Origin of the sequence: Nocardia sp. NPDC051321, from assembly GCF_044455225.1 — a bacterium.
GTDB lineage: Bacteria > Actinomycetota > Actinomycetes > Mycobacteriales > Mycobacteriaceae > Nocardia.
On record NZ_JBITEM010000006.1, the window covers coordinates 1 to 57,671 of the forward strand.

49 protein-coding genes and 1 pseudogene are annotated in these 57,671 nt (G+C 66.8%); 21 read left to right on the forward strand and 29 right to left on the reverse strand.

Annotation, left to right across the window (positions count from 1 at the left end):
* On the reverse strand, nt 1–841 hold an 841-nt coding region (locus ACIA8C_RS14845; RefSeq protein WP_397134788.1), incomplete at its 3' end, for an IS110 family transposase.
* Nucleotides 842–1,066: 225 nt separating this feature from the next.
* Here ACIA8C_RS14845 and ACIA8C_RS14850 point away from each other — a divergent pair.
* Nucleotides 1,067–1,501, forward strand: coding sequence for an SRPBCC family protein (locus ACIA8C_RS14850; protein WP_397134790.1), 435 nt, complete (start codon nt 1,067–1,069; stop codon nt 1,499–1,501).
* Nucleotides 1,502–1,529: 28 nt separating this feature from the next.
* Nucleotides 1,530–2,408, forward strand: a complete 879-nt coding sequence (locus ACIA8C_RS14855) for an SDR family oxidoreductase (RefSeq protein WP_397134792.1) — start codon at nt 1,530–1,532, stop codon at nt 2,406–2,408.
* Nucleotides 2,409–2,417: 9 nt separating this feature from the next.
* Here ACIA8C_RS14855 and ACIA8C_RS14860 read toward each other — a convergent pair whose 3' ends face one another.
* Together ACIA8C_RS14860 and ACIA8C_RS14865 are read right to left on the reverse strand one after the other, a co-directional pair.
* The gene (locus ACIA8C_RS14860) at nt 2,418–2,786 is read right to left on the reverse strand and encodes a type II toxin-antitoxin system death-on-curing family toxin (RefSeq protein WP_397134794.1); all 369 of its coding nucleotides are present in this window, start codon (nt 2,784–2,786) and stop codon (nt 2,418–2,420) included.
* Nucleotides 2,783–3,007 (reverse strand): toxin-antitoxin system HicB family antitoxin, encoded by a 225-nt coding sequence (locus ACIA8C_RS14865; RefSeq protein WP_397134796.1) that lies wholly within the window; start codon nt 3,005–3,007, stop codon nt 2,783–2,785. Before ACIA8C_RS14865 ends, ACIA8C_RS14860 begins: the two co-directional genes overlap by 4 nt.
* A 97-nt stretch (nt 3,008–3,104) precedes the next feature.
* Here ACIA8C_RS14865 and dusB point away from each other — a divergent pair, with 97 nt between their 5' ends.
* From dusB to ACIA8C_RS14890, 5 genes are all read left to right on the forward strand, one after another.
* A complete protein-coding gene (gene dusB, locus ACIA8C_RS14870; protein ID WP_397135645.1) occupies nt 3,105–4,247 on the forward strand; it encodes a tRNA dihydrouridine synthase DusB in 1,143 nt (380 codons plus the stop codon).
* Between the two features lie 190 nt (nt 4,248–4,437).
* Nucleotides 4,438–6,696: an LCP family protein gene (locus ACIA8C_RS14875; protein ID WP_397134798.1), complete on the forward strand. Its 2,259-nt coding sequence runs from the start codon at nt 4,438–4,440 to the stop codon at nt 6,694–6,696.
* Nucleotides 6,697–6,797: 101 nt separating this feature from the next.
* Nucleotides 6,798–7,460 (forward strand): phosphate signaling complex protein PhoU, encoded by a 663-nt coding sequence (phoU, locus tag ACIA8C_RS14880; protein WP_397134800.1) that lies wholly within the window; start codon nt 6,798–6,800, stop codon nt 7,458–7,460.
* Nucleotides 7,461–7,620: 160 nt separating this feature from the next.
* Nucleotides 7,621–7,914: a type VII secretion target gene (locus tag ACIA8C_RS14885; RefSeq protein WP_397134802.1), complete on the forward strand. Its 294-nt coding sequence runs from the start codon at nt 7,621–7,623 to the stop codon at nt 7,912–7,914.
* Nucleotides 7,911–9,467 (forward strand): hypothetical protein, encoded by a 1,557-nt coding sequence (locus ACIA8C_RS14890; RefSeq protein ID WP_397134804.1) that lies wholly within the window; start codon nt 7,911–7,913, stop codon nt 9,465–9,467. The genes ACIA8C_RS14885 and ACIA8C_RS14890 overlap by 4 nt, the downstream gene beginning before the upstream one ends.
* Before the next feature lie 100 nt (nt 9,468–9,567).
* Here ACIA8C_RS14890 and pstB read toward each other — a convergent pair whose 3' ends face one another.
* From pstB to ACIA8C_RS14920, 6 genes are all read right to left on the reverse strand, one after another.
* Entirely contained in the window at nt 9,568–10,344 is a 777-nt protein-coding gene (gene pstB / locus ACIA8C_RS14895) for a phosphate ABC transporter ATP-binding protein PstB (RefSeq protein ID WP_397134806.1), read from the reverse strand.
* Between the two features lie 9 nt (nt 10,345–10,353).
* Nucleotides 10,354–11,256, reverse strand: coding sequence for a phosphate ABC transporter permease PstA (gene pstA, locus ACIA8C_RS14900; protein ID WP_397134808.1), 903 nt, complete (start codon nt 11,254–11,256; stop codon nt 10,354–10,356).
* Nucleotides 11,253–12,224: a phosphate ABC transporter permease subunit PstC gene (gene pstC / locus ACIA8C_RS14905; protein WP_397135647.1), complete on the reverse strand. Its 972-nt coding sequence runs from the start codon at nt 12,222–12,224 to the stop codon at nt 11,253–11,255. The genes pstA and pstC overlap by 4 nt, the downstream gene beginning before the upstream one ends.
* A 91-nt stretch (nt 12,225–12,315) precedes the next feature.
* On the reverse strand, nt 12,316–13,431 hold the full coding sequence (gene pstS / locus ACIA8C_RS14910; RefSeq protein ID WP_397134810.1) for a phosphate ABC transporter substrate-binding protein PstS: 1,116 nt from the start codon (nt 13,429–13,431) through the stop codon (nt 12,316–12,318).
* A 243-nt stretch (nt 13,432–13,674) separates the two neighbouring features.
* Nucleotides 13,675–14,595, reverse strand: coding sequence for a mycothiol synthase (gene mshD / locus ACIA8C_RS14915; RefSeq protein WP_397134812.1), 921 nt, complete (start codon nt 14,593–14,595; stop codon nt 13,675–13,677).
* A gap of 205 nt (nt 14,596–14,800) precedes the next feature.
* Complete coding sequence (locus tag ACIA8C_RS14920) at nt 14,801–15,565, reverse strand: winged-helix domain-containing protein (protein WP_397135649.1); 765 nt, start codon at nt 15,563–15,565, stop codon at nt 14,801–14,803.
* Between the two features lie 231 nt (nt 15,566–15,796).
* Between ACIA8C_RS14920 and ACIA8C_RS14925 the strand changes: the two genes are divergently transcribed.
* From ACIA8C_RS14925 to ACIA8C_RS14950, 6 genes are all read left to right on the forward strand, one after another.
* Nucleotides 15,797–16,603 carry a DUF2993 domain-containing protein gene (locus tag ACIA8C_RS14925; protein ID WP_397134814.1) on the forward strand — a complete coding sequence of 269 codons (807 nt, stop codon included), beginning with the start codon at nt 15,797–15,799 and terminating at the stop codon, nt 16,601–16,603.
* Nucleotides 16,600–17,040 carry a thioredoxin family protein gene (locus tag ACIA8C_RS14930; protein ID WP_397134816.1) on the forward strand — a complete coding sequence of 147 codons (441 nt, stop codon included), beginning with the start codon at nt 16,600–16,602 and terminating at the stop codon, nt 17,038–17,040. Before ACIA8C_RS14925 ends, ACIA8C_RS14930 begins: the two co-directional genes overlap by 4 nt.
* 287 nt (nt 17,041–17,327) lie before the next feature.
* A complete protein-coding gene (locus ACIA8C_RS14935) occupies nt 17,328–17,825 on the forward strand; it encodes a DUF4395 domain-containing protein (RefSeq protein WP_397134818.1) in 498 nt (165 codons plus the stop codon).
* Nucleotides 17,826–17,853: 28 nt separating this feature from the next.
* The gene (locus ACIA8C_RS14940) at nt 17,854–18,687 is read left to right on the forward strand and encodes a sulfurtransferase (protein ID WP_397134820.1); all 834 of its coding nucleotides are present in this window, start codon (nt 17,854–17,856) and stop codon (nt 18,685–18,687) included.
* Nucleotides 18,688–18,692: 5 nt separating this feature from the next.
* Nucleotides 18,693–18,998 carry a DUF1416 domain-containing protein gene (locus ACIA8C_RS14945; RefSeq protein WP_040730884.1) on the forward strand — a complete coding sequence of 102 codons (306 nt, stop codon included), beginning with the start codon at nt 18,693–18,695 and terminating at the stop codon, nt 18,996–18,998.
* A 193-nt stretch (nt 18,999–19,191) separates the two neighbouring features.
* Nucleotides 19,192–19,899: an FABP family protein gene (locus ACIA8C_RS14950; protein ID WP_397134822.1), complete on the forward strand. Its 708-nt coding sequence runs from the start codon at nt 19,192–19,194 to the stop codon at nt 19,897–19,899.
* 401 nt (nt 19,900–20,300) lie between these two features.
* On the opposite strand, the gene ACIA8C_RS14955 is transcribed toward ACIA8C_RS14950, so the two are convergent.
* From ACIA8C_RS14955 to ACIA8C_RS14975, 5 genes are all read right to left on the reverse strand, one after another.
* Nucleotides 20,301–21,995 (reverse strand): ATP-binding cassette domain-containing protein, encoded by a 1,695-nt coding sequence (locus tag ACIA8C_RS14955; RefSeq protein ID WP_397134824.1) that lies wholly within the window; start codon nt 21,993–21,995, stop codon nt 20,301–20,303.
* A 157-nt stretch (nt 21,996–22,152) separates the two neighbouring features.
* Nucleotides 22,153–23,967 (reverse strand): ABC transporter ATP-binding protein/permease, encoded by a 1,815-nt coding sequence (locus tag ACIA8C_RS14960; protein ID WP_397134826.1) that lies wholly within the window; start codon nt 23,965–23,967, stop codon nt 22,153–22,155.
* 3 nt (nt 23,968–23,970) lie between these two features.
* Nucleotides 23,971–25,002, reverse strand: coding sequence for a cytochrome d ubiquinol oxidase subunit II (gene cydB / locus ACIA8C_RS14965; protein ID WP_397134828.1), 1,032 nt, complete (start codon nt 25,000–25,002; stop codon nt 23,971–23,973).
* Between the two features lie 10 nt (nt 25,003–25,012).
* Nucleotides 25,013–26,500 (reverse strand): cytochrome ubiquinol oxidase subunit I, encoded by a 1,488-nt coding sequence (locus tag ACIA8C_RS14970; RefSeq protein ID WP_397134830.1) that lies wholly within the window; start codon nt 26,498–26,500, stop codon nt 25,013–25,015.
* 281 nt (nt 26,501–26,781) lie between these two features.
* Nucleotides 26,782–27,702, reverse strand: a complete 921-nt coding sequence (locus tag ACIA8C_RS14975; protein WP_397134832.1) for an aminodeoxychorismate lyase — start codon at nt 27,700–27,702, stop codon at nt 26,782–26,784.
* A 172-nt stretch (nt 27,703–27,874) separates the two neighbouring features.
* Between ACIA8C_RS14975 and ACIA8C_RS14980 the strand changes: the two genes are divergently transcribed.
* The 4 genes from ACIA8C_RS14980 (at nt 27,875) to ACIA8C_RS14995 (ending at nt 31,170) form a co-directional block, all read left to right on the forward strand.
* Nucleotides 27,875–28,987, forward strand: coding sequence for a YgfZ/GcvT domain-containing protein (locus ACIA8C_RS14980; protein WP_397134834.1), 1,113 nt, complete (start codon nt 27,875–27,877; stop codon nt 28,985–28,987).
* Between the two features lie 115 nt (nt 28,988–29,102).
* Complete coding sequence (locus tag ACIA8C_RS14985) at nt 29,103–29,837, forward strand: MOSC domain-containing protein (RefSeq protein WP_397134836.1); 735 nt, start codon at nt 29,103–29,105, stop codon at nt 29,835–29,837.
* On the forward strand, nt 29,834–30,787 hold the full coding sequence (locus ACIA8C_RS14990; protein WP_397134838.1) for an asparaginase: 954 nt from the start codon (nt 29,834–29,836) through the stop codon (nt 30,785–30,787). The genes ACIA8C_RS14985 and ACIA8C_RS14990 overlap by 4 nt, the downstream gene beginning before the upstream one ends.
* Before the next feature lie 176 nt (nt 30,788–30,963).
* Nucleotides 30,964–31,170: a DUF3073 domain-containing protein gene (locus ACIA8C_RS14995; protein WP_150403870.1), complete on the forward strand. Its 207-nt coding sequence runs from the start codon at nt 30,964–30,966 to the stop codon at nt 31,168–31,170.
* A gap of 307 nt (nt 31,171–31,477) precedes the next feature.
* Here the strand turns inward: ACIA8C_RS14995 and purM are convergent, their stop codons facing one another.
* From purM to purF, 6 genes and pseudogenes are all read right to left on the reverse strand, one after another.
* On the reverse strand, nt 31,478–32,554 hold the full coding sequence (gene purM, locus ACIA8C_RS15000; RefSeq protein WP_397134841.1) for a phosphoribosylformylglycinamidine cyclo-ligase: 1,077 nt from the start codon (nt 32,552–32,554) through the stop codon (nt 31,478–31,480).
* A gap of 222 nt (nt 32,555–32,776) precedes the next feature.
* A complete protein-coding gene (locus tag ACIA8C_RS15005) occupies nt 32,777–34,468 on the reverse strand; it encodes an ABC transporter ATP-binding protein (protein ID WP_397134842.1) in 1,692 nt (563 codons plus the stop codon).
* A 170-nt stretch (nt 34,469–34,638) separates the two neighbouring features.
* Nucleotides 34,639–35,499, reverse strand: a pseudogene (locus ACIA8C_RS15010) (ABC transporter permease); the annotation flags it as partial.
* Between the two features lie 92 nt (nt 35,500–35,591).
* The gene (locus ACIA8C_RS15015; RefSeq protein WP_397135651.1) at nt 35,592–36,602 is read right to left on the reverse strand and encodes an ABC transporter permease; all 1,011 of its coding nucleotides are present in this window, start codon (nt 36,600–36,602) and stop codon (nt 35,592–35,594) included.
* 122 nt (nt 36,603–36,724) lie between these two features.
* A complete protein-coding gene (locus ACIA8C_RS15020; RefSeq protein ID WP_397134844.1) occupies nt 36,725–38,341 on the reverse strand; it encodes an ABC transporter substrate-binding protein in 1,617 nt (538 codons plus the stop codon).
* A 479-nt stretch (nt 38,342–38,820) separates the two neighbouring features.
* Nucleotides 38,821–40,401: an amidophosphoribosyltransferase gene (gene purF, locus ACIA8C_RS15025; protein ID WP_396995315.1), complete on the reverse strand. Its 1,581-nt coding sequence runs from the start codon at nt 40,399–40,401 to the stop codon at nt 38,821–38,823.
* Between the two features lie 234 nt (nt 40,402–40,635).
* Here purF and ACIA8C_RS15030 point away from each other — a divergent pair, with 234 nt between their 5' ends.
* On the forward strand, nt 40,636–41,904 hold the full coding sequence (locus ACIA8C_RS15030) for a YhgE/Pip domain-containing protein (protein WP_397135653.1): 1,269 nt from the start codon (nt 40,636–40,638) through the stop codon (nt 41,902–41,904).
* Nucleotides 41,905–41,925: 21 nt separating this feature from the next.
* Here ACIA8C_RS15030 and ACIA8C_RS15035 read toward each other — a convergent pair whose 3' ends face one another.
* The 4 genes from ACIA8C_RS15035 to ACIA8C_RS15050 all read right to left on the reverse strand — a co-directional run bounded on the left by ACIA8C_RS15035 (nt 41,926) and on the right by ACIA8C_RS15050 (nt 46,460).
* Nucleotides 41,926–42,306: a sterol carrier family protein gene (locus ACIA8C_RS15035; RefSeq protein WP_397134846.1), complete on the reverse strand. Its 381-nt coding sequence runs from the start codon at nt 42,304–42,306 to the stop codon at nt 41,926–41,928.
* Between the two features lie 139 nt (nt 42,307–42,445).
* Complete coding sequence (locus ACIA8C_RS15040) at nt 42,446–43,915, reverse strand: serine hydrolase domain-containing protein (protein ID WP_397134848.1); 1,470 nt, start codon at nt 43,913–43,915, stop codon at nt 42,446–42,448.
* Between the two features lie 176 nt (nt 43,916–44,091).
* Nucleotides 44,092–44,418, reverse strand: coding sequence for a lysostaphin resistance A-like protein (locus ACIA8C_RS15045; protein ID WP_397134850.1), 327 nt, complete (start codon nt 44,416–44,418; stop codon nt 44,092–44,094).
* A 305-nt stretch (nt 44,419–44,723) separates the two neighbouring features.
* The gene (locus tag ACIA8C_RS15050; protein ID WP_397134852.1) at nt 44,724–46,460 is read right to left on the reverse strand and encodes an alpha/beta hydrolase; all 1,737 of its coding nucleotides are present in this window, start codon (nt 46,458–46,460) and stop codon (nt 44,724–44,726) included.
* A gap of 195 nt (nt 46,461–46,655) precedes the next feature.
* On the opposite strand from ACIA8C_RS15050, the gene ACIA8C_RS15055 reads away from it, so the two are divergent.
* Nucleotides 46,656–46,946 (forward strand): YiaA/YiaB family inner membrane protein, encoded by a 291-nt coding sequence (locus ACIA8C_RS15055; RefSeq protein ID WP_397134853.1) that lies wholly within the window; start codon nt 46,656–46,658, stop codon nt 46,944–46,946.
* Nucleotides 46,947–47,000: 54 nt separating this feature from the next.
* Here ACIA8C_RS15055 and ACIA8C_RS15060 read toward each other — a convergent pair whose 3' ends face one another.
* Both ACIA8C_RS15060 and purL read right to left on the reverse strand, forming a co-directional pair.
* On the reverse strand, nt 47,001–48,755 hold the full coding sequence (locus ACIA8C_RS15060; protein WP_397134855.1) for an alpha/beta hydrolase: 1,755 nt from the start codon (nt 48,753–48,755) through the stop codon (nt 47,001–47,003).
* Nucleotides 48,755–51,049: a phosphoribosylformylglycinamidine synthase subunit PurL gene (gene purL, locus ACIA8C_RS15065; protein ID WP_397134856.1), complete on the reverse strand. Its 2,295-nt coding sequence runs from the start codon at nt 51,047–51,049 to the stop codon at nt 48,755–48,757. Before purL ends, ACIA8C_RS15060 begins: the two co-directional genes overlap by 1 nt.
* Nucleotides 51,050–51,400: 351 nt before the next feature.
* On the opposite strand from purL, the gene ACIA8C_RS15070 reads away from it, so the two are divergent.
* Nucleotides 51,401–52,705 carry a glycosyltransferase 87 family protein gene (locus tag ACIA8C_RS15070; protein ID WP_397134858.1) on the forward strand — a complete coding sequence of 435 codons (1,305 nt, stop codon included), beginning with the start codon at nt 51,401–51,403 and terminating at the stop codon, nt 52,703–52,705.
* Here the strand turns inward: ACIA8C_RS15070 and ACIA8C_RS15075 are convergent.
* From ACIA8C_RS15075 to ACIA8C_RS15085, 3 genes are all read right to left on the reverse strand, one after another.
* Entirely contained in the window at nt 52,657–53,952 is a 1,296-nt protein-coding gene (locus ACIA8C_RS15075) for a M18 family aminopeptidase (RefSeq protein WP_397134860.1), read from the reverse strand. The two genes, ACIA8C_RS15070 and ACIA8C_RS15075, sit on opposite strands and share 49 nt — an antisense overlap.
* Nucleotides 53,953–54,114: 162 nt before the next feature.
* A complete protein-coding gene (locus tag ACIA8C_RS15080; RefSeq protein ID WP_397134862.1) occupies nt 54,115–54,504 on the reverse strand; it encodes a hemophore-related protein in 390 nt (129 codons plus the stop codon).
* Nucleotides 54,505–54,508: 4 nt separating this feature from the next.
* Nucleotides 54,509–54,652 carry a hypothetical protein gene (locus ACIA8C_RS15085; RefSeq protein WP_397134863.1) on the reverse strand — a complete coding sequence of 48 codons (144 nt, stop codon included), beginning with the start codon at nt 54,650–54,652 and terminating at the stop codon, nt 54,509–54,511.
* A gap of 282 nt (nt 54,653–54,934) precedes the next feature.
* Here ACIA8C_RS15085 and ACIA8C_RS15090 point away from each other — a divergent pair, with 282 nt between their 5' ends.
* Nucleotides 54,935–55,930, forward strand: a complete 996-nt coding sequence (locus ACIA8C_RS15090; RefSeq protein ID WP_397134865.1) for an alpha/beta hydrolase — start codon at nt 54,935–54,937, stop codon at nt 55,928–55,930.
* The last annotated feature ends 1,741 nt before the right edge of the window (nt 55,931–57,671 follow it).

The following is a 57,671-nucleotide window of genomic DNA, read 5'->3' on the forward strand; positions in this document are numbered from 1 at the left end:
GCCCCATACCGGGCAGGGATTCGATGATGCGCGCCCAGGGGTGTTCCCGGAATCGCGTGGTGATGAGTTTGTCGGTGTCCTTGATTTCACGGTCCAGATCGAGGAGTTTGCGCGCGATGCGTTTGACCAGCATCGCGGTGTCGGCCTCACCGGGCAGGGCCAGGCTCTGGCGTGTGGCGGCATCGATCGCGGCGGCGGCGGTCTTGGCGATGCCCGGTCTCCACGCGTCGTTGTCGGTGAGATGTGTTGCGACGCCGTCGATTCCGGCCGATCGGATCTCGCCAGGGGTGCACATTCCGGCGACGAGGATCAGCGGAGTCCGGTTCGAGTAGTCGAACGCGGCCTCCAACGCGGGAAAGATCGACCCGAGCAGCGCACGCAACCGGTTGATCCCGGCCACCCAATCCGCCATCAGATCGGTGCGGTAGCTGGTCAGCTGGGTCAACCCGACCACGAGCTCATCAGGCATCACGATCTGGTTGAGATCGGAACGCAGGCGGGCGCTCTGGGCGATCACCTTCGCGTCCTTGGCGTCGGTCTTGCCCTCGCCGCGGAAGCTACCGGTCATCGAATTCACCACCCGGCCCGGCACATACGTCACGGATTGTTCGGCGGCCAACAACACTGTGATCAGCAGCAACGCCATCGGGCTGGTCAGATCGATCGCCCACTGCACCCGGTCGGCGGCTTGGTCGGTGCGTGCGATCAACGCCTCGATCGCGGCCTGGTCGTTGCCGAACTTCTGACTGAACACCGTCTTCCCGGTTTCGTCGACCCCGCATGCGTGATGGGCGTGTTTGCCGACGTCGATCCCGACCCAGATCTGAGGGCGAGTTGCCACCCACGTGCTCCTGACCTCGCAGTTTCAGCCCGTGGACAACCCCGCCGTCAGATCCCTAACCAGCGACGACCGCAACAAGCTCTCAATCAGCAGCCGGAGCGTCCAGCGCGGCGGAGCAGCCAGTCTCCTCGAGCCTCGCCAGAGGCAAACAATCATCAGCTACACCCCACCGCTCTGGGCATCCAGGGCACCAACCCCAGACACCTACAAACTTAGGGAACCACCATGGCACAGGCCAAGGTTTCCAGGGAGTTTCCGGCCGCGCAGGAGAAGGTGTGGGCGGTGCTGTCCGACCCGAGCCGCTTCGAAGAGTGGCTGACGGTGCACACCAAATGGAAGGAGCTGCCGCCCGCGCAGCTGTCCGCCGGGGCCACCATGACCGAGGTGCTCACCATCATGGGGATGGCGAACACCATCACCTTCACCGTGGACGCCTACGACGCCCCGAACTCGACCAAGTTCTCCGGAGTCGGCCTGGCCGGCGCGCAGATCAGCTTCACGCTCACGGCGGAAGCCAAGGGCGACAACGCTGCTCTGGTCACCATCGACGCGGAGTTCATCAGCCAGATGATGGTCGGCGCGATCGGCGGCGCCATCGAGCGCGCGTCCACCAAGGAACTCGAAGCCTCCCTCGCCAATCTCGCCGGTCTGCTCGCCTGACCGCGCTTTCCCCCTCGAAAGGAACACCATGGGTTCGCTGGACGGACGCGTCGCGATTGTCACCGGTGCAGGCCGCGGCATCGGCCGGGCACACGCGCTACTGCTCGCCGCCGAAGGGGCCGCCGTCGTGGTCAACGACCTCGGCGGCAACAACTCCGGCGTCGGCGCCGACGCCGGACCAGCGCAGCAGGTGGTCGACGAGATCGTCGCGGCGGGCGGGCGCGCGGTCGCCGACACCGCGAACATCGCCGACTGGTCGGGGGCGAAAGCCCTTGTCGAACAGGCGATCACCGCGTTCGGCGGGCTGGACATCTTGGTCAACAACGCGGGCATCCTGCGCGACGCGTTCATCGCCGCGATGGACGAGGCGCAGTGGGACGCCGTGATCGCGGTGCACCTCAAGGGCCATTTCGCGGTGCTGCACCATGCCGCCGCGTACTGGAAACAGCAGTCGAAGGCGGGCCAGCAGGTGGCCGCGTCGGTGATCAACACCGCCTCCGCATCGGGCACCTTCATGCCCAACCCCGGCCAAGCGAATTACGGCGCCGCCAAGGCGGGCATCGCCGCCCTCACCCAGGTAGCCGCACTCGAACTGGAGCGATACGGCGTGCGCGCCAACGCCATTGCCCCCGTCGCCCGCACCCGCCTCACCCTGGCCACCCCCGGCATGGGCGCCATGTTCGCCGAGGAGGTCCCCGCAGGCGAGTTCGACGCCTTCGCCCCCGAAAATATCTCCCCCATCGTCGCCTACCTCGCCCAGGAGAAGTGCCCCATCACCGGCAAGGTCTTCGCCGTCCAGGGCGGCGCCATCTCCGCCCTGAACGGCTGGACCGCCACCAAGACCATCGAAACCGAAGGCCCATGGAATCTCACCGACCTGGCCGACCGACTGCCCGAGCTGGGCTGATCGACTGTCTCAGAGCACGTGCAGAGCTGCTGCGATATCGGCGACTTCGATTTCCGAGCATGTCGTGGCAGTTCTGATCACCAGGTCGAAAGCATCATCGTCGGAGAGCGTAGTGCGGTGTCCGTTGGCCAGGAGGAAGGCTTCGCACGCCACCCATCCGGTTCGCTTGTTGCCGTCCGCAAACGGGTAGTTGCACACAATCGAGTGCAACAACGACGCCGCCTTGTGAGCTACTGCCGGGTATGCCTCGACACCGAAAGCGACCGTCGCTGGACGCGCCGCTGCGGAAGCGACCAAGCCGACATCGCGCACGGCCGGACTCCCGCCTACCTGCAATCCATTGATTCGGATCAAGTCTTCGGTGCTCAGGTAGATCATGCGTCCCGCAACCGTGCCAGGAGCTCGCTGCGCCGGGTTATCACATCGTCCACCGCGGAGGCGACAAGCTGACCGCGTACTCGCTCGGTGGCCCACAGGTCGGCAGCCTGAACCAGCGCTGCGTTCAGGCTGATGTGCTCCGCCTCCGCCAATGCGGACACGCGCGCATGCACATCGGTCGGCAGGCGAAGCGTCACCGGAGTGGTGGGCTTGTGGGTCATACCTCCAGCGTATCGAGCATGGTTGCAATTTGACACCATGCTCCTGAGGGGAAGCGGCAGCGGCTGCGCGTCCAATGAGACACTGGACGGCGTGACGATGACTACCGGGGCGAAGAGCTTGCTGCGGATCGGGCCGTATCCGGTCGATCCGGCGGTGGTGCTCGCGCCGATGGCGGGCATCACGAATCTGGCGTTTCGCAAGCTGTGCCGCGAGTTCGGTAGCCCTACCTCTATCTATGTCTGCGAGATGATCACCGCGCGGGCGATCGTCGAGCGCAACGAGAAGACGCTCGAGATGATGTCGTTCGACGCGGACGAGTCGCCGCGGTCGATGCAGTTGTACGGCGTCGACCCGGCCACCCTCGGCGAGGCCGTGCGGATCATTGTCGGCGAGGGCTGGGCCGATCACATCGACATGAACTTCGGCTGCCCGGTGCCCAAGGTCACCCGCCTCGGCGGCGGTGCCGCGCTGCCGTACAAGCGGGCGCTGTTCGGCCAGATCGTGCGGACCATGGTGCGCGCGGCCGAACCGGCGGGCATCCCGGTGACGGTCAAGTTCCGGATCGGCATCGACGACGACCACCAGACCTACCTCGACGCCGGACGCATCGCGGAAGCCGAAGGCGCGCAAGCGGTTGCGCTGCACGCCAGAACCGCCGCGCAGCGCTACTCCGGCCAAGCCGACTGGTCGGCCATCGCGCGGCTCAAGGAGGCCGTCAGCACGATTCCGGTGCTCGGCAACGGCGATATCTTCGCCGCCGCCGACGCGGTCCGGATGATGGACGAAACCGGCTGCGACGGCGTCGTGGTCGGCCGCGGCTGCCTGGGCCGCCCGTGGCTGTTCGCCGAACTCCAGGCGGCGCTGCGCGGCGAGGCGCTGCCCGAGCCGCCGAACCTCGGCCGGGTCGGCGAGGTGCTGTACCGGCACGCCGCGCTGCTGTCCGAGCACCTCGGCGAGGACAAGGCCATGCGCGACCTGCGCAAGCACATGGCCTGGTACCTGATGGGCTTCCCGGTGGGGGCCGATCTGCGGCGTTCGTTCGCGACGGTGTCCCGGCTCACCGAGCTGGAAGACCTTGTCGGGCAGCTTGATCCGACGGCTCCGTTCCCCAAGGATGCCGAGGGTCCACGCGGAAGACAAGGCTCCCCAGGCAAAGTCGCGCTGCCGCACGGTTGGCTGGACGACCCGCAGGACCCCTCGGTGCCGCACGGCGCCGACGTAATGCACAGCGGCGGCTGAAAACCGGGCGATCACGGACGGCTGATACCCAGGCGAAGCGACCGCGAATCGGGTATCCAAACCAGACTGTGGCCAATTCGATTTCGCACTCAGGTGGCCCGCCGTGGCGGAATCGTTATCATTGCGGAATCGGTCATGCCGGTCGAGTACGGCCCGAGGCGGCGACGTAGACGAAAAGCGAGGTTCGTTGGTGGGTGACGATCGGCACGGGCGTTCGCCTCGGCCCGGAGATCGCGCCCCGTGGGAGCGCTATCCCACGGAGGACAACGACGAGCGAGACGGCTCTCGGTCGTCGCGCAGAGCCCGGCATACCGATGCCACCGCCGACGCGGGCAACGCACCGCTGACCGTGCAGGATCTGGTTCAGAAGGTCGACAACGAGCGCTCCGGCCGCCGGGGACGCCGCGCGGCCCCGCCCGCGGAGACCGGCGGCGCGCCGAATCGAGGCACGCGCGCGGCAGGACCTGACCCACGCCCCGCCGAACCGACTCAACGACGCTCGGCCGAACCGCCGCGCCGCCAGGTCGACGCGCCACGCCAACCGGACCGCCGCCCGAACGACGCGCCACGCCAACCAGACCAGGCAACCCGCCGCCAGGGCGATCCGGCCGCCCGGCGTCAGGCACCGGCCCGTCCGACCGAGCAGACCCCCCGGCGCTCCGCCGACGGCCCGCCACCACGCACCGCCGGTTCACCGGTCGTCCAGGACATCGCGGGCACGCCCGCCGCACGAATCCCAAACCGTCGCGGCCCCGCCGAGGACGGCAGGAAATCCACCCCACCGGCGCGGGCGAAGGAAACGGCCGAAGAGGTCACCGACATCCTGCCCCCGCTCGAGGAGACCACCCGCGCCAAGCGCAAGAAGACCGAGTGGCCAACCAACGACGAAACCGGTGCCGCACAACCCAAACCCGTTGGCGCCGCGCCGCTGTCCCGGCTGGCCGCCAGCAAGCAGCGCCGCAACAAGCGGCTGCGCGTTGCGGGCCGCGGCGCACTGGCGATGTTCGCGGTGCTCTGTCTGCTCACCACCGGCGGCGGCTGGAGCTACCTGCGGAGCACCGGCAACAACTTCACCCAGATCTCGGCGATCGTCGACAACAACGACGACGTCGTCGACTCGGACGCGCAGCTCGGTGACGAGAACTATCTGCTCGTCGGCACCGACACCCGCGCAGGCGTGAACAGCCAGGTCGGCGCGGGCACGCTCGACGACGCCGAGGGTTCCCGCGCGGACACCGTCATGCTGGTGAACATCCCGAAGAACCGTTCCCGCGTCGTGGTCGTCTCGTTCCCGCGCGACCTCGACGTCACCAGGCCGCAGTGCAACGGCTGGGACAACGACAAGGTCCAGTACACCAACGAGACCTTCCCGTCGGCCATCGGCGACAAGCTCAACGCCGTCTACGCGCTCGGCGGGCCCAAGTGCCTGTTCACCACGATTCAGCGGATGACGGGTAGCGCGATCAATCACTTCATCGCGGTCGACTTCGCCGGGTTCGAGGCCATGGTCGACACGATCGGCGGCGTCCAGGTGTGCGCGCCGAAGCCGATCAACGACGAGATCCTCGGCACCGTGCTGGAGAACCCCGGCAAGCAGATGGTCAACGGCGCGACCGCGCTGAACTACGTGCGCGCCAGGCATGTCTACGGCGAGGAGCGCAGCGACTACGACCGGATCAACCGGCAGCAACGGTTCATGGCCTCGCTGCTGCGCGGTGCGCTGTCCAGCAAGGTGCTCTTCGATCCGGGCAAGCTGAACAGCTTCATCAACGAATTCACCAAGCACACCTGGGTCGACAAGGTGCAACCGTCGGACCTGCTGACCCTCGGCCGTTCGCTGCAGAAGCTGGATGCGGGCACCGTCACCTTCCTGACCATCCCCACCGCGGGCACCACTTCGTACGGCAACGAGATCCCGCGCGAGCAGGACATCAAGGCGATCTTCAAAGCGATCCGCGACGACCAGCCGCTGCCCGGCGAGAAGAAGATCACCCCGGCACCCGGCTCCATTCCGTCGGCACCGCCCACCCCGCCGAAGCTGACCGCCGTCGACCCGAGCACGGTGTCGCTGCTGGTGTCCAATGGCTCCGGCACCTCGGGCCTGGCCCAGCGGGCCGCGACCAAGCTCGGCAACCAGGGCTTCGGCATCTTCAATATCGGCAACTACTCCGGCGGCAGCGAGGTCACCTCCAAGGTCCGCTACGGTGCCGGGCAGGAGGCCGCGGCGGCCACGGTGGCCAGCTCGATACCCGGCGCGCTGCTGGAATCGGCGAGCGATCTCGGCGGTATCGTCGAGGTCGTCATCGGCGGCGACTTCAATGGCACGGTGCGCGCGCCGACACCGGTCGGCGATCAGATCTCGAACGCGCCCGCGATGGCGGCTGCGACGCCGGTCACTTTGCCCTCCGACCTGGAGCACGTCAACGCGGCGGATGAGACCTGCAAGTAACCGAAGGCGCGACCTGCGGCAACACCGGCGCTAACGTTCGGCACCGGTCATTCACCCTCCGTTCGTGACTTGGTCAGCGCTGGGAACTAATGTCTGGTTTTATGCGTGTCATCTACAACGAGCAAATGGCCGATCTCGCCCACCTGTTGGGCGAGATGGCCGGTCTGGCGGGCTCGGCCATGGACCGGGCCACCCAGTCGCTGCTCCAGGCCGACCTCGCTCTGGCAGAGCAGGTGATCACCGAGTCCGACCGTATCGCCGAGCTGATCCAGGATGCCGAGGAGCGGGCGTTCGCACTGCTCGCGCTGCAGGCGCCGGTCGCGGGTGATCTGCGGCAGGTGGTGAGCGCGATCCAGATCGTGGCCGACGTCAATCGGATGGGCGCGCTCGCGTTGCACGTGGCCAAGGTGGCCCGGCGGCGCCACCCCAATCACGCGCTGCCCGAGTCGGTCAACGGCTACTTCGCCGAGATGGGCCGCATCGCGGTCAACATGGGCGCCGGTGCCAAAGAGGTGCTCGAGACGCGCGACCCGGAGCGCGCCGCGCAGCTCAACGAGGACGACGAGGCGATGGACGACCTGCACCGTCACCTGTTCACACTGCTGATGGATCGCGACTGGAAGTACGGTGTCGCCGCCGCCGTCGACGTCACCCTGCTCGGCCGCTACTACGAGCGCTTCGCCGACCACGCCGTCGAGATCGGCCGTCGCGTCATCTTCCTGGTCACCGGAGTGTTGCCGCCGGACCCCGACGTCGAATCTTAGTGAGCGGCTGCCTGCCATCCGGATAAGATGGCAGGCAGTTTCCCGTTGTGGGGCTTGACGTCTCACGCGCCGGGCATGAAAGATTAGCCGCGTAGCTGAGCAATGCATGGCTCGCTACGAGGATGCCGTTATGGGAGTTACGGCGCAGAGGGGGCGGAACATGAAGGTCGATCCAACAGAGCTGCGCGCGTTGGCCGCATCGATGGACAAGGTCAGTAGCGAGATCGGCGCGCTGAAGGTGCGCACGACAACGGACGCGTTGAGCGCCGCGCTGCCCGGCTCCACGGTGACCGACGCCTGCGCAACGGCCGGGGCGAACATCGAGGCCGGATGGCTGCGAATGGCGCAGCGCGGCAAGGCGATATCCAACATCGCCAAGGGTGGTGCCGCCAACTATGAAGTGACCGACCAGGATTTCCGGGACAGCCTGAAGAAGCTGGGTGGCGGGCAATGAAGAGCGGCGACAAGACCCCGACCCTCAGCCAGGTCCAAACGCAATGGCAGCCTTGGAAACTCAACGAGGCCGGCGAGGAAATCAAGACCCGCAATACCGAGTTCAGCACGCTGATCGATCAGACGGTCACCCAGATCAGAGACGCGGGTGCACACTGGAGCGGTGACGCCTATTACGCGGCCTACGACCGGATAGCCGGTGATCGCGACACTGCCAGCAAAATGGCACAGGAGACGACCGAGCTCGCCAACGCGCTGATCAACGGCGGGAACACGCTCACCGGATACCGGCAGTCGTTGCTGGACAAGGTCACCGAGGCCACCACCGCCGGATTCAAGGTGTCCGACGATTGGCAGGTCACCGCGTCGGGTGACGGCTCCAGCGAGGACGACCTGCATACCCATCAAACGGCGATCACCACCGCACTCAACGAGATGGTCGGCACCCAGGCCGGCATCACCACCGCCATCGAGCAGGCGAACACGGCGGTGCATACGCAGAGCGCGGCGCTCGGCGACGGCGATCCGCTCGACACGGTCACCGGCGCGCCGAAGTCGACGCTCACCGCGCAGGAGATCAGCGCCGACCAGCCCGCGAACACGGTTCCGGCGGCGGCGCAGAATAAATCGCAGGACCCACAGACGCAACCGGCCGGCAGTCCGAAAAACATTGCGGACACTACGGACCCGTCGAAAGCCAACACCACGGACCCGACCAAGGCCAACACCACAGATCCGACCAAGGCCAACACCACAGACCCCAACAAGACCAAAACCACAGATCCGACCAAGGCCAACACCACAGACCCCAACAAGACCAAAACCACAGACCCGACTAAAGCCAACACCACAGACCCCACCAAAACGGCCGCCCTGACGGACACCACCAAGGTCGGATCCGGCTCCGCCAACGATCCGAATTCCTGGACGCCGACGAACGTCATCAGCCTGATCAACACGGTCGGCGGAATCACCGGGAGCGTGCCGACCTTGATCGACGCGATCGGCAAACTCGATGACAATTGGGACGACATCATCAAGGCGGGCGGCGACGCAGGCAAGGGCTTGATCGACTCGGCGGGCAACGCGGCGGAAAAGTTTGCCAACGCCGCGGACAAGATCATCACCAGCGTCGATCACGCGGTCGACAACACTCCTGCCGACCACTCGAAGACGAACACACCGGGCCCAACCCCCGACAGCACGCATCAGGCCCCCGCCGGAAAGCCTGACGCACCAGCGGGCACAACACCCCCGGCCGGCACGACGCCACCCGCTGGCACGACACCTCCAGCTGGTACCACGCCCCCAGCAGGCACTACCCCCGCGCCGGGCACGACTCCAGCGCCCAACACCACCCATTCCCAGTCAGCAGCGGACCAGCCCGCCGCCGCACCTGCGGCCACTTACACCGCGAGCCCCGCCGCGACAACACCCGCCAGCAGTAGCCTTTTCGGCCTGCCATCACCGACCCGCGGCAACGAATCCGATCGCGAGCACCGCCCGAACAACTACGTGATCCAGTCCGCCGAACCCGAGACGGCCGAACACTGACCACCGCGAAAGGCGCGGGCCCGCAACGTGATCCCCGTGCACACGACAATGGCCCGCGCACCGCGCGGGCCATTGTTCTTTCGTCCCAACCGATCTCGGACTATCCGAAGCGACCGGAGATGTAGTCCTCCGTCGCCTTCTGGCCAGGGTTGGAGAAGATCTTCTCGGTGTCGTCGATCTCGACCAGACGGCCGGGCTTGCCCTGAGCCTCCAGGTTGAAGAAGCCGGTCTGGTCACTCACGCGCGCAGCCTGCTGCATGTTGTGGGTGACGATGACGATGGTGAATTCCTTCTTCAGCTCGGTGATCAGGTCCTCGATCGCCAGCGTTGAGATCGGGTCCAGCGCCGAACATGGCTCGTCCATCAGCAGCACGTCGGGGGAAACCGCGATCGCGCGGGCGATGCACAGCCGCTGCTGCTGACCGCCGGACAGGCCGCCGCCCGGCTTGTCCAGGCGGTCCTTCACCTCGTTCCAGAGGTTGGCGCCGCGCAGCGAGCGCTCGGCGACCTCGTCGAGTTCCTTCTTGCTCCGCACGCCCTGCAGCTTCAGCCCGGCCACCACGTTATCGCGAATCGACATGGTGGGGAACGGGTTCGGGCGCTGGAACACCATGCCGATGGTGCGGCGCACGCCCACCGGGTCGACCTGTGAGCCGTAGATGTCCTCGCCGTCCAGCAGCACCGCACCCTCGACGCGGGCGTTCGGGGTCACCTCGTGCATGCGGTTGAGCGAGCGCAGCACGGTGGACTTACCGCAACCCGACGGGCCGATGAAGGCGGTGACACTGCGCGGCAGCACGGTCAGGTCCACATCGGCGACCGCGTAGAATTTCGCGTAGAAGATATTGAGGTCTTTGACGTCGATCCGCTTGGCCATCTGAGTTTCCTATCGATTCCGCGTGAGCAGCTTGTTGACGACCGCGGCCGCCGCGTAGAGCAGCGCGATGAGCAGGATCAGCGTCAGTGCCGCACCCCACACGCGCTCACGACCCGCCGCCTCCGGGTTCGCCAGCTCCTGGTAGATCAGCAGCGGCAGCGACGCCATGTTGCCGTCGAAGAGGTTGGTGTTGATCGACTTGCTGTAGCCGACGAGCACCAGCACCGGCGCGGTTTCGCCCATGACCCTGGCCAGCGCAAGCAGGATGCCGCTGATCATGCCGGGCAGCGCCGTCGGCACGACAATCCGAACGATGGTCTTCCACTTGGGAATTCCCAGCGCGTAGGACGCCTCACGTAGTTCGTCCGGCACCAGTTTCAGCATTTCCTCGGAGCTGCGCACCACGACCGGCAGCATCAGCAACACCATCGCCAGCGAAACCGCCAGTGCGCTTTGCGGAAAGCCCAAGGTGGCGATCCAGAGCGCGAAGATGAACAGCGCCGCGACGATGGACGGCACACCCGCGAGGATGTCGACCATGAACGTGGTCACCTTGGCCAGCCGGCCGCGGCCGTACTCGACCAGGTACACCGCGGCCATGACGCCGATCGGCACCGCGATCACCGCGGCGACCGCCGATTGCACGATGGTGCCGTAGATCGCGTGGTAGACGCCCCCACCGGTCTGCTCGGGCAGGATGCCCTTCTGCGATTTCTGCCACCAGTCCAGCGATGCCACCGCTTCGATGCCATGGCTGACCACCGTGAACAGCACCCAGGCCAGCGGCACCAGGGCAATGCCGAAGCAGAGCCACACCACCACGGTCGCGATGTTGTTGCGGATCTTGCGGCCGAAGCTCACATCGCGGAACGTCGGCGCCTTGATCGGCTTGTCGAGCGTTGTGGTGGTCATCCGTTAACCCTTCCGCCTGCCGCGAGCCGCGCCAGCGCGTTGACCACGAAGGTCAGCGCGAACAACACGAAACCGGCCGCAATGTAGGCGCCCGTCGGCAGCGGTGAACTGAATTCCGAGGCCGAGGCGGCGATCCGGGAGGCGAAGGTGTAACCGCCGTCGAACAGCGACCAGCCGCCTGCCTGTGCCGAGGTCTTCAACACGACCAGGACCGCGATGGTCTCACCGAGCGCGCGTCCGAGCCCGAGCATGGAGCCGGCGATCACACCGCTGCGGCCGTAGGGCAGCACGGTCATCCGCACCATCTCCCACTTCGTCGCGCCGAGCGCATGCGCCGCCTCGATGTGTGCGGGCGGCGTCAGCGCGAAGACCTCACGCGAGACCGACGTGATGATCGGCAGGATCATGACCGCCAGCACGACGCCGGCGGTGAAGATCGTGCCGCCGCCCGAGATCGTCACATTGCCGTCGGAGAACAGGAACAACCAGCCGAGGTTGTCGTTCAGGAACTGCTGCAACGGCTTCAGGTGCGGCGCGAGGACCAGGAAACCCCACAGGCCGAACACGATCGACGGCACCGCGGCCAGCAGATCGGTCAGCGTCGCGAACAGCCGCGCCAGCGCTTTCGGCGCGTAGTGAGTCAGGAACAGCGCGATACCCACGCCGATCGGGACCGCGATGACCAGTGCGAAGGCCGAGCTCAACACCGTGACCATGAACAGGTCGCTGATGCCGAACCGCAGATGGTCGGCATCGCCGGTCTTGAACTCGGAACTGGTGAAGAAGTTGGCTTCGTTCGCCATGACCGAGGGCACCGCGCGGATCAATAGGAACAACGCGATCAGCGCGATAGCGGCGACGATAATCGCGCCCGAGGCGGTGGCCAGAGACCGGAAGATGATCTCGGCTCGATTGCTTTGGGCAGGGCGAGCCTTTTTGGCGGGCTCGGTGCTCGGATCACTCGACATGGGGGCAATGTCTCCGGCCGCCCGCGGGCCCGTCGAATCCGACGAGCCCGCGGCGGTCACCTCAGGGTGCACGGTCATTACTACGGTGCGATCAGGAGATGGCGTTGATCGCGGCGGTCAGGCGGGTCTTGAACTTGTCCGGGATCGGGACGTACCCGGCCTCGTCGAGACCCTTCTGGCCGTTGGTGGTCGCCGAGGTCAGGAACGCCTTGACCGCCTTGGCGGTGTCCGCGTCCTTGTACTTCGAGCAGACGATCTCATAGGTGGCGAGCATGATCGGGTAGGCGCCGGCCTCGGTCGGCTTGTAGAACGAGCTGGTGTCGAGCACCAGGTCGTTGCCCTCGCCCTTGACCTTCACGCCGTCGATGGACTTGCCCGCCGAGGCCGCGGTCAGCTTGACCGGGTCCTTGCTCGCCGAGGTGATGATCTGCGCGATGGACAGGTTCTGCGACTTCGCGAACGCCCACTCGTTGTAGGTGATCGAGTTCTTGGTGCTCTTGATTGCGGCCGAGGTGCCCTCGTTGCCCTTCGCACCCTCGCCGATACCGCCTGCGAACGCCTTGCCCGCGCCCTTGCCCCATGCGCCGTCGGCGGCCGCGTCCAGGTAGAGCTGGAAGTTGTCGGTGGTGCCCGACTCATCGCTGCGGAAGATCACCGAGATCTTGTCCGAGGGCAGCTTGGCGTTCGGGTTGAGCGCCTTGATCTCCGGGGCGTCCCAGGTGGCGACGGCGCCGTTGAACACCTTGGCGGCGGTCGGGCCGTCCAGCACGAGATCGGTGACGCCATCGATGTTGTAGGTGATGGCGATCGGACCGAAGACGGTCGGCAGGTTCCAGGCGGGCGCGCCGCAGCGGTCCTGCGCCTTGGTGATCTCGTCCTTCTTCGCGTTGAGCGGCGAGTCGGAACCACCGAAATCGGTCTGGCTGCCGAGGAACTCGTTGACGCCCGCGCCGGAGCCGCTCGAGGTGTAGTTCAGGGTGTTGCCGTCGCAGTTGGCCTCGTAGGCCGCGACGAAGCGGTCCATCGCGTTCTTCTGCGCCGAGGAGCCGCTCGCCTTGAGCGCCTTCTTGCCACCGCAGGCGATGTCCGACTTGGCAGTCGTGCCGCCGTTGCTGGTGCTGGAGTTGTCGTCGCTGCCACAGGCGGCGAGCGTCATGGCACCGACGGCCAGCACACCAACGAGGGCGCTGCTGCGCTTGAGATTCACTGATTCCTCCGGGAAGGCGTCCTACTCGTCCGGTCCCTCACCTGGCCCGGACGGGTGATGTGGTGCTGTTCGCGGGGAACTTGCGCACCAGGCAGCCGTGGGCTGCCCACCAATCAACGTAAAGTCACGTGGTTGACAGCTGGACTGAACTGAGTGAACGGCGGGTGAACAGCCAAGCGCGATTGGGGCGTTATGTGTGACATTAGCCGCAGTTTTACTCGGACGTCCCCGGCGGGACCCCGGCTATTCAGCTGAGGGGGCCGAATAGGCGACATCGATGTGCGCCGGAGCGAAGCCGAGCCGGGTGTAGGTGTGCACGGCCGCGGTGTTGTCGGCCTCGGTGTAGAGCAACACTTCGGCGAGGCCGCTGTCGCGCAGATGATGCAGGCCGACCAACGTCAGCAGGCGGCCGAGTCCGCGGCCCTGCGCGGCCGGATCGATGCCTACTACATAGACCTCTCCGACGGCCGGGTTCTCGTCGTAATGCACTTTGGTCCAATGGAATCCGAGAACGCGGCTGGGCTCGGCGGTGTCGGTCGCGAGGAACAGCCCCTTCGGGTCGAACCACGACTCGGCCTTGCGCGCCTCGATATCGCGTTGGGTCCAGCCGCCCTGCTCCGGGTGCCAGGCAAACGCGGCGTTGTTCACGCGCAGCAATTCGGCGTCGTCGGAGGGGCCTGCGTAGGTGCGAATCGTCACGCGTCCGCGCGCGACGAGCTCCGGTAGCTCAGGTGTAGCCAGAGGGCGGCGCATCTGCCAGAGCTCGCGCGCGGTGCGCAGCCCGAGCCGCTCGGAAATCGCGGTGGCGGCGGGCAGATTTCCGTGCGCCCACACCCGGGTGCCCGGACCGCCCTCGGCGAGCGCCGCGGCGACCAAGCCGGTGCCGATACCGTGCCCGCGCGCGGGCGGATCGACGGCGACCTCGACCATCGCCGGGTGTTCGCCGTGCGCCGGAACGAGATTCGCGTAGCCGGCGATCACGTCGTCGCGTACGGCGATCAGGTGCCGCACTGTGGGGTCATCGGCCGCGCTCAGCGACAGGACGGCCTGTTCGGAGATGGGGGCGACACCGTCGGTGCCGATCGCCCGCTCGAGCAGTTGCCGAACATCAGCGGCCGCAGCCGAATCCAGCCGCTCGGTCCACTGTGTTGCCACGCCGTTCATCGGGCTCCATTCCTCGCACTGCGCGGCATCCCGAGTGGGATACCTACCCGGACAACGTCATTGCGTAGCCCGGCATTTCGCGACATGGCGAGGCCGGTTGGCGGCCCCGCCGCGGCACGTCGAACACCACGCCGGTCGCGCTGAACGCGACGCGAACACATAATGACGTGCCGGTGTTTCGGATTGGCTGGCGGGCCCGCCGAGCTCACTGCACAGAGCCGGTGACCGGAGCGAGCGGCGCGTCGTCCGTGCCCTCCTGCTCGTCCTCGGTAACCGCGGCCGATTCGCCCTTGGCCGCCGTCCGCGACGGCCGCACCGCCTTGTAGCCGACGTTGCGCACGGTGCCGATGAGCGATTCGTACTCGGTGCCGAGCTTGGCGCGCAGCCGCCGGACGTGCACGTCGACGGTGCGAGTTCCGCCGAAGAAGTCGTAACCCCACACCTCCTGCAGCAGCTGGGCCCTGGTGAACACCCGGCCCGCGTGCTGCGCGAGGTATTTGAGCAGCTCGAATTCCTTGTAGGTCAGATCGAGCGGACGCCCGCGCAGGCGGGCGGTATAGGTGCCCTCGTCGATCACCAACTCGCCGAGGGTGATCTTGCCGGAGTTCTCCGGGCTGGCCACGCCGCCGTTGCGGCCGACGAGCAGCCGCAGCCTGGCGTCCAGCTCGGCCGGGCCGGTGCCTGGCAGCAGGATGTCGTCGAGTCCCCAGTCGGCGTTCACCGCGACCAGCCCGCCCTCGGTGAGCACGGCGACCACCGGCACCGACGACCCGGTGCTGCCGAGCAGCCGGCACAGGCCGCGCGCGGCGGCCAGGTCGGTGCGGGCATCGACCAGCGCGACATCCGCGGTACCCGCTTCCAGCAGCGAGGAGACCTCGGTCGGCGCCGGACGCACGTGGTGCGCCAGCAACGACAGGGAAGGCAACACCGCGTCGGGATTGGGGTCGGAGGTCAGCAGGAGTAGCTCCACAAGCTCTCCTCCCATCTCATAGCTCCGAGGACAACAGCCGCACTGCCGGGGCCACGTCGCTGATCACAGGTAATTCGGATGCAAGATTAGCGCGTCAACCCCGATGACCTCGCCATCCGGGTCGCCGAGTCCCGTCGAGTGATATGTCTGATACCAGAAACGCACCGTCACCCCCCGCTCCCGACGCGGCCTCGCGCATTCGCGACCCGCAAGCGCTTGTAAGGTTCAGCAATGCGCAAGCTCATCATCGGGCTGCTGATTCTCGCGGGACTGGCAGTAGTCATTGATTTCAGCGTCGCGGCCTATTCGGAATATCGGGTCTCGCGCGCGCTACGCCAGGGCGCCGATCTCCCCGCCGATCCGGCGGTGGCCATCCGGGGGGTTTCGTTCCTCACCCAGGCTATCGACGGCCGCTACGACGACGTCTGGATCAGGGCGAGCGGCAATCTGCCGCACACACCGGGGGAATACGAATTCGAGGCGAATCTGACCGGCGTGCGGATACCCCTGCACGACCTGGTCGACGGCAGCCTGCGCAACGTGCCCGCGGAGCAGGTCGCGAGTTCGCTGCGGATCGGCCCGACCGAGCTCGGCAGGCTGTTCACCATCCCCGACCTGCAGGTGCGTGGCCCGCAGCAGGACAAATCCGATGGCACCGGCGGATCGGGCGGGTCCGGGATGACCTCGACCGGCGACGAGCCGCTGTGCCTGCTCGGCAGCCTGCCGGAATTGCCGACCACCACATATGGAAGCAACAAAGTCTTCGTCCAGGCCGAGCTGTCGCTCGACGGCGACCAGGTGAAGGTGGTCGCAACGGGCTTCTGCGCGCAGGCAGGCAATGAGAAGACGATCCCGGAGCAGGCCATCCCGGAGGCCATTCGCCCCGCGGTGCTCGCGCGATTCACCCGTACTATCGACATCAAGGAATTGCCGTTCGGTGTCCATCCCACCAAGGTGCGCGCGGACGGCGGGTGGATCGTAGCTGAGGGCAAGGGTGTAAACGTGACGATCGACCTCGACCGATTGCAGCAACCATGATCGAAATCACAATCCTGGCAGTGATGTTGCTTGCCGCGCTGGCGGTCGGCATGGTCCTGCGCGGCCGCAACGGCAGGGTTCGCGTGGCCGACGTGAGCGAAACCCGGTCGGCGCGGGCAGATCTGCTCGCGTCCGTCGGGGCAACCGGATCCGGCCCGGCCGTACTGCACTTCTCCGCCGATTGGTGCGGCCCCTGTGCCGCGGTGCGCCGCGTCGTCGCCGATGTCACCGGTCAGTTGGCAGAGTCACCGCAGCCGCCGCTGGACATCGAGGTCGACATCGACGCGGAGCCGGTGCTCGCCAAGGAACTGAACGTGCTCTCGTTGCCGACCACGTTCGTCTTCGATAGTGAAGGCCGCGAACGCTTTCGGATCTCCGGCGTGCCGAAGGTGACCGATCTGCGCTCCGCGCTCGAGCCGCTGACCATCGCCGCTTAGCGGCCTTGACACGTTCCCCGGGAAGCTGTGATCAACCCGGGGTCCTTTTCTCCCGCTCGATTAGGTAAACTGCATTCGTGCTTTACAACCACGAGCTGATGCTCACCCGACGCCGCACAGTGGATCTGTGCCGCCTCGGTGGTTGTTGCTGCCTGTGCCGCTGAGCGGTCGGCTTTCTCAGATTTCCTGACGCCGACCTGTGTCCGCCGTGCGAGTGATCTCGTTGATCCCCCGGCGAACTGGCAATTTTCCAGCCATCAGTCGCATCCAGCGCAGGAGTACGCACAATGTCCACTGAAATCCGCAATACTTCGCCGAATCCGCCAATTGCCAACGGGCAGGTCGATGTTCGCGGACCCCGCTTCGCCGCGTGGGTCACCACCGCCGTGCTCGTCCTGGTGCTGATCGCCGCCATCTTCTCCCCCATCGCCGCCGCGGTGCTCATCGCCATCCAAGCCGTCGTCTTCGCGATCGGCGCCGCCTACGGTCCGCGCAAGCATCCGTACGGCCGCGTCTACGCGAAGTTCGTCGCGCCGCGGCTGGCCCCGACCACCGAGACCGAACCCGTGCCGCCGCTGAAGTTCGCGCAGCTGCTCGGCCTGGTCTTCGCCGCGGTCAGCCTGCTGGGCTTCGCGCTCGGCTCCACAGTTGTCGGCGCGGTCTTCGCCGGCTTTGCCCTGTTCGCCGCGTTCTTGAACGCGGCGTTCGGGATTTGCCTGGGTTGCCAGATCTATCCCCTGGTCACCCGTTTTCGCCGGACCAACCCGTCCCCGGCACCGAACTGATCCGCAAGTCATCTCTGAAAGGAACAACATGGCTCGCTCCGATGTCCTGGTCTCCGTGGACTGGGCCGAAGAGAACCTCAACGCCCCCGGCATCGTCTTCGTCGAGGTCGACGAGGACACCTCCGCCTATGACGGTGGCCACATCGAGGGCGCCGTCCGGCTCGACTGGAAGAAGGACCTGCAGGATCAGGTTCGTCGTGACTTCGTGAACCAGGAGCAGTTCTCCGATCTGCTCTCGGCGCGCGGCATCTCGAACGACGACGAGGTAATCCTGTACGGCGGCAACAACAACTGGTTCGCCGCGTACGCCTACTGGTACTTCAAGCTGTACGGCCACAACAACGTCAAGCTGCTCGACGGTGGCCGCAAGAAGTGGGAGCTCGACGGCCGTCCGCTGTCCACCGACGGCGTCAGCCGCCCGGCCACCCAGTACAAGGCCGCCGCCCCCGACGTGACCATCCGCGCGTTCCGCGACGAGGTCATCGCCGCCATCGGCACCAAGAACCTGGTCGACGTCCGGTCGCCCGACGAGTTCTCCGGCAAGATCCTGGCTCCCGCGCACCTGCCGCAGGAACAAAGCCAGCGTCCCGGCCACATCCCCACCGCCATCAACGTGCCGTGGAGCAAGGCCGCGAACGAGGACGGCACCTTCAAGTCCGACGCCGATCTCACCGAGATCTACAAGGAAGCGGGCTTGGACGGCGAGAAGGAGACCATCGCCTACTGCCGCATCGGCGAGCGTTCCTCGCACACCTGGTTCGTGCTGCAGGAACTGCTCGGCCACAGCAATGTCAAGAACTACGACGGGAGCTGGACCGAGTACGGCTCCCTCGTCGGTGCACCGATCGAGTTGGGAGCGTAAACAACATGTGCGCAGCACCTACCCAGGGTCAGGCCATCCCCGCAGGCGTCGACGTGGAGAAGGAGACGGTCATCACCGGCCGCGTCCTGAGCACCGACGGCCAGCCGGTCGGCGGCGCGTTCGTCCGTCTGCTCGACGGCAACGGTGACTTCACCGCCGAGGTCGTCGCCTCCGGCACCGGCGACTTCCGCTTCTTCGCCGCGCCGGGCGCGTGGACGCTGCGGGCGCTCTCCTCGGCCGGTAACGGCTCGGCCGAGGTTCGTCCGGAAGGCGCGGGTATTCATCCCGTGGATGTCGCGGTCGCCAAGTAAGACAACCGTACGCAGCTAACGGCCCCGGGCTTCCCCACACTATGACGGGAAGCACCGGGGTCGTCTGCGTATCCGGCACCAGTTGTCGTTAGACTCCGAATGTGGTCCTCTTCTTCGAGATTCTGCTGGTGGCCGTCGCCATCCTCATCGGCTGGTTCGGCATTTACGTCTTCTATCGGCTGTTCACCGAATCATGAGTGATCTCGCGAGCGAAGGTTCAAACCCGGCCGAGCAAGCGAGTGAACAACTGAACGGCAACGGCTCCGCCGATTCGGCTGGTCGCCGCAGCGGCGATCAAGCCGTGTCCGAGGCTGTCGAGCGGGCCAAGTCGACCGGTAGCCGTAACATTCCGGTGTTGCCTGATCTGCCGCTGCCCGAGGACACCGCGAACCTGCGGCTCGGGCCGGATCTGAGTTCCTCCATGCTCGCCCTGCTGCCCATGGTCGGCGTCTGGCGCGGCGAGGGCGAGGGCAACAACCCGGACCGCGGCGACTACCGGTTCGGTCAGCAGATCATCGTGGCGCACGACGGCGGCGACTACCTGTCCTGGGAGTCCCGCTCCTGGGTGCTCGACGCCGATGGCGGTTACTCGGGCCCGGATCTGCGCGAGAGCGGTTTCTGGCGGGTCGGCATCGACGGCAACGACGAGGTCATCGAGCTGCTGCTCACGCACAGCACCGGCATCGTCGAACTCTTCTACGGCCAGGCCCTCACCCAGTCCTCCTGGGAACTCGCCACCGACGTGGTCATCCGCAGCCAGTCCGGCATCGTCGTCGGCGGCGCGAAGCGCCTCTACGGCATCGTCGAGGGCGGCGACCTGGCCTACGTCGAGGAGCGCGTGGTAGCCGACGGCCCCTTGGAGCCCCGCCTCTCGGCGCGGCTCAAGCGCTACATCGGCTAGACGGTCCTAGGCGAGAGCGTCGCCTACTGAACGGGTATGTCTGCCAAGGCGACTACTGATTTCGCAAGTACATGGGTAACTCGCCGGGTACCGGCTACCTCAACCCACCACGATCACCGCCGGTCGCCAACGCAACAGCTGCGGCACCTGAATCTGGCCTAGATACTCGGAGAGGCGGAAAAGGAACAGCCCCCGAGCCTTACCGATGCGCGGTTAGGCGCATGGGTCCCGTTCGGACTCAAACGGGGGCTCGGGGGCCGGGTGACTGCGTGGAATTCGCTAGCGCTCGCGCGGCGAATAACCTGCAGCGGTGGCGCTAGCGCGCAGCCACCTCACTAGTCCTTTGAACATACATTCGTTGAACCACCTCCTTCCTGTGTACTGACGAATTTAGCGATGAGTCAGCGGGTCGGCAACGGAATTTCTCCGAGGGCGGAAGTGGGGACTCCTCGATCCACGAAATCGACCTTCACCTGCGCTGATGCGTCGACGCGGACGATGACGTCGGCGCGCTGATCCGCCGGAAGTTGATGTGTGACAACCACCACAGTGCGATCGGGTTCGACCAATCCGCTGGCGCTGTCGAGCAAGTCGCGCAACAGTTGTGCGCCCGCCTCGGCCTCGAGGTGTTCGGTAGGTTCGTCGAGCAGCAACACGCGGGCGGGCGAGACGAGCGCTCGGGCGAGCAGGATGCGGCGGCGTTGCCCGCCGGAAACGGCGGCGGCGCCACCGACCAGGTCGGTATGCACCCCTTTCGGCAACGAGTCCAGCCAGTCGCCGAGACCTACTGTGCGCAGCGCGGTTTCGGCCTCATCCACGGTGACGTCGCCACGCGCGACGCGCAAGTTCTCCAGCACCGAGGTACCGAACAGGTGGGCGTCCTCCGCGAAGAAGGTGACGCCGGTGCGGGGGGTGTCGCACAGACCAGCCCAGTTCATCAGCAGCGTGGTCTTTCCGGCTCCGCTCGGGCCGACGACGGCGATCCGGCGGCCCTCGGGTAGCTCCGGAAGTTGTTGCGATAGACGGTCTTCGAGCGCTGTGACGATCCGGTCGTTGCCGCCGGTACCGCTGTCGAGCCGGACCAGCCGATGCAGGGCCGCGCGGGCTGTGGTCAGCGACTGCGCCGCAGCGGGGAGCGGACCGACCGCCTCGAATGCCGAAAGCGGCAGCAGGACAAGCACGGTGAGCGCCATCGGGGTCATCGCGCCCGGCGCACCACCGGACGGACCGTAGAGGGTGATGCCGATCAGCAAGGCCCCCAGCACACTCGCGCCGATCGAGAGCGGAGTTGCCGCCGCCGACCACGCGCTGCGCGCTGCCGCCGCGTCCTCCGCCGCGACCGCCCGCTGAGATGCCTTGGTAGCGGCGCTGAGTGCCGCGTCCAGTCGACCCGCGACCCGCAATTCGGCCGCGTGGTCGAGCACCGTGAGCGCCTGCGCGGCGAACTCGGCGCGGTCCGCGCGCACCGCCTGTTCCGCGTCGCGCGCGGCCTTTGCCGACAGCCACGGCGCGAGGAGCCCGGAAAGCGTCAGCGCCCCAGCCAGAATCGCGGCCGCGGCCACCGAGATCGTGGCGAGCAGGCCGATCGCGACCGCGGACAACACGACAGCGACCGCGACGGGAACGAACACCCGAACGACCACCGCACCGAGATCGTCTATGTCACTACCGATTCGGACGAGCAGGTCACCGCGCCGCAGCGGCCCCGCACCAACGACCGCCGAGCGCGAACCAGATGGCCTGCGCAACCAGAAGTCCGATCCAGCCAGCGTTCGATAGACCGTCGTGCGCGCCGTCGCCATCGCCCGCAGCGCGACATCATGGGTGGCAAGCCGTTCCAGATACCGGGCCAACCCTCGCGAAATCCCCAGTGCCCGCACGGTCACCACGGCAATGCTCAGGTCAAGCACCGGCGGCATCTCCCACGCGCGGGCAATCAACCACGCGGCGAGCGCCGCCAACCCGAGCCCGCTCCCGAGCGCCAGCACGCCCCACGCAATCGCCACCACGACGCGCCACTTGGACAGCTCCAGCAACGCCCACATCCGCCGCACATCGCTGCGCACCGAAGCGCCCCCGGTCTTCGCCACAGTCATCGCCGCACCATGCGGGAATCGCGCGTATCGCCGCCACGCCGGATTCGTCCGCGACCGGAGACGCTCCTCCGCTGCTGCGCACAGCGACTATGCGCGTGCGGGCCGATGCCGAGTCGGCGGTGGCCGCCACCCGGTCGAATAGGCGCTGCAACCCTCATCAGATCGTCACCTCTGCTGGCTCATCGGCGACGGCGCGCACCTGGACAACCTGGTCGCCCGCGGCGAGAACTGTTGGGCGATGGCCGATCACGATGACGGTCGCGCCATCCCGTGCGCGCTGGCGCAGGGCCGCAAGGACCGCGGTTTCGCTATCGGCGTCCAGGTGAGCGGTCGGCTCGTCCAGGAGCAGGATCGGGCGGTCGGCGGCGAGAACCCTGGTGAGCGCGAGTCGCTGGCGCTGGCCGAGGGAGAGCCCGACGCCACCGGGGCCGACCACGGTGTCCCATCGGTCGGGCAGCTCGTCGAGCACTGTGTCGAATCCGGTGGCAACACAGGCGGCTTCGAGATCACCGACGACGCGAGCGGGGCCGTGCGCGGCAGGCGACTCGGCCTTCGCGCCGAACAGTTCGAGGTTTTCCCGCAACGTGCCGGGCACCAGCACCGGCCGCTGCGGCAACCACGCGATGCGTGCCCACCATTCGTCGTGATCCAGATCCCGCACATCGACGCCGTCCACGGTGACCGACCCGCGGTCCGTGGTGAGCAAGCCGAGGATCGCTTGCACCGCCGTCGATTTCCCGCTGCCGTTCGGTCCGGCGAGCACGCTCACCGCGCCGGGCCGCAGCACCGCCGACAACCCTTCTGGCGCAAAGCCGTTGCGCGCCGCGACGGACAGGTCGCGCAGTTGAACGACTCCGGCACCGCGCGACGGCGCCGCGCGATCGCCGCTTCGGTCGCGGGAATCCGTTGCCCCCGGCGCGGATTCGAGGACGGCGAATGCCTTGTCCGCGGCCGCCATACCGTCCTGTGCGGCGTGGAACCGCTCGCCAACCATCCGCAGTGGCAGATACACCTCAGGAGCCAGCACCAGTGCAACCAGACCGGCGTACAGGCTCATCTCGCCGAACACCAGCCGCAGTCCGATGGACACCGCGATCAGCGCCACGCTCAACGTCGCGAGCAGCTCGAGCACCATCGACGACAGGAACGCGATCCGCAGCGCCCGCATGGTCCGCTGCCGCAACGCGTCACCCAGCTCGCGCACGCGATGCGCCATCGTGCTCGGCAGCGGCGAATCGTCCTCGCCCGTCGCAAGACGCCCGCCAGCGTCGTTGTCCGACCTCGAATCCGGTTCCGTGAGCACAGCTTCGCCGCGCTCCCGCCCGAGCGCCCGCAGCGTCGGCATCCCGGCGAACAGATCAAGCAGCTGATCCGACAGCCGGGTGGTGGCGGCGAGGGTGGCCTCGGCGGGCCCCTGGGTCAGCAGGCCGATCAGGATCATGAAGACCGGGATCAACGGCAACGTGATCACCACGATGAGCCCCGAGATCGGGTCGTGGATCGCGATGACCGCCAACACGATCGGCGGCACAAGCACCGCGAGCAACAGGGCGGGAACGTATCCGATCAGATAACCGCGCAGCCCGGACAGTCCGGTGCCGACCACGACCGCGAGTTCGGTTCTGCGGCTTTCGAGTTCCCGCGGCCGCAGCCGGGCACCCGCGGTGAGCACCGCGGTTTCGAGCTCCGCCACCACGCCCGCCCCGGCCCGGTGCGCCAGCCGCGATTGCAGCCAGGTGGCGAGCACCCGGCAGGCGATGGCCAGCGCGAGTACCAGCAGTTCCGCCGCCCACTCGCCGAGCGTGCGCCGGCCGGGTTCGGTGATCACCCCGGCCAGCACCCTGGCCAGCATGACCGCCGCGACCACGATCGATCCGGTGATCACCACCGACAAAGCGACACTCAGCGCCAGGTAGCGGCGGGCCGAGCGGGCGTACCGCCACAGGCGCGGGTCGACAGGCGGGCGGGCCATGGCTCAGTCCTTCACGGGTCCCAGCGGCAAGCCGACCGGCGCGGGAATCTGGTCGACCGTGATCCGCTTGCGGAACACCCAGTACGTCCAGCCCTGGTAGACCAGCACGACCGGGGTGACGAGCACCGCCGCCCAGCTCATCACCTTCAGCGTGTACGGGGTGGACGACGCGTTGTGGATGGTCAGGTTGAACGCCGCGTCGATGGTGGAGGGCAACACATTCGGGAACAGCGACCCGAACAGCAGCGTGGTCGCCGCCGCCACCGTGACGGTGGTGCCGAGGAAGGCCAGCCCGTCGCGATCGGCGAACACCGCGGCCGCGGCGGCGACGAGCCCGATCACCGCGAGCGCCAACGGAATCCACGTCCACCCGATGCCGTAGGCCAGCTGCGTCCACACTCCGAACACGCCGACCACCAGCGCGGTCGGCACCAGCAGCAGCTTGGCCGTGCGTTGCGCGTCGTCGCGCACCTCGCCGCCGGTCTTCAGTCCGAGGAAGACCGCGCCGTGCAACGCGAACAGCAGCCCGGTGGTGAGCCCGCCGAGCAGGGCGTACGGGCCGAGCAAATCCCACACCGAGCCGGCGAACTGTTTCTTCTCGTTCAGCGGCACCCCGCGCACGATATTGGCGAATACCCAGCCCCACGCGAGTGCCGGTATCCAGGAACCGATTCCGATGCCGAGGTCGCAGCGCGCCCGCCAGCGCGGGTCGTTGATCTTGCCCCGGTATTCGATGGCGCAGATGCGCAGAATAAGCGCGACGAGCAGCAACAGCAGTGCCAGATAGAAGCCGGAGAACATGCTGGCGTACCACTCCGGGAAGGCCGCGAACATGGCACCCCCCGCGGTGATCACCCAGACCTCGTTGCCGTCCCACACCGGGCCGATCGTGTTGAGCACCACCCGCCTTCGCGTGTCGGAACCCCGGCCGAGAATCGGCATCAGCATGCCGACCCCGAAGTCGAAGCCCTCCAGCACGAAGTACCCGGTGAACAGCACCCCGATCAGCACGAACCAGAACTCTTGCAGACTCATCGTCGGCTCCCTAGTACGCGAACGAAAGTTGTTCGACGGCAGGTTCTTCGGTCCGATGCCTACCTGGACCGCCGGTGTCCGGCCCGTCGGCAACCACCGGCGCCGGATCGGGTCCGTGGATCACGTAGCGCCGCATCAGGTAGAACCACACCACCGCCAGCGAGCCGTACAGCAGCGTGAAGACGATCAGCGAGAACAGCACCACGCCGGCCGAATGGTTCGAGACGCCCTGCTGGACCATCAGCCGCAGGTTCAGATCGCCCGTCGGATTGGGCGCGACAACCCAAGGCTGGCGGCCCATTTCGGTGAACACCCAGCCCGCGCTGTTGGCCAGGAACGGCGTCGGAATCATCAGCAGGCTGAGCCAGGAGAACCAGCGCTGATCCGGCACCCGGCCGCGCCGGGTCAGCCACAGCCCCGCGAGCGCCAGCAGCGCCGAGCCCGCGGCCAGGCCGATCATCGCCCGGAATGACCAGTAGGTGACAAACAGATTCGGCCGGTAGTCGCCGACGCCGTACTTCGCGTTGTACTCCTGCTGCAGGTCGACCACGCCGGGCAGGGTGACGTTGCTGAACTCGCCCTTCGCCAGGTACGGCAGCACCACGGGGACCTCGAGCACGTGCGTGACGCTGTCGCAGTTGTTGTGCGTACCGACCGTCAGAATGGAGAAGTCGGGATCGGTTTCGGTGTGGCACAACGATTCCGCCGAGGCCATCTTCATCGGCTGCTGCTCGAACATCAGCTTGCCCTGGGTGTCACCGGTGAGGAACAACCCGGCCAGCGAAATCAGCATCACCCAGATGCCGACCAGCGCCGCGGGCCGCCACATGGTGCGCGCCTCGGACAACTGCGCGGAATCGCCGCTGCGCGCCTTGCGCACCATCCACCAGCCTGCGATGCCCGCGACGAAAGTGCCTGCCGTGACCAAGGATCCGGCGACAACGTGCGGAAAGGCCGCCAGCAGTGTGTTGTTCGTGAGCACCGCGACGATGCTGTCGAGCTCTGCGCGCCCTGTCTCCGGATTGAACCGCGCCCCGACCGGGTGCTGCATGAACGAGTTCGCCGCGACGATGAAGTACGCCGACGCGTTCACACCGATCGCCACCATCCAAATCGTGGCCAGGTGTACGAGTTTCGGCAATCGCGACCAGCCGAAGATCCACAGCCCGAGGAAGGTCGACTCCATGAAGAAGGCGACCAGACCCTCCAGTGCGAGCGGCGCGCCGAACACGTCGCCGACGAAGCGGGAGTACTCGCTCCAGTTCATCCCGAATTGGAACTCCTGCACGATGCCGGTGGCGACACCGAGCGCGAAGTTGATCAGGAACAGCTTGCCGAAGAACTTGGTCAGTCGAAGCCAGTGATCCTTACCGGTGATCACCCAGGCCGTCTGCATGGCGGCGACCAGAGGAGCGAGTCCGATGGTCAGCGGCACCAGGAGAAAGTGGTAGACCGTCGTGATGCCGAACTGCCATCGAGAGATGTCCAGGGCATTCATGACCTCGCCTCGCTGACGCTCGGCTCCGTCATGACCGCCGGGGCGGCTGCATCATTGATTCGCTCGCTCACCGGTCACGACCTCCTCGTCGTCTACGACATGACGTAGTAATAATACGTCGGAGGCGGGCCGGAACAATGAGTCCTAGGCCACGACACACCAGGACTTTCGGCCCCGATCAGCGGTTTTGCGGCCCGAGGACGCGCGAGTAGGACGCACGTCACGCCAGCCGGGCTCCCCGTCAGCGCCGGTGCGGGCAGCCACCGGTCGCCTCGGGTCACTCACCAATCGCCGATAGCGCCCGCTCGTTCGATGCCGCGATCAACCAGATCGATGATCTCCTGCGCGTTGTCCGGCGCCGACATGCGCAGCCCGTCCAGCGAATTCACCCGCGCGGCAAGCGAAACGCTCGACATCATCCACACGCTGTCGCAGGTGAGCAGGTCGGCGGTGAACAGCGACTTGTAGATACACTCCCATCCCGCCTTCTCCGCCTCGACGAACAGCGCGCGCTGGGTGACACCGGGCAGCACACCGTTCTTCGCGGGCGGCGTGATCAACTGCTTGTCCCGTGCGATCACCACCGACGAACGCGGCCCTTCCAAGACCCGGTTCTCGGTGCTGGTGAAGATCACGTCGTCGGCGCCCATCCGCGCCGCGAACCGCAGCGCCGCCATGTTGGACGCATAGGACAGCGTCTTCGCGCCGAGCAACTGCCACGGCGCGGCCTGTGCCAGGTCGATCGAGATGCCGCGGGACAGCGTCACCACCGAGACACCCTCGGTGCGTGCCTTCTGCACCCGATCCGGCACCGGTAGCACGAGCACATACGCGGTGGGCACCGGAACGGCGGCGGCGAGATCGCCGCTCGTCACCTTCTCGGCCACGCCGGATAGCTCGCTGTCGCGGCCACGGGTGAGCACCAGCCGCATTACTCCTTCGCGGTCGGTTCCCCATTCCTTCGCGGCCCGCTCGACGGCCTCCCGCCAGCGCCCGATTTCGGGCTCGGGGAGATCCAGCGCCTGGGCGGAGCGACGCAGCCTGCCTAGATGAAATTCGATCGCGCACGCGTTGCCCGCGCGCAACAGCACCGTTTCGAAAATACCGTCGCCACGCAATACGCCGATATCGTCCGCATACAACAACGGCGCGTCCGCGTCCCGGACCGCGCCGTCGAGTGAGACAAGAACCCGATCTACCATGCGTCGAGACTAGGCGGTTCGGCAATGTCTCGCCTAGGTCACGGCTGACTTCGCGGCATCTTTTACAACCTGCCGCTTCAGGTTCACTCAGCCGACTCGCCCGCGACGTCAGGAACGTCTCTCCGCAACCCCGGTTCGGGCACTCGACCGCGACCCCGCCTACAGTGGAAACGTGTCCGTGGTCGTTGCGCCCAGCCCCATCCTCGCTGTTTCGGGAGCCGTCGCGGGAGCGCCGGGCTCACCCGATGCCGCCGTCGCGTGGCACTACGGCGATCCGCTCGGTGAACAGCGGGCGGCGGTAACCCGCGCGGCAGTCATCGATCGCTCGCATCGTTTCGTCCTGCGGATCACCGGTGCCGAGCGGCTGACCTGGCTGCACACCATCTCCAGTCAGCACATCGCCGCCCTGAGCGACGGGCAGTCGGCGGAGAACCTCGACCTCGATCTCAACGGCCGGGTACTGAACCACTTCGTGCTCACCGAGCTGGACAGCACGGTCTGGATCGACACCGAGGGCGACCGCGGTCCGGCACTGCTGGACTTCTTGAAAAAGATGGTCTTCTGGGCCGACGCCCAACCGGCCGAGTCCGATCACGCGGTGCTGAGTCTGCTCGGCCCGAAGGCCGCCGAGGTGATCGCCGCCATCGGCGTCGCGACCCTGCCAGGCACCTACGAGGCGGTCGCGCTGCCCGGCGGCGGATTCCTGCGCCGGATGCCGTGGCCGACCGCCGACTCCTTCGACCTGCTCATCCCCCGCGCGCAACTCGCCGACTGGTGGACCCGCCTGACCGAGGCCGGCGCCGAGCCGGCGGGCATGTGGACGTTCGAGGCACTGCGGGTCGCCGCCGTGCGCCCGCGGATCGGGCTCGACACCGACGACCGCACCATCCCGCACGAGGCCCGCTGGATCGGCGGGATCGCCGAATACGGCGCCGTGCATCTGGACAAGGGCTGCTACCGCGGGCAGGAGACCGTGGCGCGGGTGCACAACCTCGGCAAGCCGCCGCGGCACCTGGTGCTGCTGCACCTGGACGGTTCGGCCGACGAGCGCCCCGAGACCGGCGACGACATCACCGCGGGCGGTCGCGCGATCGGCCGCCTCGGCACCGTCATCGACCATTACGAACTCGGCCCGATCGCGCTCGCGCTGATCAAACGCTCCGTACCGGCGGACACCGCGCTGACCGCGGGCTCGGCCGCCGCGGCCATCGATCCGGATTCGGTGCCCGCCGATGACGCACCCCAGGCGGGCAGGCTCGCCGTCGATCGGCTCCGCGGCCGCTGACCCGCGCCCATGAGCCTCGAAAACCGAAGGGGCACCGGCCCCGCGTTCCGCGCTGAGCGACGCCCCGGCTTCCTGGCTATCGCCGCCCGACCATGTGACGAGAGGAGTGACTCCGATGCGAACCGGTGATTCCGGCCAGGTCCTGGCCGTTTGTGTGGTGCACGCCGACCTCGACGTACCGGGCCGGGTCGGCAAATCCGCGATCGACAAACGCCCGATGCCGGGCCGGGTACCGGTGCGCGCGCTCGGTCTCGACGGCGATCACGTGTGCGACACGAAGCACCACGGCGGCGTGCACCAGGCCGTCTATGCCTTCGCCGACGAAGACGCTCGGCGTTGGGGCAGCGAACTCGATCGAGAGCTGCCCGCGGGCTGGTTCGGCGAGAACCTGCGCATCGAAGGCCTCGCGGTCAGCGACGTGGTGCTCGGTACCCGCTGGGCCATCGGCGACACGCTGCTCGAGGTGAGCGCGCCGCGGGTGCCGTGCGCCACCTTCGGGCACTGGAGCGGAGAAGCCCAGTGGGTCAAGCGCTTCACCAGGCAAGGCGACACCGGCGCCTACTTGCGGGTGCTCACCGAGGGCACGATCGGCGCGGGCGACACGGTGTCGGTGGTGCACGTCCCCGACCACGGCATCACCGTGCGCGACGTGTTCACCGGCAGCGACCCCGGCCAGCTCGCGATCCTGCTCGCCGCCGAGCCGACCCTCTCCGATGACGTGCGAACTCAGATCGAACGCCATACCCGCAGGCACGCGAACGCCGGCCGCGCCGAGGCGCGCCGGGCCCATGAATTAGCAAGTCAGGCCACCCGACGTGGCGCCGAACTCGACACGGGAGCGCAACTGTGAGTGTGGAATTGGTCGAAGTAGTCCGCTCCGGCTTCCGCGAGTGCGTGCACCGCGGCTCGGCCGTGATCCTCGATCCGGAGGGCGAGCCGACCCTCGCCCTCGGCGAGGTTCACCTGCCGATCTTCCCCCGCTCGACCAACAAGCCGATGCAGGCGATCACCCTGCTGCGCCACGGATTCGAGCCGGTCGACGACGCCGAGCTGGCCATCGCGACCGCCTCGCACTACGGCGAACCCGACCATGTCGCCCTGGTGCGCAGGCTGCTCGACCGCTTCGGCTTCGACGAGAAGTCCCTCGAATGTCCGCCGGATCTGCCGGTCGACGAGAAGGCGCGCGCGGCCGTGCTCTCGGGTTCGCACGAACCTCGCCGCATCTACATGAACTGCTCGGGCAAGCACGCCGCGATGCTGGCGACCTGCGCCATCAACGGCTGGCCGACCGAGGGCTATCTGGACGAGGCGCATCCACTGCAGCAGGCGGTGATCGCCACCGTCGCCGACCTCACCGGCGAGCCGGAGACCGATCTCGGCATCGACGGCTGTGGCCTGCCGATCATTCCGGTGTCGCTGGTGAACCTGGCCCGGGTGTTCGCGACCATGGCGACCGCCGATCCCGACGCGCCGGAGCGGCGCGTCGCCGACGCCATCCGCGCCCATCCGCGAGTGATTTCGGGCACCAATGCCCCCGATCTGCTGACCATGCAGGCCACCCCCGGCCTGGTCTGCAAGATCGGCGCGGACGGTGTACACGCGGGTGCGCTGCCCGACGGAACGGCCTTCGCCTACAAGATCGAGGACGGCAGCGACCGTGCCCGAATACCCCTGACGCTGGCAATTTTGCGCCGGATCGGCGTCGACTGGACCGACGCGCACACCGCGCTCGCGGCCCCCGCGGTGCTCGGCGGCGGCGCCCGCGTCGGCGTGATCCGAGCGATCCCCGGGGTGCTCTGACCGGACCGGCCGAGGGCGACAAACGGGCAAACGGAACCACTTCGGAGGTTCTTCAGCCACTCCTGGAAGCGGGACGGCCGGACACACGCTAAAGTGTCTGTCAGGAAGAGTATTAATTCGAACGGGGCCGCCAACCAAACCCCAGGCCGCCCCGCAGTGACGCGAGGGGGTCAGCCATGGGCCGTGGCCGGGCTAAGGCAAAGCAGACCAAAGTCGCACGCGAGCTGAAGTACAGCAGCCCGCCGAGCGATTTCGCGAGCCTTCAGCGCGAGCTTTCGGGAAGCCCCCACTCCCAACGGAGTGGTGTGCTGTCCGATGAGCACGACGCGGACAAGTCCTCATCTCAATTCGAAGAGGACGACTACGACGACTGGCGCCGCTGACTCGAAGCAACGTTCGAAAGGGGAGGTCAGCGTGCCTCCTCTTTCTCGCGTTGCCGCGCGTTGACGGGTAACGCCGAAAAGGCTTAGAACACACCAGCGTCCCGCATCTGAGCGATGCGGGACGCTGGTTTGTGTCCGGTGTCTGCTTTGCAGCACCTGCGGCGCTGCGTGTTCGCGGCCCCCGGGTGTCTCGTGTCCGAGCGGCCGAGACTCGCGCCTACGGCGCATGCGCTTCGGCCGCTCGGACACGAGACGGGCCGCGAACGGCCCTCGCAAAACTCGGGCGTGGTGGCTGTGTTGTGTTGGCTCAGAAGCGCGGGTGTTCGCCCACCAATACGGCACGCAGGGCGTCGGAATCCTTGGCCTTCTTGACGGTGCCAAGGGTCCAGCACTCGATGTGCCGCGCGGTCAGCACGGCAAGCGCCCGGTCCACGTCCTCGGGGGCGACGATGGCGACCATGCCGACGCCCATGTTGAACGTCTTCTCCATCTCGACCCGCTCGACCCGGCCGCGCTGGGCGATCATCTTGAACACCGGAGCGGGGTTCCAGGTGCCGCGATCCAGCTCGGCCACCATGCCCGCGGGCAGCACCCGGCCCAGGTTGGCGGCCAGTCCGCCGCCGGTGACGTGCGCGAAGGTGCGCACATCGGTCTCGGCGATCAGCGCGAGGCAGTCCTTGGCGTAGATCCTGGTCGGCTCGAGCAGTTCCTCGCCGAGCGTGCGGCCGAACTCCTCGACGTGCCCGGTGAGCGACATCCGATCGATGTCGAGCAGCACCTTGCGGGCCAGGCTGTAGCCGTTGGAGTGCAGGCCGGAGGAGCCCATCGCGATGACCACGTCACCGGGGCGCACCCGGTCCGGGCCGAGCACCGCGTCGGCCTCGACCACGCCGACGCCGGTCGCGGACAGGTCGTAGTCGTCCGGGTCCATCAGGCCGGGATGTTCGGCCGTCTCGCCGCCGAGCAGCGCGCAGCCCGCCCGTACACAGCCCTCGGCGATGCCGGAGACCAGTTCGGCGACCTTCTCCGGCACGACCTTGCCGATGGCGATGTAGTCCTGCAGGAACAGCGGCTCGGCGCCGCACACGACGAGATCGTCGACGACCATCGCGACCAGATCGAGGCCGACGGTGTCGTGCTTGTCCATCGCCTGGGCGACCGCGATCTTGGTGCCGACCCCGTCGGTGGACGCGGCGAGTAGTGGTTCGCGATAGCCGCCCTTCAGCGCGAACAGTCCGGCGAACCCGCCGAGGCCGCCCTGTACCTCGGGTCGGCTTGCCTTCTTCGCCAATGGCCCGAACAACTCGACTGCGCGGTCACCTGCCTCGATATCCACGCCTGCCGCTGCGTACGAGGCACCACCAGTAGGGGTCTGTTCAGTCATTTTCGGGGAGAGCTCCAAACCGAATCGGCGGATAGATGCCTGCTCACGCTACCGGAACCCGATAACGACAGTGCAGCTGTCCCGCCGCTAATCCGCCTCTGGCGGGTATTTTGCCGGTCGAAAGCGTCGCGGGACTTGACGGCCGGACCGGCGGTAGGTGACTCGTCGGGTGCTGCACGTACCCGACGAGTCACCCATGCCTTTACGAAATCACTTGTCGCGTCATCCGATCGGCGTCGCGAACAACGCGGCGGTCTCGGCCCGCCGTCGGCGCTGCTCCACCGGGTCGGGCACCGGCACCGCGGCCACCAGACGCTGCGTGTACTCCTCGGTCGGCGCGCGCAGGATGCGATCTCGATCGCCCTGCTCGACGACCGCGCCGTTGCGCAGCACCACGATCCGGTCCGCCAGCTGGTCGACCACCGCGAGATCGTGGCTGATGAACAGGCACGCCCAACCGCATTCGCGCTGCAGTTGCCCGAACAGCTCCAGCACCGCAGCCTGCACGGAGACGTCGAGCGCGCTGGTCGGCTCGTCGGCGACCAGCAGATCCGGGTCGAGGACCAGGGCCCTGGCCAGGCTCGCGCGCTGGCGCTGACCACCGGACAGCTCGTGCGGATACCGGCGCTCGGTGCCCGCGGGCAGTTGCACATCATCGAGCAGTTTGCGCACCCGCGCCTTGATCTCTGCCGCGCTGCCCATCTTGTGCACGAGCAGTGGCTCCGCCACGCACTCGCCGACGGTGAGCCGCGGATTCAGCGAGCTGGCCGGGTCCTGGAACACGAACCCGAAGCGCCGCCGGATCGGGCGCATCTTGCGACCCGACATGCCCGCGATGTCCTGCCCGCGGATCTTCACCACGCCCGAGGTGGGACGTTGCAACGCGGCGACGCAGCGGCCGATGGTCGACTTGCCCGAACCGGATTCACCGACCAGGCCCAGGGTTTCGCCGGGCCCGATGCAGAGATTCACGTCGTCGACCGCGCGGAACGTCGGCCGCCCGAGCGAGCCGGGGAACTCCACGACCAGATCGCACACCTCGAGCACCGGCTCGGCGGCCGAGGCGATCTCCTCGGCCGGACCGTGCGCGAGCTGCTCGGTGCCGAGGTGCGGCACGGCCGCGAGCAGCGCCCTGGTGTAGTCGGCCTTCGGGCTGGCGAACAGTTCGTCCACCGGAGCCTGCTCGACCACCTCGCCGTTGCGCATCACCACGACGCGGTCGGCCAGGTCGGCCACCACGCCCATGTTGTGCGTGATCAACACGATGGCGCTGCCGATCCGGTCGCGCAGATCGCGCAGCAGCTCCAGGATTTCCGCCTGCACCGTCACGTCGAGTGCCGTGGTCGGTTCGTCGGCGATGATCACCTTCGGCTCGCAGGCGATGGCGATGGCGATCACCACGCGCTGCTTCTGCCCGCCGGAGAGCTGATGCGGGTAGTAGTTCACCCGATGCTCCGGGTCGGGCAGGCCGACCATGCGCAGCAGTTCGATCGCGCGCGCCTTGGCGTCCTTCTTGCTCATCTGCGAGTGCGCGCGCAGCGCCTCGCCGATCTGGAAGCCGACGGTGAACAGCGGGTCGAGCGCGAGGCCAGGCTCCTGGAAGATCATCGAGATGGCGCCGCCGCGCAGCGCGGTGAGCTGTCGCTCGTTCATCGAGGTGATGGCCTCGGTGCCGAGGGTGACCAGACCACGCACCCGCGCGGTCAGCGGCAACAAGCCCATCGCGGTGCGCGAACTCACCGATTTGCCCGAGCCGGACTCGCCGACGATGGCGAGCACCTCGCCGGGGAAGACCTCGTAGGAGACGTCGGTGACCGCGTAGACGGGCCCGGCGTCGGTGGCGAAGGTGACCGACAACGATTCGATGGACAGCGCAGGCTTGCTGCGGTCGGTGACCACTGTTTCCTTACTCATGGTGTCTCCTTCCCTGCCGTGCGGTCCTTGACCAGATCGACGTCGCCCGCAACGGGTTTCGCCGCAACGGACTCGACTTCGACTGTGTCGCTCGCACTGTCGAGCTCGTTCGGGTCGGCGACCTCGACGCCGGCGACGGTGATCGTGTCGCCCGGCGCCGCGGCGACCGCGCGCCGGGTACGCAGCACCGGGTTGAGCACCTCGTTGAGGCTCTCGCCCACCAGCGTCATGCCGAGCACCACGAGCACGATGGCGAAACCGGGGAAGATACCGGTCCACCAAATGCCGTTGGAGACATCGGACAACGCCTTGTTCAGGTCGTAACCCCACTCCGCGGCCTGGGTCGGCTCGATGCCGAACCCGAGGAAGCCGAGCCCGGCGAGAGTGAGGATGGCCTCGGAGCCGTTGAGGGTGACGATCACCGGCAGCGACTGGGTGACGTTGGCGAAGATGTGCCGGAACAGGATTCGCGTGGTGGACGCGCCGGTGACCCGGGCGGCGTCCACGTACGGCTCGTTCTTCACCGAAACCGTCGCGTTGCGCACCACCCGAAAGTATTGCGGCACAAAGACCGCCGTGATGGCCACCGCCGCGGACAACACGCCGCCGAGACTGGTCGACCGGCCACCCGCGACCACGATGGACACCACGATCGCCAGCAGCAGCGTCGGGAAGGCGTACATCGCGTCCATGAACAGCACGAGCACCCGGTCGAACCAGCGGCCGAGGTAACCCGAGAGCAGGCCGAGCGGCACGCCGACGAACAGCGAGAGCACCAGCGAGATCACGATGACGAACAGCGCGGTGCGGGCACCCCAGATCACCCGGGAGAAAACGTCCTCGCCACGCACCGAGGTACCGAACCAGTGGTCCGCGGACGGAGCCTGCTGCCGTACGAAATCGACGCCGTCGGCGGCGCTTTGCGCGAAACCGTAGGGCGCGATCAGCGGTGCGAAGATGGCCGCGAGGGCGAAGAGCGCGACCAGGCTCAGACCGAAGATCAGCGTCGCGCGCTGCAGTCCCGCGGTCATCGAGAACAGCCGAAGGCCGGGTATGCCGCGCCGGGCCGACGGCGGCACAGCAGGCGTGATCACGGGATCGTTCAACAATTCCGGTGCGGTCATCAGAACCTCACCCTCGGGTCGATCAGTGCCACCAGGGCATCCACCAGGAAGCTCATCAGCGCGACGAAGATCGCGATGAACGCGACGATGCCCTGCACCGCGACGAAGTCACGGGCCGAGAGGTACTGCGCGAGCTGGTAACCGAGGCCCTTCCACTCGAAGGTGGTCTCGGTCAGCACCGCGCCGCCGAGCATCATGGCGATCTGCATGCCCATCACGGTGACGATCGGAATCATCGCGTTGCGGAACGCGTGTCGTCCGGTGACCACCCGTTGCGAAAGACCGCGCGCCCGCGCAGCATCCACGTAATCCGAACGCAGCGTCTGGATCAGGTTGATCCGCACCAACCGCAGGAAGATGCCCGCGGTGAGCAGCCCGAGCGCGATCGCGGGCAGCACAGCGTGTTTCAGCACGTCGATGATGTAATCGGTGTCGCCGTAGAGGAATCCGTCGATCAACATCACGTTGGTCTTCGGCGAGACGTGTTGCAGTTGCAGTTCGACATTGGTGCTGGCCCGTCCCGCCACCGGCAGCCAGCCCAGCTTCACCGCGAAGACCAGCTTGAGCAGCAGACCGACGAAGAACACCGGGGCCGCGTAGGCCAGGATGGCGAACAACCGAAGACCGGTGTCGGACAGCGAATCACGGTGTGTAGCCGCGTATCTGCCCAACGGGATGCCGACCGCGAAGGCCACGATGAGCGCCCAGAACATCAGCTCGGCCGACGCGGCACCGTAGGTGGTGATCACGTCGCTGATCTGCCGATTGTCCTGCGACTTACCGAAATCGCCTTGCAGCAGACCGGAGATGTAGTCCCAGTACTGCGACAGGATCGGCCGGTTCAGCCCCGCCGCCGTTTTGCGAATCTCGATCTGCTCCTGGGTCATTCGCCCACCCATGGCCGCGCTGATCGGGTCGCCCGCCACGCGCATCAGGAAGAACACCACGGTGGCCAGAATCCATGCGGTCACCGGGATCAACAGCAGTCGCACGCCGAGATAGCGCAGCAGTGCGAGCTGGCGAGAATCGCTCCCGCCCTTCCGTAATCGTGGCGCGCCGAAGCGCCGGGCCCGGGCCGGCGCTGGCTTCGTTTCTGGAGCAGCTATCGTCCCGGGCCCGGCTTCGCCGGATGTCACTTGCTCAGCACCGTGTAACGGAACTTGAAGGACGCGTCGAGAGTCTGGTCAACGCCCTGCACGTTCTTGCCGGAGACGGCGATCTGCTTGCCGGACAACAGCGGCAGGATCGGCACGAAGTTCTGCGCCAGGTCCGTCTGGAGGCCCTTGAGGATCTCGAGCCGCTTGGTCTTGTCGGTCGTCGTGGTCTCCGCGAGCAGCTGGGCGGTGATGCCCGGGTTCTCGAAGTGCGACTGCAGGAAGTTGTTCGGCGCGAAGAACGGAGTCAGGTAGTTGTCCGGGTCCGGAAAGTCCGGGAACCAGCCGAATTGGTACAGCGGGTACGAGTCGCGGGCGCGCTCACGCTGATAGCTCACCCATTCGGTGGACTGCAGGTTCACCCGGAACAGGCCGCTGGCCTCCAGCTGCGACTTGAGCGCCGCGTATTCCTCGGAGCTGCTCGAACCGTAGTGGTCCGGGTTGTACTGCAGGTTCAGCTCGACCGGGGTGGCGACACCGGCGTCGGTGAGGAACTTCGTCGCCTTTTCCTTGCTCGGTCCGGCGCCGTAGATGTCCTTGTACGGCTCGGCCGCGCTCAGCACGCCCTGCGGCACCGACGAATACGCGGGCGTGTAGGTGCCCTTGTAGACGCCCTCGGCCAGCGCAGCGCGGTCGACGGTCGACGCGAGCGCCTTGCGCACGGCCAGCTTCTGCTCCGGCGTGCCGCCCGGCATGGTGTTCATGTTGAACACGATGTAGCGCAGTTCACCGCCGGGGCCCTCGTGCACCGCGACCTTGCCGTCGCCGCGCAGCGAGCCGATGTCGGTCGGCGTGAAGGAGCGGTAGCCGACGTCGAGCGATCCGTTCTGCAGCTCGAGCTTCATGTTGTCGGTGGTCGCGTAGTACTTGGTGGAGACGTTCTTGGTCTTCGGGGTACCGAGGACGCCGTTGTAATCCGGGTACGCCGTGTACTCGACCAGCTTGTTCTTGTCATAGCTGGCGATGGTGTACGGGCCGGAGTAGCCCTTGTTCTTCACCACGTCCTCGTCGGCCATCACCTTGTCCGGCGCGTAGACCTTCTCGTCGACGATCGGACCGGCCTGGGTCGGCAGAATCGCCGGGAAGGTCTGGTCGTTGGCGACCTTCAGGGTGAAGTTGACCGTGCGGTCGTCCGGCGCGTCGGTCTTCTCGAGGTTGCCGAGCAGCGAAGCGGGACCATTCGGGTCGTTGATCTTGAGCATCCGGTCGAACGAGAACTTGACGCTCTTGGCCGTCAACGGGTTGCCATTGGCGAACTTCAGGCCCGCCTTCATGGTGCAGCTGTACACCGTGGGTGAGGTGAAGTCGCACTTCTCCGCGGCGTCCGGCTTCGGCGTCGTGTCGCCGGGTGCGGTGTTCAGCACGTACTGGTAAAACTGCGTTTCCGCGACCAGGGAGCCGTTGTCATAGGCGGCTGCCGGGTCGAGCGAGAAGATTTTGTCTGTGGTGCCGGCTATCAAGCCACCACCGCCACCAGCATCACCGGTCCGGCCGGAACCGCAGCCGGCCAAGGCAGACGCAACCAGCGTCGCCAGGCCGACGGCCGCGATGGCTCGCGTCCGGGTCCGGCCCCCAGGTGTTCTAGAAACCAACATCAGGGCCCCACTTCTCGAGCGCCGCACCGCATAGTCCTGGATCGCAGGACAGGTGTGGACACAATGAACTTCCGATCTGACGGGCACCGTACCCACGAACCATTTCCGGCACGTTGCGTTTTCACAGAAAAAATTGCCGAGGCGTAAGCGCGCGTTGCATATAACGCACCGCAGGGGCCAGATCACCGGACGAATGTCCAGGAACGCACCGTATCGGCGATTCTGGTGTCCCGAGGACGCCATGGCGCTCCAGTGGACAAAACAGGTCAGTTGCCCGCGACGCGCGTAGTCGACCCGCCGTGCGCACGCCATGTTTTGGACACGACAGAGCGCGCTGAACGGCGATCATCAAGGAGGGTGAATCCGCTCGAAATCGAGACAGCGATGTGCTCGAAAACGAGACGGCGATGTGCTGGGCATCGAGACAGCTGAGTGTCGGGATTACCGTCACTCGACGGGCGGACGGGCCGCCCGATGGGTCACGGACGGCTCAGTGCGCTCGCATTCGCGTTCTCGCCCAACAGCAATGCCTCCGGCTGGCCGGTGAGCATGCCTTCGAGCAGGTTCTTGCCGATGGCGGCCTCGGAGGGCAGCTCGATCGGGTAGGTGCCGTCGAAGCAGGCGCAGCACAGCCGCGAGCGCGGCTGCTCGGTGGCGGCGATCATGCCCTCGGTGGAGATATAGCCGAGGGTGTCCGCGCCGATCGACCGGCGCACGCCATCCACCATCTCGTCGAAGCTGCCCTCGGCACCGGAGCCGTTGGCGATCAACTCGGCGGGCGAGGCGAAGTCGATGCCGTAGAAGCACGGCCACTTGACCGGCGGCGAGGCGATCCGGACGTGGATCTCCAGCGCACCGGCCTCACGCAGCATGCGGATGAGCGCGCGCTGGGTGTTGCCGCGCACGATCGAGTCGTCCACCACGATGAGCCGCTTGCCGCGGATGACCTCGCGCAGCGGGTTGAGCTTGAGCCGGATGCCGAGCTGGCGAATGGTCTGGCTCGGCTGGATGAAGGTGCGCCCGACGTAGGCGTTCTTCATCAGGCCTTGGCCATAGGGCACGCCCGATCCTTGCGCGTAGCCGACGGCGGCCGGGGTGCCGGATTCGGGCACCGGGATCACCAGATCGGCGTCGACCGGATGCTCCTTGGCCAGCAGGCGGCCGATCTCCACCCGGGTGGCGTGCACCGAGCGGCCGGAGATGGTGCTGTCCGGCCTGGCCAGGTAGACGAATTCGAAGACGCAGCCCTTGGGCTCGGGGTTGGCGAAGCGCATCGAACGGACGCCGTCGGCATCGATCGCCAGCAGTTCGCCGGGCTCGATCTCCCGGACGAACGCGGCACCGACGATGTCCAGCGCCGCGGTTTCGCTGGCAACAACCCAGCCACGGTCCAGCCTGCCGAGGCACAGCGGGCGAACGCCGTGCGGATCACGCGCGGCGTAGAGCGTGTGCTCGTCCATGAAGGTCAGGCAGAACGCGCCCTTCAGCGTCGGAAGCAACTCCATCGCCGCCTGCTCGATGCTGGAATCCGCGGAGGCGTGCGCCAGCAGGGCGGTCATCACGTCGGAGTCGGAGGTCGCGGCGATCGGCTGCGGGCGGCCGTTGGCCACCGTCGCGCCGATGAGCCCGAGTTCCCTTGCCCGGCCGGCCAATTCGGCGGTATTGACCAGATTACCGTTGTGGCCCAAGGCAAGTCCGGAACCCACCGAGGTGGTCCGGAAGATCGGCTGGGCATTTTCCCAGGTCACTCCGCCGGTGGTGGAGTAGCGGCAGTGCCCGATCGCGATGTGGCCAGGCATGGCGGCCAGCGTCTGCTCATCGAATACCTGGCTGACCAAGCCGAGGTCCTTGAAGACCAAGATCTGCGAACCGTCGGATACCGCGATGCCCGCCGCCTCCTGCCCGCGGTGTTGCAGCGCGTACAAGCCGTAGTACGTGAGCTTCGCCACGTCCTCGCTCGGCGCCCAGACTCCGAACACGCCACACTCTTCGCGTGGCTCGTTCTCGACCTGATCGGGGGTGGCGGAAATAGCGTCAACCGGCAGTTCGGCCTTGGTCACCGTTTGCTCCCTGTTCGGGCGGGCTGGGGGCATGGTCCAGTCTACGGGTGAATGTTCGATCACGATCACCCCCACCGCATACGAGCAGCAATCGGCGTGGCGCACGAGCCGGGAAATTCCGGGTCGGCAGCTGTTACGGTGCGAGCCGTGACGACTACCGACAGCGCGAATTCAGGCAGCGGGGCGGGATCGACCACCGGGGCAACTCCGCCGCCGCGCAGGCCATGGGCTCGCATGGTGCTGTTTCCGATCGCGGTACTCACCCTGCTGACCGCGCTGCTCGGCATCATGTATCTGGATTACGTCGTCGATCCGGAGAAGAATCTGCACGATTTCCCCATCGCGCTGGTGAACCAGGATGTGGGCGATGTCATCAAAACGGCGGACCGCCAGCAGCAGGTGAATTTCGGTAAGCAGATCACCGACGCGCTCGAAAAAGGCGTGCCGTCGGACAAGGTCGACCTGCGGGTGATCAGCATCAGCGAGGCCGAGCGGCAGCTGCAGTCCGGCGAGGTCTACGGCTCGATCGTCATCCCAAGCGATTTCAGTAAGCGTCTCGGCATCCTCGGCGTCGGCAGCGTGATTCCCGGCGAGATGGAACGCCCGATCATCACCGTGCAGACCAATCCGCGCACCGGCGCGTTCGGCACCCAGATCGTGCTGCGGGTCGGCAATCAGGCGCTGACCGAGGTGAACAAGCAGGTCGGCAAGCAGCTCACCGACCAGGTGACCGAGCAGCTGAAACCGCAACCCGGTGCGCCGCCCGCGCCCGAGTTGTCCGGCGCGGCCCGCGTCGCACTCGCCGATCCGGTGAAAGTTGTTGTCCAGCAGTATCATCCGTTGCCCGACGGCACCGGGCAAGGGCTGAGCGCGTTCTTCTACGCACTGCTGTTGCTGCTCGCCGGGGTGGTCGGCGCCATGGTCATCCACACCATGATCGATGCGCAGCTCGGCTTCATCCCCACCGAATACGGGCCGTGGTTCGTGCACTACCCGCCGACACCGATCTCCCGTTTCCGCACCCTGCTGATCAAGTGGGGCGTGATGGTGGTGACCGCGAACATCGTCTCGGCGGTCTTCCTCACCGTCGGCAAGATCCTGGACATGCCGATCGACCATCCGCTGGCCCTGTTCCTCTACAGCGCGCTCGCCATCATCGCCGTCGGCGTCACCGGCCTGTCCACGCTCGCCGCCATCGGTTCCGCGGGACTGCTGGTGAACCTGATCCTGTTCATCATTCTCGGGCTGCCCTCCTCCGGCGGCACCGTCCCGATCGAGGCGACCCCGCAGTACTTCGGCTGGCTGGCCTCCTTCGAACCGATGCACCAGGTCTTCCTCGGCATTCGCGCCATCCTCTACTTCGACGCCAGCTTCGAGGCGGGGCTGGCCCGCGGTGTCTGGATGGCCGTGATCGGCCTTGCCATCGGCCTGGTCTTCGGCGCCGTCATCACCCGCTTCTACGACTACAAGGGACTGCACCGCAGCAGCAGGGTCCCGGCCTAACCGCCGGGTAGCCCGTGAGCGTCAGCTGATGATGGGGAGCCAGTGGGCGACTTCGCCGGCCCGGTTGCCGGAGGCGGTGAGGGCACCGGAGTCGAGGGCGGTGGCGAAGTCCAGCAGGCCGGTGGCCAGCAGGAGCCAGGTGCGCGGGTCGGTTTCGACGACGTTCGGCGGGGTGCCTCTGGTATGTCGCGGGCCCTCGACGCACTGCACCGCGACGAACGGGGGCACGCGCACCTCCACCGAATGGCCAGGGGCCGAAGCCGCCAGCGTGCGCGCGGTCGTGCGAACAGCGGCCGCGAGCTCGGTCCGCGCCGGTGCGACCACCGACTCGTCGCGCAACCATTCGCGCACCGCATCCACCGCCGACCGAAGTTCGGCCGGACTCACCGATTGTCGCGCCACCTCGCCGAGATTACCGGTCTCGGCCGCCCACCTCTGCGTTCCGCCGGACCCGCTCGCCTCGATCGCGCGACGACCACCGGCACCTCAACCCATGCCGAAGGGCCGGGTGGTAACCCGGCCCTTCGGTTCTCGTCACTGATCAGTCGGCGGTCGGCGCGTCCTTCGGGGTGGCCCGCATGCCGACGTAGCAGGCCTCGGTGCCGTCGGCGAGGGTGGCGAACACGACGGGCATGTAGTCCTCGCTGAACGAGGGGCCCGCGCCGGAGGCCGCGAAGACCGTCGCCGAGACCGGGGTGAGGTCCATGCTCAGCGGCGGGGACATGTCCTTCATGTCGTCGACGAATTCGTAGAGCATGTGGGCCGAGCCGTCGTCCTGCTTGCTGACCGTGATGACGACACCGGCGCGGCGGTAGGTGCCGACGAACGGATCGATGTCCACCTGGACCGGCGGGTCGGCGGGCGCGAAGGCCTCCGGCATCTGCACCCCGGCCAGCTCGGCCAGCAACTCGCGGAACAGTGCCGCGTAAAGCTGGCGCGCGCCACCACCATTGGTGAGCAACGCGACCACGACCCCGGCTTCGGGGATGGCGCGCAAGTAGGCGTACTGCCCGATGGCGGCACCGTCGTGGCCGAAGCCCTTGATGCCGTTCCAGTCGTAGGTGGTCCAGCCAAGACCCCAGCCGTCCGCGCTGACGGTCCACTTGTCCGGCACGTCTACGGCCCGTTGCTGCATCGCCGCAACGGTTTCCGGCGACAGCACGGCCGTTCCGTCGGCGGCGCGGCCGCCCTCGAGGTGCATCCTGGCGAACCGCACCATGTCACCCGCGGTGGTGATGACCCGCGCCGCGGGTGCGACCGCGCGCGGCATGATGTCCCACTCCGGCGCCGGATCCGGGTACTGTCCGGACTCGCCGAGGTGGCTCATCGCGGTGCGGAATTTCAGCGCCTGCTCCGGCAGCGTCACCAGATGGTCGAGGCCAAGCGGGGTGGCGAGCAGGTCTTGCACGGCCGCGTCCCAGGTCTTGCCGGTGAGCACTTCGATCACCCGGCCGAGCACCATGTAGCCGAGGCCGCCGTAGGAGATCGCCGTGCCCGGCTTGCAGTCGAGCGCGACTTCCCTTGCGGCCCGGACGTATTCGGCCAGGCAGTCGTCGCCGCGGCCGCCGTCGAAGTTGAAGTCGTTGGTGACGCCGCCGGTGTGGCTGAGCAGCTGGCGGACCGTGATCACCTTGGTGGCCTCCGCATCCGGCGTCGCGAACTCGGGCAGCACGTCGACGACGGGCGTGTCCAGATCGAGCCTGCCCTGGTCGACCAGGCGCATGACCATCGTGGCGGTGTAGACCTTGGCGATCGAGCCGCACAGGAACACCGAGTCGGTGGTGACCGGCACGCCGGTGCCGCGATGCAGTACGCCGCTGGCGATTTCGTAGATTTTGCCGTCGACCAGGATGGCCAGCGACGCGCCGGGCACGTGGTTGGCCGCGCGGAGTTCGTCGAGCCGCTGCTGCCAGTGCGCGGGCGAGAACTTCCGGCCGGCCGAGTCGGCGCTGCCCCAGTTCCCCTGCACCTTCCAGTCGCCCTTGGCGCTCCAGCTCACGTTGTTCGACATGTTCTTCTCCTGATTCGAATCCCACCGGCGAGTACGCCGTTCTCCTGTTGCGAACACTGTACGCATAGCGGAACGTTGTGCGCAAGCGCGCATGGCGTATTTTCTTGTTTTGCCTGATAAAAGGGGGTCTCAGCCCTTCAAATCGACTGATCCAGGCATGCCGGACCGGGCCGAGATTACGATCGGGCAGCCCCGACAAGCCGCGCCAGGCGTGGCGCGATGGCACCACCCACATTGACGACCAGGTGCAGCAGAGCCGGGGCGGTGACGCTTCCGGTACGACGGCGCAGCCAACCGAGGGCGACGCCGCCCGCGGCCGTGGCGGCGATCGCGACCGGAACGCTGTCGCCCGCGGCGTGAGCCGGGTGAATATGCCAGAGGCCGAAGGTCAGTGCGCCGAGCACCGATCCGAGTCGAGAGCCGAACGTGTTGTCCAGCAAAGGGTCCAGGGTGGCACGGAAAATCATCTCTTCGCTGTAGACGGTGCCGATCGGGATATGCACCGCGATCCATTCGGCGGGAGATACCTCCGGTCCGCGACCACCTAACTCGTGCAACCCTTTCCGCACCGACGGAATCGCCAGGGCCACACCGTAACCGGCGGCAACCAGCGAGACCGATACAGCGCCATACCGAAACCCCTTCGCAGAGCACCAATTCGGCACTCCACGAAAGGCGATGGCGTAAACAGTTGCGAATCCCGCATTGGCGGCGGTCCTGCCCCGAACGCCGAGCCCGAGCCCCGGCAACACCCAATTGCTCCAAGCCAATGGAATACCAACGGCAGCAACGGTTTCCGGGAATCTGATCATTTTTCCTTCCGCTCGAAATCCTCGGCGGCCTCGATCTCGGTCCTGATCCGATCGGACATCCCCGCGCTCCAATCCGGCGGCGCGGCAATGGCCGCCCACCCGTCGAGCACGAGATTCCCGTAGCGGTGCCCGTGCCCGTCGGTGACGGCCTGCGCGTTGGTGAGGTCCGCGGCGACCTGCCAGAAGGTGACGAACGGCCACCAGCGCATCTGCGAGGACACATCCGCGCCGCGCGGCTCGGACAGCCAATCCGGTTGCGAGAAAATAAGATCCGTCGACCACCAGACGATCGGGTCGGACGCGTGCTGCAGGTAGGCGATCCGCGGCGGCCGCCACTCGGTGGACGGGCGCGCGAGATCGGCACTGTCCGAGGCGAATCGCACCACCAGGCCGTCGGCATATACCGGCTCGATCTCCCGCGATCCTGGGTCGCGCCGCGAAACGAACTGCTCCCATAGTCGATTCGAGTTCGGCGGCCCGACCCACAGCGCACCGTCCACCTTGGTGCGCAGATCCGCCAGCCCGTCGAAGGCGGCCTCGGAACCCTGCGAGCCCAGGCTCTCCCCGTACACAAGCAGCTTCGGCCGCTGCTGCGGTGGCCGCGCGCTCCAGTGCCGGTAGACCGCGTCGAACATGGCTCGGCCCGCCGTCGTCGCCTTGCCGCGGTCCGCGAGGAAGGACAGCACGCTGGGTAAATACGAATACTGCGAGGCGACGATCGCGCTGTCGCCGCCATACATGTACTCGACGGCCGCGGCCGCCATGCCGTTCACCCACCCGGTTCCGGTGGTGGTCACCACCACCAGCACCTTCCGGTCGAAGGCGCCGGTGCGCTCCAGTTCCGCGGCGGCCAGTTCCGCCGGATCCTGGTCGGCCTTCGCCGATTCCAGTCCCACGTAGGCGCGGATCGGTTCGCGGGCCTGCGTGCGGGTCACCTCACTGATCTTGCCGGCGGTCGGCCCGTGCGATACGAACCAGCGCCCCTCGTAGCCGAGGGTCTCCCACTTCGCCAGCGAGGCCGGGCTGCCGGAGCGTTCGGGCTGTACCGGCTGGGTCGCGTTGGCCGAGGTGCGATCGTTACGCACGCTGAACGCCGAGTTCGCGACGGCGAAGAAGGCCCGCGAGGCCACGCCGTTGAAGATGGTCACGGCCAGCACCACGAGCACCAGAAACCCGGCGGCGGGCGCCAACTCGCGCGGCACCCGCACCCACGTGTTGAGCAGCCGAGCCAGGAACCGGATGATCTCGCGCACCGTCCGATACACCGCGACCACCGCCATCCCGACGGACAAACTCAGCAACCCGGTGCGCAGGTAGGCGGGCGTGGTGGTGCCCGCCATCCCCATCAGCGCGGTGATCTCACGCTGCCAGCGGGCCGACTGGACCAGCATCAGCGCCGCACTGAGCGCGGCGGTGATCAGGATCGCGGACTTCACCGCGTAGCGCACCCAGGTGGGCGGCGGCGGAATCTTCGTCAGCCGCGGCCGCACCCACAGCCGGAACAACCACTCGAGCACACAGCCGACGCCGTAGCCGAGCGCAGCATTGATCCCGCTGATCAGGCCCTGGAACAGCCAGTCACGCGGCAGCAGTGACGGCGTCACCGACAGCGCGAAGAACACGGTCGCGAAGATCAGCCCGACATAGTTCAGATCGATGATGTCTTCCGCGCGCCGCACGATGACGATGCCGCGCGTACGCAGCTTCGTCAGGGTGGAGGCGGTCTCGAACACCCGAACAGTATGGCGGTCGGATACCGCTTACGGGCCGTTGCCCGGGCCGCTACACACCCACATCGACGCAGATCACAGTCGAGAGCACGGGAAAGCGCCGGACCGGGCGAATTGCGCTGCGACCGGCAATTACCCACACTGCTCGAGTAGTTGTACACGGTTGTGCGGGTGCGCGTGTCGGCAAAATCCTTACCCATGAGCACTCCCAGCGCCCAGTCGAAAACCACTTCGGCCTTCATCGCGCAAGCCGCGATCGCGTTCGGCGTCAGCTTCTTCGGGGTCTGCGTCGGCATCTGCTATCTCCCGCTGGACATGTGGCAGCGCGGCTTTCTCGCGATGTCGCTGCTGTTCCTGGTGACCAGCACCTTCACCTTGGCGAAGGTGGTGCGTGACCAGCACGAGGCCGCGACCGTGCACGGTCGCATCGATCAGGCACGGTTGGAAAAGCTGCTCGCAGAGCACGATCCGTTCAACACCGTGTCCTGACGCGCCTGGGCGGGCCTCGTGCACGAGGGGTCCTGGTCCGCCCAGGCCTGCGTCCTACTTGAGTGAGCGCTCCCGAACAGCGGACTGCTCCAAGTAATTTCGGATCCGATCCGACAGATCCGCCGACCAATCCGGCGGCTCGGCCAGCGCGGCCCAGGCGTCGAGCACCAAGGTGCCGTAGCGATGACCGTGCCCGTCGGTGACGCCCTGCGCGTTCGGCAGGTCCGCGGCAACCTGCCAGAAGGTGACGATCGGATACCACGCCATGGTCGGTGACACGTCCGACCCGCGCGGCTCGCGCAGCCAATCCGGTTCGGTGAACAGCAGATCCGGCGACCACCAGACCACCGGATCGGACGCGTGCTGCAGATAGGCGATGCGCGGGGTGAGCCAGGTGCCCGACGGCTGCCACAGGTCGCCGCGGCCGTCGGCGAATCGCACCACCAGTCCGTCCGCGTAGGTCGGCAGCACCTCGGGTGAGCCGGGATCGCGGCGGGCGACGAACTCGCCCCACAGCCGGTTCGAGTTGGGCGGCCCGACCCACAGCACCCCGTCGGCCTTGGTGCGCAGGTCGGTCAGGCCGTTGAACGCGCCCTCCGAGCCTTGCGAGCCCAGGCTCTCGCCGTAGACGAGCAGCTTCGGGCGCGCCGCCGCCGGCCGCGCCGACCAGTGCTCATACACCTTGTCGAACACCAGCTTTCCCATCCGCGTCGCCTTCGCCTTGTCCGAGAGGAACGACAGCACGCTGGGCAGATACGAGTACTGGGTGGCGACGATGGCGGTGTCGCCGCCGTACATCATCTCGACGGATTCGGCGCTGGTCGAGTCGACCCAGCCGGTGCCCGTCGCGGTCACCACGACCAGCGCTTTGCGATCGAAAGCACCGGTGCGCTCGAGCTCGGCGGCGGCCAGCTCGGCCTGCGCCTCGGGGCCGTCGGCCGATTCCAGTCCGGTGTAGACCCGGATGGGCTCGCGCGCGGGTTTGCCGGTGACCCTGGCGATATCGGCCGCGGTCGGCACATAGGAGACGAACCAGCGGCCCTCCGAGCCGAGCGTCTCCCACTTCGCCAGCGAGTTCGGGCTGCCGGACCGTTCCGCGAGCTGCGGCTGCGTGGCATTGGCTGAGGTGTGGCTGTTGCGCACGCTGAACGCCGAATTCGCCACCGCGAAAAAGCCTTTGGCCAGCACACCGTTGAACAACGTGACGGCGAGGATGGTGACGATCAAAAAACCGATGGGCAGCGCGAACTTACCCGGGATGTGCACCCGCTCGGTCAGCTCGCCGGCCACCCAGCGCACCAGCCATCGCACAGCGCGGAACACCCCGATCACCAGCGCGATCACCGCGGCGCTCAACGCACCGGTGCGCAGGAATCCAGTGGTCGTAATGTCCTTCATGCCCATCAGCTCGGTGATCTCGCGCTGCCAGCGCGCCGACTGGATCAACATCACGATCGCGACAACCAAGCAGGCGACCACCACGACCACTTTGAGCAAGCCGGGCACCCACGTGGGCAGATCGGCGAAAACCTTTGTCACGGAAGCGGGTAACCGCGGCCGGACCCAGCTGCGGAACGCCCACTCCAGCAGGCAGCCGACGCCGTAGCCGATGGCCGCGTTGACCCCGCCGATGAGCCCTTCGAACAGCCAATCCCGCGGCAGCAGTGAAGGAGTCAGCGACAACGAGAAGAACAGCGTGGCAACGACCAGCCCGACATAGTTCGGGCGGAAGAAACGCTCGACGGTGCCGACGATTTCGCCGGCACCACCGGCCAGACGCAGTGAGACCGCTTCAGCCTCTCGCGTCATCAAATCGTGCTTGCCCCGAACAACTTCGGCAGCGTGCCCTCGTGCGCGGCACGCAGCTCGTCCATGGGGACGGAGAACTGCCCTTGTACCTCAATGGAATCCGTGCCCTGGTCGACCACGCCGATGCGCGTCCACGGCAGACCGCGGGCGGTGCACATCTTGGTGAACCGGGTCTCCTCCGAGCGCGGCACCGCGACGAGCACGCGGCCCGCCGACTCGGAGAACAGCGTGACGAACGGGTCGGCGTCCTCGGGAAGCAAGACGCGGCAACCGGTTTCACCGGCCAGCGCGGCCTCGACGACCGTCTGGATCAGCCCGCCCTCCGAAAGGTCGTGCGCGGCACTGATCATGCCGTCGCGCGAACCCGCGGTGAGCACCTCGGCGAGCAGCTGCTCGCGCGCGAAGTCGACCACCGGCGGCACGCCGCCGAGGTGGTCGTGCACCACCTGGGACCAGATGGAGCCGCCGAACTCGTCGCGGGTGTCGCCGAGCAGGATCAGCGTCTCCCCCGGCTCCAGGCCGAGTCCGGTCGGGATGCGCCGGTGCACGTCGTCGATGACGCCGAGCACGCCGACCACCGGGGTCGGCAGGATGGCGGTCTGTCCGGTCTGGTTGTAGAAGCTGACATTGCCGCCGGTGACCGGAATGCCAAGCGCGACACAGCCGTCCGCGAGACCGCGGACCGCCTGCTGGAACTGCCACATCACGCCGGGATCCTCGGGCGAGCCGAAGTTGAGGCAGTTGGTGACGGCCTTCGGGGTGGCGCCGGTGGTGGCGACATTGCGGTAGGCCTCGGCCAGCGCGAGCTGCGCGCCGGTGTACGGGTCCAGCTTGGTGTAGCGGCCGGACGCGTCGGTGGCCAGCGCGATGCCGAGCCCGGTCTGCTCGTCGATCCGGATGACGCCCGCGTCGGCGTGCTCGGCGAGCACCGTGTTGCCGCGCACGTAGCGGTCGTACTGCTCGGTGATCCATTTGCGGCTGCACAGTTGCGGGCTGGCCAGCATCCGCAGCAGTGTCGCGCGCAGTTCGTCGCCGGTCTTCGGGCGGGTCAGCTTGTCGGTGCTGTCGGCGATCAGCGCGTCCTGCTCGTCCGGACGCCGCACCGGGCGCTCGTACACCGGACCCTCGTGGGCGACGGTGCGCGGCGGCACGTCGACCACGGTCTCGCCGTGCCAGGTGATGACGAGGCGGTCACCGTCGGTGACCTCGCCGATCACCGTGGCGAGGGTGTCCCACTTGCGGCACACCGCCATGAACGCGTCCACGTTCTCCGGGGTGACCACCGCGCACATGCGCTCCTGCGATTCGCTGGAGAGCACCTCGGCCGGGTTCATCCCGGTCGCCCGCATCGGCACCTTTTCCAGGTCGATGTGCATGCCGCCGTCGCCCGCGGCCGCGAGTTCGGAAGTGGCACAGGACAACCCGGCACCGCCGAGGTCCTGGATGCCGACCACCAGCTTGGCCGCGTACAGCTCGAGACAGCACTCGATGAGCACCTTCTCGGTGAACGGGTCGCCCACCTGCACGCTGGGCAGCTTCTTGCGGCCGGTGCCACTCTCGTCACCGGAGAAGGTATCCGAGGCGAGCACGGAGACACCGCCGATGCCGTCCAAGCCGGTGCGCGCGCCGAACAGAATGATCTTGTTGCCAGTGCCGGAGGCGAACGCCAGGTGCAGGTCCTCGACCCGCATCACGCCCGCGCACAGCGCGTTCACCAGCGGATTGCCTTGGTAGGACGGGTCGAACACGGTCTCGCCGCCGATGTTCGGCAGGCCGAGCGAGTTGCCGTAGCCGCCAACGCCGCGCACCACACCGTCGACCACGCGCCGGGTGTCGGCCGCGTCCGCCGCGCCGAAGCGCAGCTGGTCCATCACCGCGATCGGCCGGGCACCCATCGCCATGATGTCGCGCACGATGCCGCCGACGCCGGTCGCCGCGCCCTGATACGGCTCGACATAGGACGGGTGGTTGTGGCTCTCCACCTTGAAGGTGACGGCCCAGCCGTCGCCGATGTCGACGACGCCCGCGTTCTCGCCGATGCCTGCGAGCATCGAGGACCGCATTTCCTCGGTGGTGGTCTGGCCGAAGTAACGCAGGTGCACCTTCGACGACTTGTAGGAGCAGTGCTCGCTCCACATCACCGAGTACATCGCCAGTTCGGCGTCGGTCGGCCGGCGGCCGAGAATGTCCTTGATGCGGGCGTACTCGTCGTCCTTCAGACCCAGCTCTTTATAGGGTTGCGGCACGTCGGGGGTTGCTGCGGCTGCGCTGACGGTGTCGACCTGCGAAGTCACGGGGTATCTGGGTCCTTTCGACATGATCGGGAGCGCTACGTGGTTACGCCGCGCTACCTCCTCCGCGCCTGACCCGATCATGTCGGTGTCCTTTCGACCTGATCGGGCGCGCTACGTGGTTACGCCGCGCTGCCTCCTCCGCGCTTGACCCGATCACGTCAGGGGTCCTTTCGGGCCGGGAGCGCGAAGCTGGGGATTCGCCTGGAAGTTTAGCCGTGACCGTTGGTGGGCACCGGGCCGCATCGACATCCCGCCCGGTTCGCCGGATTCCTGTGCGCCAGGTCACAGGCCGCGACCGGGACCGCGCGCGCCGACGCGGGTCACACCACCGGTCACAGATACTCTGGGCCCGTGAACGAACGATCGGGGGTTGCGGATTCCGCTGAGCCGGTTGCCTCGAAGAACCTGAACAGCGGTGCCTCCGTTGCGCCGGGCGGTGCCGCGCGTGTTCCGTTGTCGCGGGCACAGCGGCGCTGGCTACTGGCGGCGATCGGCCTGTTCGCCGCGTCCGCGGTCCTGTCGCTACTGGTCCACTGGTGGTCCGGCTACATCGATCTACAGGTGTACCGCAACGGCGCCCGGGTCTGGCTCGACGACGGCGAGCTGTACGGGCCGATGCCTCCGGTTGCCGGCATCGGGTTGCCGTTCACCTATCCCCCGCTCGCCGCGCTGTTCTTCGCGCCGCTCGCGCTGATTCCGTTGCCGGTGGCCGAGGTGCTTGTGGTGCTGACCTCGCTGGCCAGCCTCGGTGCCACGCTCTGGGTGGTGCTCGCGCGGATCCGGCCCGAGCTGCCCAGGGTCACCACCGCGACGATCGTCATCGGCGCGATCGCGCTGCTGCAGACCTTCGAACCGCTGCGCCAGACCTTCGGCTTCGGCCAGATCAACCTGGTGCTGATGGCCGCGATCACGCTGGACTGCTTGGTGCGCAAGCCATTCTGGCCGCGCGGCATGCTGATCGGCATCGCGGTGTCGGTGAAGCTGATTCCCGGCGGGTACCTGCTGTATTTCCTGCTGCGCAAGGACTGGAAGGCGGCGGGCACGCTGATCGTCTCCGCGATCGGCGCGGTCGGCCTGGGATTCCTGCTGTTCCCGAGCGATTCGACCGAATACTGGTTCCACACCCTCGCCGACACCGGCCGGATCGGGCCGCCATACTTCGCGGGCAACCAGTCGATCAAGGGCATGGTGTTCCGGCTCGGCGTCGCCGACTCGGTGGCCACCCTGCTGTGGATCGCACTGTCGCTGGTGGCGATCGCCCTGGCCGCCGTCTGGATGCGCAGGCTGATCGACGCGGGCGCGAACGTGGCCGCCCTGATGGTGAATGCCGCGGTGGTGCTGCTGGTTTCGCCGATCTCCTGGTCCCACCACTGGGTGTGGATCGCGCCCGCGCTGGTGGTGACGGCGGACGCGATCGTGCGCGGCCGGCGCAGCCCGCTGTTCCTCGGCTCCGTCGGCCTGCTGACCGTCATGTTCATCATCGGGCCGCAGTGGCTGCTGCCGCACTCCGAGGACAAGGAGCTCGGCTGGGCCTGGTGGCAGCAGCTCATCGGCAGCAGTTACGTGCTCGCCACCCTCGCGGTGTTCGTGGTCGCGGTGGCGACCTATCACCCGGTGACGGCGGGCGTCAGGAAGGCGGCCAGCGCCGCGGCGTAGGCCGGAACGTCGGCGGCGCCCATGATTTCGCGCGCCGAATGCATGGCCAGCTGGGCCGCCCCGACATCGACCGTCGTCATGCCGGTCCCCGCGGCGGTCATCGGGCCGATGGTCGAGCCACACGGCAGATCGGCGCGATGCACGTAGCGCTGCAACGGAACTCCCGCCTGCGCACATGCGAGCGCGAACGCGCCGGCGCCGACCGCGTCGGTGGCGTAACGCAGGTTCTGGTTGACCTTGAGCACCGGGCCGCCGTTCACCTGGATCCGGTGGGCGGGCTCGTGCCGCTCCGGGTAGTTGGGATGCGTCGCGTGCGCCATGTCGCCGGAGGCGCAGACCGAAGCGGCTACCGCGGCAAAAAATTCGGCGCGATCGCCGCCGCGGGACAGCACGATCCGTTCCAGCACCGTCGGGAGCAGCTCGGACTGGGCGCCACGATCGGACTGGCTGCCGACCTCCTCGTGATCGAAGGTGGCGAACACGGGAATAGCCGCGCCCGGCGCTTCGACCGCGGCGAGGAAGGCGTGCAGGCCCGCGTAGCAGGTGCCCTGGTTGTCCAGCCGGGGCGCGCTGACCAGGTCCCGGTCGCGGCCGACGATTCGGCTCGGCGCCAGGTCGTGCGTCATCAGTTCCCAGCCGAGCAGCGCGGCCGGGTCGAGCTCCGCGCGCTCGGCGACGAAGGCCAAGAAGGAACGCGGCTCGTGGCCGACGCCCCACACCGCGTTGACATGCCGCTGTGGATCCAGCGTGACGCCCTTGCGGTCGTCGGACAGGTGAATGGCCAGCTGCGGCACCCGCAGGATCGGCTCGTCGATCCGAACCAGCTGCTCGCGCACCGCATCTCCGTCGCGCACGGTGAGCCGCCCGGAGATGCCGAGCTCGCGGTCGAGCCAGGAATTGAGCCACGCCCCGCCGTAGGGTTCCAGGCCGACCAGCTGCCAGCCCGCCGACGCCAGATCGGGGTGCTGTTTGACGCGCAGGTTCGGGCTGTCGGTGTGCGCGCCGACCACCCGGAACGGTGTCACCCCCGCGGCGTCCGACGTCGCCCACGCGATCAGTGAGCCGCCCCGCACCACATAGTGCTTACCCGGGCCGTCCGATGGCCACGGTGCCGATTCGTCGAGGCGGGTGAAACCGTTCGCGTCCAGTTCGCCCGCCACGGTCCGGCAGACGTGGAAGGGCGAGGGCGACTCATCGATGAACGCGCACAACCCGGTGGCCGTGGCAGCAGTGGTGGAAACGGGCATGCTGCGATCCTAGGGTCCGGTGATCTTGTGCAGGGAAGATGCTGATCAGGGCAGGGCCGGTGGCGTTCCCGCCAGGCGCGAACGCCGACCTGCCCACCTACTACCTGCTAAGTCATCCGCTAAGTCATCCTGCTGCTGCTCGGTACTACTGGTGGTGCTGAACTACTTGGCGTACGTGTCGCAGGTCGCGGCCACCCGGCTCATCTTGGAGCCGAGTTCCGGACTCTCGCCGAGGGCCTGGTCCAGACCGTTGGTCATTTTCTGGCCGACCAGCTGCTGCAGCGTATTCGCACGCACATCCGGCGCGACCTCGTACGCCATCTTCAACATGCCCTTCTGCATCGGTGAGGCGTCGAGCCGCGCCGCCATCTCCGGCAGTTCCGTGTGGATCGCGCCGTCAATTTGCGTGAAGGAGCACTGCGAGGTGAGCAGCGGCGAGAGATCGCCGATCATATCCGCGGACGCAATTCCCGTACCGAACAACGAAGCACCTGCGGCGATCCCGCTGATGGCGAGAGAGGCGAAGGCGTAACGCGGGTTGAGCATCTTCATGAATTCACCCTTCGGAGAGCTCGATCGGATGTTCGGGGCTGAATACCCCGGCGGTGATGGTACCCAAGGAATTCCACGGGTCACCCACCGCGTCCGGCCAGCGCACGTTTACGCCGGATTCGCCGTGCGTGCTTTGACTGCCGGACATGGGCGAATCGCGCCGAATATTTCCGGACGGACCTTTCCGGCGGCGTTGGCGCGTCGAACATCGTTGCGCCCCATGGCGGCAACGGATACCGCCGCATGTCAACTGACCAGTTCGTAAGCCATTCTACGTAATTCGGACATTACATCGTGTCGCCGCACGAACAGTACGAGCGGCGTGCTAAAAGCTTGTCCTATGAATTGGAGCGTAAACGCAGAAGCGCACAACTCCCGCAGATCACGTTCCGTAGCCACCATCGCGGCGTCCGGACTGATCGCCTGCGCTATGACAACATTCGGGGTATCGGCGGCTACGGCCGATCCGGCCACCGACGCGAAACTGGTAACCACCTCTGTTACTTCACCCGACGGCTCGCGAATAACCGACACCGAGTCCATCGACGACCGCAATATCCGACTTCAGGTTTATTCCGCGGCAATGGACAAGACCTTTCCGGTCGAGATTCAGCGCCCCGCGGATACCTCGGTGCCAAGGCCCGCCCTGTATCTGCTGAGTGGCGCGGGCGGCGGCATCGACATCGCCTCCTGGCAGGCGCAAAGCGACGCGCGCCAGTTCATGGCGGACAAAAATGTCAACCTGGTGCTGCCGATCGGTGGCATGTTCAGTTATTACACCGACTGGATCAAGGATGACCCGGTACTCGGGCGCAACAAGTGGAAGACCTACCTGACCGAGGAACTGCCGCCCATCATCGACGCGGCACTCGGTACCAATGGCGTGAATTCCATCGCGGGCATCTCCACCTCGGCCACCACGGTGCTTGCCCTGCCCATCGCCAAGCCCGGCCTCTACAAAGCCGCCGCCGCCTATAGCGGCTGTGCCCAGACCAGCGATCCGCTCGGTTCGCGGTTCGTGAAATTCGTGGTCGACGGGTACGGCAATGCCAACCACGAAAACATGTGGGGGCCGACGGGATCGCCCGAATGGCTCGCCAACGATCCGTACGTCAACGCCGAAGGGCTGCGCGGCACGGAGCTGTATATCTCGTCGGGCAACGGCCTGCCCGGCCGCTATGACACCCTGGACGGCCCGCACACCCAGCCGGGCGTGAGCGGGCTGGCCAATCAGATCATCATCGGCGGCATGATCGAGGCGGCCACCAATAACTGCGCGCATAATCTGCAGACCAGGCTGAACGAACTCGGCATCCCGGCGACATATGCGCTGCGCGATTCCGGCACGCACTCGTGGGGCTACTGGCAGGACGAGTTGAAGGCGTCCTGGCCGGTCCTGGCGCACGGTATGGGCTTGCCTGCCTGACGGCTACGACCAGCAGCTAGCGGTCACTGGAGGACCGGGTACGGCCTGTGCACAGGCCGCCCGGTCCTTCCTTGCGTTCGCCGGGCATGAGTTACCGTGCGGGACATGGCAGGCCGCGGGGACAAGGCGGATCGGCGGGACAGAGGCGGTCCGACAGCGCGGGTGTGAACACCGGCAAGGCGGTACGTATTCAGAGTCGAGCGGCCCGACAGATTCACGGCCGTTTCGCTGAGGGAAGCGCGGCCGGGTGCTCTGAGCTACGACATCGAGAGTCACCCGTACAGGCGCGTCAGCAATATATTGCGGCTTCTGGCACGTGCTTATAGCCGAAAACGAGATCGTGCCGGACGCCTGCAGTGCGTCCGGCACGATCTCGATCTGTCCAGCTAGACAGGGGCCTAGCTGGGCTGGTGCAAACTAGACGACCGCGATGATGATCGCCAGAATCACACCGAGGGCCGCGACAGCAGCACCGAGAAAACTACCAACACCGGGGAGCAGCATTCTTCCTCCTGTTTATGGATTGGCCCACTGCGATGCGCAGTGGCCATCATTGCCAGTTTGTGGCTTGTGAATGTCGAACAGCCTCACTCGGGAGGCGTTCATGATCTCGGCCTGCTCGGAGACTTCCAGTCGGACGCTCGATTCAACGGAGCGTCCGGCGCGATCTCGACCTCAGCCGGCCAGAGGGTTTTTAGCTAGACGACGGCGATGATGATTGCGAGAATCACGCCGAGGGCCGCAACGGCAGCACCCAGAAAACTACCAACACCGGGCAGAAGCACAGTTCCTCCTGTTTGTCGGTCGAGCTTGATCAGATGTCGAACTGCCTCGACCACAGCGAATCAGCCGAGGTTCGCCTCACCGAGGAGGCTTTCAACGAACTCAGCTAGCTGGAAGGCTGCTGATTAAACGACGGCGATGATGATCGCCAGAATCACGCCGAGGGCCGCGACAGCAGCACCGAGGAAACTACCAACACCGGGGAGCAGCATTTTTTCTCCTGTTTGTCGGTGGATCAAATGATCGAGCAGTAGCGAGGACGCCGACTGCCGATTGGAGACTGTAGAACATCACCGGCCGATACAAAAATCGGCCGAGGCCGCCTCACTGCGGAGGCGGCTTCGTGATCTCGATCAGTTCTGCGAACTAGACAACCGCGACGATGATGCCGAGAATCACGCACAGAGCGGCCACAGCGGCACCGGCCATACTTCCAACGACGGGGAGCAGCATTGTTCCTCCTGATAGTAGGTCGAACCATTTGATCGATCGGCGGCGGTCGCCACCGGCGATTTCATACTGTCGACTTCCTCGACATATCAGAAAGTAGCCGACGTTGCCTCACATCGGAGGCGTTTGACGAACTCGGTCAGTTGGAAACTTAGACGACCGCGACGATGATGCCGAGAATCACGCACAGAGCGGCAACAGCGGCACCAGCCATACTTCCAACCACGGGCAGCAGCATTGTTCCTCCTGATAGTAGGTCGATCCATGGATGACTTAGCGTTGGTGATCATGCCAACTGTCACGGAACAAACCTCGAACCGACTCGGCGTGTCGGCAAATTCAACGACACACCCCCGTTCTGGGCGGCGAATTTAATTGGACGCCAATACTCATTAATCGAATTGGACGATCGACCGGCCAGCCCAATGCTCAACCGGCGCAAGCAAATCCATCGAACGCGACCCCATCGGACAATCCCCATACCATCCATCCCGTGGCACATGCAAAA

Bases quoted from the DNA above. Each gene is read 5' to 3' on its own strand.
- ACIA8C_RS14850 (WP_397134790.1), top strand. From the start codon at position 1,067: ATGGCACAGGCCAAGGTTTCCAGGGAGTTTCCGGCCGCGCAGGAGAAG.
- ACIA8C_RS14855 (WP_397134792.1), top strand. From the start codon at position 1,530: ATGGGTTCGCTGGACGGACGCGTCGCGATTGTCACCGGTGCAGGCCGC.
- ACIA8C_RS14860 (WP_397134794.1), bottom strand. From the start codon at position 2,786: ATGATCTACCTGAGCACCGAAGACTTGATCCGAATCAATGGATTGCAG.
- ACIA8C_RS14865 (WP_397134796.1), bottom strand. From the start codon at position 3,007: ATGACCCACAAGCCCACCACTCCGGTGACGCTTCGCCTGCCGACCGAT.
- dusB (WP_397135645.1), top strand. From the start codon at position 3,105: ATGACTACCGGGGCGAAGAGCTTGCTGCGGATCGGGCCGTATCCGGTC.
- phoU (WP_397134800.1), top strand. From the start codon at position 6,798: ATGCGTGTCATCTACAACGAGCAAATGGCCGATCTCGCCCACCTGTTG.
- ACIA8C_RS14885 (WP_397134802.1), top strand. From the start codon at position 7,621: ATGAAGGTCGATCCAACAGAGCTGCGCGCGTTGGCCGCATCGATGGAC.
- ACIA8C_RS14890 (WP_397134804.1), top strand. From the start codon at position 7,911: ATGAAGAGCGGCGACAAGACCCCGACCCTCAGCCAGGTCCAAACGCAA.
- pstB (WP_397134806.1), bottom strand. From the start codon at position 10,344: ATGGCCAAGCGGATCGACGTCAAAGACCTCAATATCTTCTACGCGAAA.
- pstA (WP_397134808.1), bottom strand. From the start codon at position 11,256: ATGACCACCACAACGCTCGACAAGCCGATCAAGGCGCCGACGTTCCGC.
- pstC (WP_397135647.1), bottom strand. From the start codon at position 12,224: ATGTCGAGTGATCCGAGCACCGAGCCCGCCAAAAAGGCTCGCCCTGCC.
- mshD (WP_397134812.1), bottom strand. From the start codon at position 14,595: ATGAACGGCGTGGCAACACAGTGGACCGAGCGGCTGGATTCGGCTGCG.
- ACIA8C_RS14925 (WP_397134814.1), top strand. From the start codon at position 15,797: ATGCGCAAGCTCATCATCGGGCTGCTGATTCTCGCGGGACTGGCAGTA.
- ACIA8C_RS14930 (WP_397134816.1), top strand. From the start codon at position 16,600: ATGATCGAAATCACAATCCTGGCAGTGATGTTGCTTGCCGCGCTGGCG.
- ACIA8C_RS14935 (WP_397134818.1), top strand. From the start codon at position 17,328: ATGTCCACTGAAATCCGCAATACTTCGCCGAATCCGCCAATTGCCAAC.
- ACIA8C_RS14940 (WP_397134820.1), top strand. From the start codon at position 17,854: ATGGCTCGCTCCGATGTCCTGGTCTCCGTGGACTGGGCCGAAGAGAAC.
- ACIA8C_RS14945 (WP_040730884.1), top strand. From the start codon at position 18,693: ATGTGCGCAGCACCTACCCAGGGTCAGGCCATCCCCGCAGGCGTCGAC.
- ACIA8C_RS14950 (WP_397134822.1), top strand. From the start codon at position 19,192: ATGAGTGATCTCGCGAGCGAAGGTTCAAACCCGGCCGAGCAAGCGAGT.
- ACIA8C_RS14955 (WP_397134824.1), bottom strand. From the start codon at position 21,995: ATGACTGTGGCGAAGACCGGGGGCGCTTCGGTGCGCAGCGATGTGCGG.
- ACIA8C_RS14960 (WP_397134826.1), bottom strand. From the start codon at position 23,967: ATGGCCCGCCCGCCTGTCGACCCGCGCCTGTGGCGGTACGCCCGCTCG.
- cydB (WP_397134828.1), bottom strand. From the start codon at position 25,002: ATGAGTCTGCAAGAGTTCTGGTTCGTGCTGATCGGGGTGCTGTTCACC.
- ACIA8C_RS14970 (WP_397134830.1), bottom strand. From the start codon at position 26,500: ATGAATGCCCTGGACATCTCTCGATGGCAGTTCGGCATCACGACGGTC.
- ACIA8C_RS14975 (WP_397134832.1), bottom strand. From the start codon at position 27,702: ATGGTAGATCGGGTTCTTGTCTCACTCGACGGCGCGGTCCGGGACGCG.
- ACIA8C_RS14985 (WP_397134836.1), top strand. From the start codon at position 29,103: ATGCGAACCGGTGATTCCGGCCAGGTCCTGGCCGTTTGTGTGGTGCAC.
- ACIA8C_RS14995 (WP_150403870.1), top strand. From the start codon at position 30,964: ATGGGCCGTGGCCGGGCTAAGGCAAAGCAGACCAAAGTCGCACGCGAG.
- purM (WP_397134841.1), bottom strand. From the start codon at position 32,554: ATGACTGAACAGACCCCTACTGGTGGTGCCTCGTACGCAGCGGCAGGC.
- ACIA8C_RS15005 (WP_397134842.1), bottom strand. From the start codon at position 34,468: ATGAGTAAGGAAACAGTGGTCACCGACCGCAGCAAGCCTGCGCTGTCC.
- ACIA8C_RS15020 (WP_397134844.1), bottom strand. From the start codon at position 38,341: ATGTTGGTTTCTAGAACACCTGGGGGCCGGACCCGGACGCGAGCCATC.
- ACIA8C_RS15030 (WP_397135653.1), top strand. From the start codon at position 40,636: ATGGTGCTGTTTCCGATCGCGGTACTCACCCTGCTGACCGCGCTGCTC.
- ACIA8C_RS15040 (WP_397134848.1), bottom strand. From the start codon at position 43,915: ATGTCGAACAACGTGAGCTGGAGCGCCAAGGGCGACTGGAAGGTGCAG.
- ACIA8C_RS15055 (WP_397134853.1), top strand. From the start codon at position 46,656: ATGAGCACTCCCAGCGCCCAGTCGAAAACCACTTCGGCCTTCATCGCG.
- ACIA8C_RS15060 (WP_397134855.1), bottom strand. From the start codon at position 48,755: ATGACGCGAGAGGCTGAAGCGGTCTCACTGCGTCTGGCCGGTGGTGCC.
- ACIA8C_RS15075 (WP_397134860.1), bottom strand. From the start codon at position 53,952: ATGCCCGTTTCCACCACTGCTGCCACGGCCACCGGGTTGTGCGCGTTC.
- ACIA8C_RS15080 (WP_397134862.1), bottom strand. From the start codon at position 54,504: ATGAAGATGCTCAACCCGCGTTACGCCTTCGCCTCTCTCGCCATCAGC.
- ACIA8C_RS15085 (WP_397134863.1), bottom strand. From the start codon at position 54,652: ATGTCCGGCAGTCAAAGCACGCACGGCGAATCCGGCGTAAACGTGCGC.
- ACIA8C_RS15090 (WP_397134865.1), top strand. From the start codon at position 54,935: ATGACAACATTCGGGGTATCGGCGGCTACGGCCGATCCGGCCACCGAC.